39 protein-coding genes, 1 tRNA gene and 3 pseudogenes are annotated in these 45,983 nt (G+C 55.8%); 22 read left to right on the forward strand and 21 right to left on the reverse strand.

Annotation, left to right across the window (positions count from 1 at the left end; genetic code table 11):
• Nucleotides 1-262: hypothetical protein (locus tag H5P30_RS21840; RefSeq protein WP_221774247.1), on the forward strand; the 262-nt coding region annotated here is incomplete at its 5' end.
• Nucleotides 263-438: 176 nt separating this feature from the next.
• Entirely contained in the window at nt 439-1,059 is a 621-nt protein-coding gene (locus H5P30_RS00975; RefSeq protein WP_185691097.1) for a transposase, read from the forward strand.
• 573 nt (nt 1,060-1,632) lie between these two features.
• On the opposite strand, the gene H5P30_RS00980 is transcribed toward H5P30_RS00975, so the two are convergent.
• A tRNA-Arg gene (locus tag H5P30_RS00980) sits at nt 1,633-1,709 on the reverse strand.
• A gap of 189 nt (nt 1,710-1,898) precedes the next feature.
• On the opposite strand from H5P30_RS00980, the gene pgsA reads away from it, so the two are divergent.
• The 4 genes from pgsA (at nt 1,899) to H5P30_RS01000 (ending at nt 4,224) form a co-directional block, all read left to right on the forward strand.
• Complete coding sequence (pgsA, locus tag H5P30_RS00985) at nt 1,899-2,501, forward strand: CDP-diacylglycerol--glycerol-3-phosphate 3-phosphatidyltransferase (RefSeq protein WP_185691098.1); 603 nt, start codon at nt 1,899-1,901, stop codon at nt 2,499-2,501.
• Complete coding sequence (locus tag H5P30_RS00990) at nt 2,494-2,991, forward strand: phosphatidylglycerophosphatase A family protein (protein WP_185691099.1); 498 nt, start codon at nt 2,494-2,496, stop codon at nt 2,989-2,991. Before pgsA ends, H5P30_RS00990 begins: the two co-directional genes overlap by 8 nt.
• Before the next feature lie 94 nt (nt 2,992-3,085).
• On the forward strand, nt 3,086-3,223 hold the full coding sequence (locus tag H5P30_RS00995) for a hypothetical protein (protein WP_185691100.1): 138 nt from the start codon (nt 3,086-3,088) through the stop codon (nt 3,221-3,223).
• Complete coding sequence (locus H5P30_RS01000) at nt 3,220-4,224, forward strand: PIN/TRAM domain-containing protein (RefSeq protein WP_185691101.1); 1,005 nt, start codon at nt 3,220-3,222, stop codon at nt 4,222-4,224. Before H5P30_RS00995 ends, H5P30_RS01000 begins: the two co-directional genes overlap by 4 nt.
• Here H5P30_RS01000 and H5P30_RS01005 read toward each other — a convergent pair.
• The 3 genes from H5P30_RS01005 to H5P30_RS01015 all read right to left on the reverse strand — a co-directional run bounded on the left by H5P30_RS01005 (nt 4,221) and on the right by H5P30_RS01015 (nt 9,617).
• Entirely contained in the window at nt 4,221-5,357 is a 1,137-nt protein-coding gene (locus H5P30_RS01005) for a hybrid sensor histidine kinase/response regulator (RefSeq protein WP_185691102.1), read from the reverse strand. The two genes, H5P30_RS01000 and H5P30_RS01005, sit on opposite strands and share 4 nt — an antisense overlap.
• The gene (locus H5P30_RS01010; RefSeq protein ID WP_185691103.1) at nt 5,354-8,869 is read right to left on the reverse strand and encodes an ATP-binding protein; all 3,516 of its coding nucleotides are present in this window, start codon (nt 8,867-8,869) and stop codon (nt 5,354-5,356) included. The genes H5P30_RS01005 and H5P30_RS01010 overlap by 4 nt, the downstream gene beginning before the upstream one ends.
• Nucleotides 8,870-9,017: 148 nt before the next feature.
• The gene (locus H5P30_RS01015) at nt 9,018-9,617 is read right to left on the reverse strand and encodes a hypothetical protein (protein ID WP_185691104.1); all 600 of its coding nucleotides are present in this window, start codon (nt 9,615-9,617) and stop codon (nt 9,018-9,020) included.
• A 175-nt stretch (nt 9,618-9,792) separates the two neighbouring features.
• Between H5P30_RS01015 and H5P30_RS01020 the strand changes: the two genes are divergently transcribed.
• The 5 genes from H5P30_RS01020 (at nt 9,793) to H5P30_RS01040 (ending at nt 15,406) form a co-directional block, all read left to right on the forward strand.
• Nucleotides 9,793-10,806, forward strand: coding sequence for an ABC transporter permease subunit (locus tag H5P30_RS01020; protein ID WP_185691105.1), 1,014 nt, complete (start codon nt 9,793-9,795; stop codon nt 10,804-10,806).
• Nucleotides 10,807-10,809: 3 nt separating this feature from the next.
• Nucleotides 10,810-11,865, forward strand: coding sequence for an ABC transporter permease (locus H5P30_RS01025; RefSeq protein WP_185691106.1), 1,056 nt, complete (start codon nt 10,810-10,812; stop codon nt 11,863-11,865).
• Between the two features lie 817 nt (nt 11,866-12,682).
• Nucleotides 12,683-14,608, forward strand: a complete 1,926-nt coding sequence (locus tag H5P30_RS01030) for an extracellular solute-binding protein (RefSeq protein WP_185691107.1) — start codon at nt 12,683-12,685, stop codon at nt 14,606-14,608.
• A 7-nt stretch (nt 14,609-14,615) separates the two neighbouring features.
• Nucleotides 14,616-15,209 (forward strand): Holliday junction branch migration protein RuvA, encoded by a 594-nt coding sequence (gene ruvA / locus H5P30_RS01035; protein WP_185691108.1) that lies wholly within the window; start codon nt 14,616-14,618, stop codon nt 15,207-15,209.
• 11 nt (nt 15,210-15,220) lie between these two features.
• Nucleotides 15,221-15,406 (forward strand): zinc ribbon domain-containing protein, encoded by a 186-nt coding sequence (locus tag H5P30_RS01040; protein WP_185691109.1) that lies wholly within the window; start codon nt 15,221-15,223, stop codon nt 15,404-15,406.
• Nucleotides 15,407-15,432: 26 nt separating this feature from the next.
• Here the strand turns inward: H5P30_RS01040 and H5P30_RS01045 are convergent, their stop codons facing one another.
• Nucleotides 15,433-16,044: a hypothetical protein gene (locus tag H5P30_RS01045; RefSeq protein ID WP_185691110.1), complete on the reverse strand. Its 612-nt coding sequence runs from the start codon at nt 16,042-16,044 to the stop codon at nt 15,433-15,435.
• 185 nt (nt 16,045-16,229) lie between these two features.
• Here H5P30_RS01045 and H5P30_RS01050 point away from each other — a divergent pair, with 185 nt between their 5' ends.
• From H5P30_RS01050 to H5P30_RS22370, 4 genes and pseudogenes are all read left to right on the forward strand, one after another.
• On the forward strand, nt 16,230-16,745 hold the full coding sequence (locus tag H5P30_RS01050) for an RNA polymerase sigma factor (RefSeq protein WP_185691111.1): 516 nt from the start codon (nt 16,230-16,232) through the stop codon (nt 16,743-16,745).
• On the forward strand, nt 16,742-17,554 hold the full coding sequence (locus H5P30_RS01055) for a hypothetical protein (protein WP_185691112.1): 813 nt from the start codon (nt 16,742-16,744) through the stop codon (nt 17,552-17,554). The genes H5P30_RS01050 and H5P30_RS01055 overlap by 4 nt, the downstream gene beginning before the upstream one ends.
• A 372-nt stretch (nt 17,555-17,926) precedes the next feature.
• Nucleotides 17,927-19,798 (forward strand): annotated as a pseudogene (locus tag H5P30_RS22365) (cellulose binding domain-containing protein); the annotation flags it as partial.
• A 97-nt stretch (nt 19,799-19,895) separates the two neighbouring features.
• Nucleotides 19,896-21,307 (forward strand): annotated as a pseudogene (locus H5P30_RS22370) (glycoside hydrolase family 9 protein); the annotation flags it as partial.
• 17 nt (nt 21,308-21,324) lie between these two features.
• On the opposite strand, the gene H5P30_RS01065 reads toward H5P30_RS22370, so the two are convergent.
• A complete protein-coding gene (locus H5P30_RS01065; RefSeq protein ID WP_185691114.1) occupies nt 21,325-21,543 on the reverse strand; it encodes a hypothetical protein in 219 nt (72 codons plus the stop codon).
• 304 nt (nt 21,544-21,847) lie between these two features.
• On the opposite strand from H5P30_RS01065, the gene H5P30_RS01070 reads away from it, so the two are divergent.
• From H5P30_RS01070 to H5P30_RS01080, 3 genes are all read left to right on the forward strand, one after another.
• Nucleotides 21,848-22,807 carry a hypothetical protein gene (locus H5P30_RS01070; RefSeq protein WP_185691115.1) on the forward strand — a complete coding sequence of 320 codons (960 nt, stop codon included), beginning with the start codon at nt 21,848-21,850 and terminating at the stop codon, nt 22,805-22,807.
• Nucleotides 22,808-22,994: 187 nt separating this feature from the next.
• Nucleotides 22,995-23,594 (forward strand): carbonate dehydratase, encoded by a 600-nt coding sequence (gene can / locus H5P30_RS01075; RefSeq protein ID WP_185691116.1) that lies wholly within the window; start codon nt 22,995-22,997, stop codon nt 23,592-23,594.
• 332 nt (nt 23,595-23,926) lie between these two features.
• A complete protein-coding gene (locus H5P30_RS01080) occupies nt 23,927-24,766 on the forward strand; it encodes an ion transporter (RefSeq protein WP_185691117.1) in 840 nt (279 codons plus the stop codon).
• A 45-nt stretch (nt 24,767-24,811) separates the two neighbouring features.
• Here the strand turns inward: H5P30_RS01080 and H5P30_RS01085 are convergent, their stop codons facing one another.
• Both H5P30_RS01085 and H5P30_RS01090 read right to left on the reverse strand, forming a co-directional pair.
• Nucleotides 24,812-25,468 (reverse strand): hypothetical protein, encoded by a 657-nt coding sequence (locus H5P30_RS01085; RefSeq protein ID WP_185691118.1) that lies wholly within the window; start codon nt 25,466-25,468, stop codon nt 24,812-24,814.
• Between the two features lie 110 nt (nt 25,469-25,578).
• Nucleotides 25,579-27,282 carry a potassium channel family protein gene (locus H5P30_RS01090; RefSeq protein ID WP_185691119.1) on the reverse strand — a complete coding sequence of 568 codons (1,704 nt, stop codon included), beginning with the start codon at nt 27,280-27,282 and terminating at the stop codon, nt 25,579-25,581.
• A 74-nt stretch (nt 27,283-27,356) separates the two neighbouring features.
• Here H5P30_RS01090 and H5P30_RS01095 point away from each other — a divergent pair, with 74 nt between their 5' ends.
• Together H5P30_RS01095 and H5P30_RS01100 are read left to right on the forward strand one after the other, a co-directional pair.
• Entirely contained in the window at nt 27,357-27,590 is a 234-nt protein-coding gene (locus H5P30_RS01095) for a hypothetical protein (protein ID WP_185691120.1), read from the forward strand.
• Between the two features lie 183 nt (nt 27,591-27,773).
• Entirely contained in the window at nt 27,774-28,301 is a 528-nt protein-coding gene (locus tag H5P30_RS01100) for a hypothetical protein (protein ID WP_185691121.1), read from the forward strand.
• A 570-nt stretch (nt 28,302-28,871) separates the two neighbouring features.
• Here H5P30_RS01100 and H5P30_RS01105 read toward each other — a convergent pair.
• The 4 genes from H5P30_RS01105 to H5P30_RS01120 form a co-directional block, all read right to left on the reverse strand.
• The gene (locus H5P30_RS01105; RefSeq protein ID WP_185691122.1) at nt 28,872-29,555 is read right to left on the reverse strand and encodes a DUF2062 domain-containing protein; all 684 of its coding nucleotides are present in this window, start codon (nt 29,553-29,555) and stop codon (nt 28,872-28,874) included.
• Between the two features lie 29 nt (nt 29,556-29,584).
• Nucleotides 29,585-30,781, reverse strand: coding sequence for a glycerate kinase (locus H5P30_RS01110; RefSeq protein ID WP_185691123.1), 1,197 nt, complete (start codon nt 30,779-30,781; stop codon nt 29,585-29,587).
• A 64-nt stretch (nt 30,782-30,845) separates the two neighbouring features.
• The gene (locus H5P30_RS01115; RefSeq protein ID WP_185691124.1) at nt 30,846-32,621 is read right to left on the reverse strand and encodes an Rne/Rng family ribonuclease; all 1,776 of its coding nucleotides are present in this window, start codon (nt 32,619-32,621) and stop codon (nt 30,846-30,848) included.
• 90 nt (nt 32,622-32,711) lie between these two features.
• Complete coding sequence (locus H5P30_RS01120) at nt 32,712-33,866, reverse strand: FtsW/RodA/SpoVE family cell cycle protein (protein WP_185691135.1); 1,155 nt, start codon at nt 33,864-33,866, stop codon at nt 32,712-32,714.
• 127 nt (nt 33,867-33,993) lie between these two features.
• Between H5P30_RS01120 and H5P30_RS01125 the strand changes: the two genes are divergently transcribed.
• On the forward strand, nt 33,994-34,881 hold the full coding sequence (locus tag H5P30_RS01125) for an LOG family protein (protein WP_185691125.1): 888 nt from the start codon (nt 33,994-33,996) through the stop codon (nt 34,879-34,881).
• A 56-nt stretch (nt 34,882-34,937) separates the two neighbouring features.
• Here H5P30_RS01125 and H5P30_RS01130 read toward each other — a convergent pair whose 3' ends face one another.
• From H5P30_RS01130 to H5P30_RS01160, 7 genes are all read right to left on the reverse strand, one after another.
• Entirely contained in the window at nt 34,938-36,599 is a 1,662-nt protein-coding gene (locus H5P30_RS01130; protein ID WP_185691126.1) for a hypothetical protein, read from the reverse strand.
• Nucleotides 36,587-37,051, reverse strand: coding sequence for an ATP-binding cassette domain-containing protein (locus H5P30_RS01135; RefSeq protein WP_185691127.1), 465 nt, complete (start codon nt 37,049-37,051; stop codon nt 36,587-36,589). Before H5P30_RS01135 ends, H5P30_RS01130 begins: the two co-directional genes overlap by 13 nt.
• A gap of 8 nt (nt 37,052-37,059) precedes the next feature.
• Nucleotides 37,060-37,314, reverse strand: a complete 255-nt coding sequence (locus H5P30_RS01140) for an ATP-binding cassette domain-containing protein (protein ID WP_185691128.1) — start codon at nt 37,312-37,314, stop codon at nt 37,060-37,062.
• Between the two features lie 173 nt (nt 37,315-37,487).
• Nucleotides 37,488-37,946 (reverse strand): RidA family protein, encoded by a 459-nt coding sequence (locus H5P30_RS01145; protein ID WP_185691129.1) that lies wholly within the window; start codon nt 37,944-37,946, stop codon nt 37,488-37,490.
• Nucleotides 37,943-39,448 carry a nucleotidyl transferase family protein gene (locus H5P30_RS01150; protein ID WP_185691130.1) on the reverse strand — a complete coding sequence of 502 codons (1,506 nt, stop codon included), beginning with the start codon at nt 39,446-39,448 and terminating at the stop codon, nt 37,943-37,945. The genes H5P30_RS01145 and H5P30_RS01150 overlap by 4 nt, the downstream gene beginning before the upstream one ends.
• Before the next feature lie 15 nt (nt 39,449-39,463).
• Entirely contained in the window at nt 39,464-40,822 is a 1,359-nt protein-coding gene (locus H5P30_RS01155) for an MFS transporter (RefSeq protein WP_185691131.1), read from the reverse strand.
• Entirely contained in the window at nt 40,812-41,807 is a 996-nt protein-coding gene (locus H5P30_RS01160; RefSeq protein ID WP_185691132.1) for an NAD-dependent epimerase/dehydratase family protein, read from the reverse strand. The genes H5P30_RS01155 and H5P30_RS01160 overlap by 11 nt, the downstream gene beginning before the upstream one ends.
• A 520-nt stretch (nt 41,808-42,327) precedes the next feature.
• On the opposite strand from H5P30_RS01160, the gene H5P30_RS01165 reads away from it, so the two are divergent.
• Nucleotides 42,328-43,545 carry an anaerobic sulfatase maturase gene (locus tag H5P30_RS01165; protein WP_185691133.1) on the forward strand — a complete coding sequence of 406 codons (1,218 nt, stop codon included), beginning with the start codon at nt 42,328-42,330 and terminating at the stop codon, nt 43,543-43,545.
• A 188-nt stretch (nt 43,546-43,733) separates the two neighbouring features.
• On the opposite strand, the gene H5P30_RS01170 is transcribed toward H5P30_RS01165, so the two are convergent.
• Both H5P30_RS01170 and H5P30_RS01175 read right to left on the reverse strand, forming a co-directional pair.
• Complete coding sequence (locus tag H5P30_RS01170) at nt 43,734-44,477, reverse strand: hypothetical protein (protein ID WP_185691134.1); 744 nt, start codon at nt 44,475-44,477, stop codon at nt 43,734-43,736.
• A 259-nt stretch (nt 44,478-44,736) separates the two neighbouring features.
• Nucleotides 44,737-45,915, reverse strand: a pseudogene (locus tag H5P30_RS01175) (IS4 family transposase).
• Between the last annotated feature and the right edge of the window lie 68 nt (nt 45,916-45,983).

A 45,983-nucleotide genomic window follows, 5' to 3' on the forward strand; every position in this document is an offset into this window, starting at 1 on the left:
CTTTCTCTTCTCCACCGCAAAAGACCTACTCGGCAATCCAGCCATAGTAGTGAGAGCTTCCAGCTCTCTCTCGTCCTACGCAAATCGAGAGCAGGGATGCTCTCGCTACTTTCTCCTCTCCAACGCAAAAGGACTACCCGGCAACCCAGCCAAAGTAGTGAGAGCTTCCAGCTCTCGCTCGTCCTACGCAAATCGAGAGCAGGATGCTCTCGCTACTTTCTCTTCTCCAACGCAAAAGACCTACCGGGCTACCCAGCCATAGTAGTGAGAGCTTCCAGCTCTCTCTCTCCCACGCAAATCGAGAGCAGGATGCTCTCGCTACTTTTTCTCGTCCTCTGTCAAAGAGATTGCCTTGGGCCCCAAAAGCTCCTTAAAAGGATCAAAATCAATTTTCCGACCACCTCCTCTCTGGCTGGAAACAAATTCCCCCTCTTTCGAATGAGCGAACAAGATCCCCTCTCTGATCCGTCCTCGTCGGAATGGGCATTCTTCAATCCTCGCGACGAGATCGACATATACTCAGGGCGTGCCCTTCCCCACTGGGGCCAAGCGAACGTCTGGTATTTCATCACATTCCGCCTTTTTGACGCTCTTCCCGAGTCAGTGATCGAAGAGATCCACCGCCAACGGGAACATTGGCGACGCACTCACGACCTCGACCACCTTTCGGCGGAGGATTTGGCGGAATATCACCATCTATTTTCTGAACGCTACGAGAAGCTCCTTCATGCCGGAAACGGTTCCTGCCTCCTTCGGAAACGAGAGAATGCCCTGATCGTCGAAAACGCTTTTCAGCACTTCGCCGGCCAGCGCTATGACTTGGATGAATATGTGATCATGCCCAACCACGTCCATGTTCTCGCCAAACCCTGTCCAGGCTTCCCACTCCGGGAGATTGTCCACTCCTGGAAATCCTACACCGCGAACCAGATCAACCAACAATCCCAACGATCTGGACAACTCTGGCAGCACGAATCCTACGACCACATCGTTCGCAACGAATCCGCTCTGCAGGCAATTCGCCGCTACATTCGTGATAACCCCCGGCAACGGAGATGAATGAGAGGTTCGGGCTTTTCGATTTCTTTTCCAGCGTGAATCGAATCGAGAGCTAGAAGCTCTCGCTACTTTCTCTTCTCCACCGCAAAAGGCCTACCGGGCAATCCAGCCAAAGTAGTGAGAGCTTCTAGCTCTCTCTCTTCCAGCGCAAATCGAGAGCAGGATGCTCTCGCTACTTTCTCTTCTCCACCGCAAAAGACCTACTCGCCAATACAGCCAAAGTAGTGAGAGCTTCGAGCTCTCTCTCCTCCTACGCGAATCGAGAGCAGGATGCTCTCGCTACTTTCTCTTCTCCAACGCAAAAGACCTACCGGGCAAACCAACCATAGTAGTGAGAGCTTCCAGCTCTCTCTCGTCCAGCGCAAATCGAGAGCGGGATGCTCTCGCTACCTTCTCTTCTCCAACGCAAAAGGCCTGCCGGGCAATCCTGCCATAGTAGTGAGAGCTTCCAGCTCTCTCTCTTCCAGCGCGAATCGAGAGCAGGATGCTCTCGCTACTTTCTCCCGCGGTGGGAATGGGCACAAAAAAGCCCGTCCTTGCGAAAGGGGACAGGCTCAATTGAAAATTCAAAAATGGCACGCGGCAAGGGAGTCGAACCCCTAACCTCCTGATCCGTAGTCAGGTGCTCTATCCAATTGAGCTAGCCACGCACGAAGGAAAGAGAGAAGAAAATGCAGCGGAGAACGGAGTGTCAAGCTTTCGGGGAGGGAAATCTGGATTTTTCGTTCGGAGGGCCCAATCTCCCCGATTCGGCGCACGGATCCCGACCGGATTGACCGCACTTCGACCTCGCCAATCCCGTTGCATTTTCCCTTTGGCTTATCATATTTTGAAAGGAGATGAGTCTGCCGAACCTAATGACGCTGTCCCGCATCCCGTTTTTGTTTATCATTACGGTGTGCCTCCTTCTGCCCTCGCCCGGGCCGATTCTCGCTTTGATCTTCTTCATCATCGCAGCCCTGACCGATTGGGCTGACGGTTGGATCGCCCGCCGATCCGGCATGGTCTCTGACTTCGGGAAGCTCATGGACGCCCTCGCCGACAAGATTTTGATGGTCGGGATGCTGGTCGTTGTTCTTTCCGTAAATCTCCTGCCTACTTGGACCCTTTTCTTCGTCCTGCTGACAATCACCCGCGAATTCTGGATCACGGGGCTCCGCCTCGTCGCAGCAGCCCGAGGAGTCGTTCTCGCCGCCGAGAAATTGGGTAAATACAAGACCGTCTTTCAAATCATCTCCATCGCCTTCCTCCTCCTCTCGAAGTCCATTGTTGTCGATTTTGGAGGAAGCCTCGATAGCGGATTCGCTTGGTTCTGCCACTGGGCCGGCATCCTCATCTTTCTCGCCGCGGCCGTATTAACCATCGTCTCCGGCACCGTCTACCTCTGGAAATATCGCTCCCTCATGGGAGACAGCACCCCTTCAAAGTCCGACAATGCGTGAACGACATCCAGCCTGGGGTTTGATTCCCCGAAACGTTATCCTGGGCGCCACCACCTTTGGTCCCATCGGCCAACTGAAAGCACCGGGCACTTGGGGCTCCGTAGTCGGGATTCTCCTTTTTACCCTCGTCTTCGCCTACTTGGCACCGATTCCCTACCTGCTGCTCAACCTCTTTCTGATCTTCCTCTCCGTCCCGCTCTGCGAGGAAGCCGAGATTCGTCTGGGTCGCCGCGATCCCGGATGCGTCATTCTCGATGAGTGTGTCGCGATTCCGGTCTGCTTCTTTGCGATTCCGTTTCATCCGGGCGAGCCCGCATGGGCTTGGATACTCGGAGGATTCGCCCTCTTCCGCTTCTTCGACATTCTCAAACCCATCGGGATCTCCAAACTGCAGAAATTGCAGGGGGGCTGGGGCGTCGTCGCTGACGATGTCGCCGCCGCAGTCGCGACCAACATTGTCCTGCAAATCATTTTCGCCTTGGTTCATTGAAGTCCCTGCAACTCCATTTCGCCACCATTGCTCCTAAAAAAGAGAAATCGCTCGACGATACTTTGCACCGAGTCCACATTCTGAAAAACATTCGATGAACGATCAACAGGAGCCTAAAAACGAAGAAGTTTCCCCAGAGGTGAAGCGGAAAGCACAGCGAACCATCTGGATCCTCTATGGAGTGATGGCCATCATGATTCTCCTACCGTTCCTGATGCTGTTTTTCCGATGAATCAGACCATCTTCATTATCCGGGTCTTTTTCTTCGGAATCTGCCTTCTCGGAAGCTGGCTGATCACTCTCACTTCGACTGATTACGATACCGGCAAGGTTCTCTTTTTCGGGGCCTGCCTCGGGGCTCTGGTCATTCTCGTCGATATTTACCTCAAGGGATTTTCCCTGCGTGGGCTTTCCGCCCTGACCTTCGGTCTCGCGATCGGAGCGGTGATCGCTTGGATCATCGCCTCCTCCCCCCTCTTTGAACCGCTGAAATCCGATCCGGACCTCGCACAGAATCTCATTCTCGTGCAAATGATTCTTTTCGTGGTCTTGATGTATCTGGGCGCAGTCATCGCCCTCCGGGGAAAGGACGAATTCAACCTCGTCATTCCTTACATGAAGTTCGTCCCCCACGACGTGCAAACCCCCTTGGCCCTGGTCGATACCAGTGCCCTCATCGACGGGCGAATCGTCCCGCTCTGTCGCTCCGGATTCTTTGGTCACGCGGTCGTCATCCCCAAGTTTGTCATCGCGGAGCTACAGATCATTGCGGATTCCGACGATGTTCAACGCAAGGCGCGTGGTCGTCGGGGGATTGAGGCTCTGAATCAACTCCGCGAGAATCAAGACATCGATCTTCGCGTCGAGTCTTCTGAAGTCGACAGCGAGGACAAGGTCGATGCCAAGCTGATCTTCCTCGCCCGCTCTTTGAAGGCCAAGATTTTGACTACGGATTTCAACCTGGCCCGACTCGCCCAATTCGAAGGAGTCAATTGGCTGAACTTGAATGAACTCGCGGAATCACTCAACCCCGAGGTCCACATCGGCCTCTCACTCAGCATCGAATTGTTGAAACCGGGCAAGGATCCCGGGCAGGCCGTTGGCTACCTCAAAGACGGATCGATGGTCGTGGTCAATGAGGGCAAGCAATTCATTGGCGACCGCGTTCAAGCGGAGGTGATCAGCGTCGTGCCCACTTCCGGGGGCCGAATGATCTTCGCCAAGATCAATTAGTTTTCGTCGATATAGCGGCGAACCTCAAACGAGAATCGACTTCCCTCTCCCTCGCGGCTCTCCACTTTCAGCTGGCCGCCCATCTTCTCGATAAGGCTTTGGCATAGGATGAGGCCGACTCCAGCACCTTTCTCACTGCCCGTGCCGAGAGTGCTCTGCCTCTTATCGGGGTCGAAAAGAGAATCAATCCGCTCGGCAGTCATCCCAATTCCCTCATCGACGATACTCACCCGTACCGTGCCTTCGAGGATTTCTCCCATGACCGTCACTTGAGTCTCCGCATCGGAATACTTCACGGCATTCGAGAGCAAGTTGCGCAACACGGTCGCGAAGGCGTTCGACTGGCAGATTATCGCAGCGCCCTCGTCGATAGCGGAGACTAGCTTGACTCTTTTCTTCTCAAACAAGGGCAACAAGAGAGACTCAACCGAATGAAAGGCATCACCGAGCGAAAAGGGTACTTCCTTTTCCTCGTAACCACCCGCTTCGTTGCGGGCCCAGACCAATACATCCTCAAAGAAAGAGGAAAGTCGCCGGGAAGAGTCCTCACAGGTCTTCACCATCTCAACCAAATCCCCTTTTTCGAGATCATCGGCATTTTCGAGGGCTTCCAGAAGGAGATTGTTCAATCCATAGAGCGGAGCCCGGACATCGTGCGAGAGGATGGAGAGAAAGCGTTGCTGATTCTCGATCACCCGTGACAGCTTCCGGTTGGCCGCACGAATATCGTCCTTGGCAAATTTAAGGGAGACCTGGCTCTTTACCCGGGCCAGCACCTCGGGGATTTGAATCGGCTTCGTGATGTAGTCTACCCCTCCAGCGGTAAACCCCTGAAGGATGTCTTCCTTTTGGGTTTTGGCCGTCACGAAGATGACCTCGAGATCGGGCGCCAGTTTCGACTCCTTCAGTCGGCGACAGACCTCATATCCGTCCATTTCTGGCATCATCACGTCGAGAAGGACCAAGTCGGGTGGCGACTCCTCGATCAATTCCAACGCTTCCGGTCCCGAGCTCGCGAGAGCGACATCATACCCGTTCTTGAACAGAGCATTTCCCAGAAGCTGCAAATTCCGGGGCTGATCGTCCACTAAGAGAATCACTGGCTTCCGGCCAAAGGCCAAATCCTTTTTCATCGGACAACCCCCTCTTTCGGCGAATCCATGGACGACTCCGCCTTTAACCGAATCTCCTCAATCACAGAGGGAAACAGCTCCATCGACTCTTTTAGTTTGCTCACATCAAATAGACTGATCCAATGCTGGAGCTTTTCGGCGTAAATGACCAGCTCAGGTGAACCGAATTCTTGTCCATCCTGAACCATGTGATTTGCGGCCTGAAGAATGGGCTCGATCCGGAAGCGCTTGCGCAAGCGGTCCCATTCCGAGAGGTATTCCACCTCCAGTTTTTGGACAAGCTCCGCGAGTCGGTCCGGGTCAGACGAAGCCGATCGCTCCGACTGGGGCTCGTCGGCAACCTTTTTCACGGTCTCCGGTCCCTCCAGAGCCTTTTCTTCGTCTGGCTTGGATTTCACCCTCAGGAAGCGACTCAAGACGCTCCGCAATGTTCCTTGCGACACGGGCTTGACCAGAATATCATCGAATCTGGCCGTCTCCGAGATTTTCCGCGCTTTCGAGAGGTCCAAAGCCGTGCAGGCCACAATCGGTAGGCCGTCATACTCCTTCCTCTCGTGAATTCTCTCAGCGGTTTCCCCTCCAGACAGGCCAGGCATCAAAATATCGAGAAGAATCAGGTCTGGACGCGCCTCTTTCAATTTCTCCAGACACTCCTCTCCGTCGGCAGCTTCACGGACCTCAATCCCGAGCGTCCCCAAAGAGGCTACCAAAACTCGACGGTTCAATGGATTGTCGTCCACCACGAGAACCTTTCTCCCCGAGTAAACTTGCTCACTTTCCCTCTCCCCATTCCCAGAATTCGAGGCCGGCCTTAGAGTCTGAAGGACCGAAACCCCCTGCAGATCGACAACAAACGAACTGCCCCGCCCCAAAGCACTGCTCAAAGAGAGAGTTCCCTTCATCATCTTGACAAGCCGCGAGGTGATCGACAGCCCCAAGCCCGTCCCGCCGTAGACTTTCTGCTTCTGCCCACGAGACTGCTCAAAGGGCTCGAAAATATTCTTCTGGTCCTCCTTCTCGATGCCGATTCCGGTGTCCGAGACCTCGATCTTCAAATCGACACGATGCGGAGAAGACTCACTGGGAGCGCAGGATACCCGGAGTTCGACCCGGCCCTTATGAGTGAACTTCACGGCATTGCCCAACAGGTTGAAAATGATCTGCCGGATCCGAGCCTCATCGAGGACCAGCTGGGCAGGAATCTCCGGAGAGATCTCCGACTCCAAAGTGATCCCCTTCTCTTCGCAACGGACTTCGAAGATGTTCAACATATCCTGGATGAGGTCTCCCAGAGAGATCGGCTCATACTGCAGTGACATCTTCCCGGCTTCAATTTTCGAGAGGTCGAGCAGATCGTTGATCAGAGCCAGGAGAGTCTTGCCGCTGGAACGGATCGCCCGGAGAAACTCCACAAGCTCCGGATCGGTGATCTCCGCTTCGATCAACTCGGCAAATCCGAGAATCGCGTTCATCGGGGTGCGAATTTCATGAGACATATTCGCCAAAAACTCAGTTTTCGAGCGATTCGCCTGCGAAGCCTCTTCAGCCATTTCCTGGGCGTGGCGAATCGCCTCTCCCAGCTCGTGGTTGGTCTTCTCCGTTTCGTCCTTCGCCTCAATGAGGTCACGCTGCAGGCGAACGGTTTCCACCAAGCCAGCCAGCCCCGAGCCCACGATTTCCAAGAGGGAGATATCTCCCGCGGACCACTCACGACTTTCCTCCCGCATCTCGGCGCCCATGATTCCCCACCAGATATCCCGCAGATGAATCGGCACCAGCAACAGTGAGCGAACGCCTCGAGAACGCATATATTCCTGCTCTTCCGGAGAGCAATGATCCCGGATCACCGATACACTTTTGCCTGAGCGCAGATCCTCGGACCAGCGAATGGGTTCGATTAGATGCGATTGACGATTTTCCAGACCCAGATTCACCGAAGGAGCCTCTTCCCGCGTCCAGCAACAAACCTGATGGGTGTCGACACTCTCACCCTGCCGATCGATCCCGACCTTTTCCGATACACAGATTCGATCTGCCGCGAACACCGATGCGACCGAACTGATCGCTTCGCGAATCCCCGTCTCCATGTCAGAGGAGGTGATCAGCTCGACAAGAGCATTAGACGCCACCCGGAGGCGTTTATCACGCCGCTCGAGAGCCCGTGTCGCTTCATCCCGCCGACCCGCGTTGCGAACCACACAGAAATGAGCGTCCGTCTCCCCCCAGCGACCGTTTGTAATCTGCACCTCGGCCCGCATGATTCCATACTCCTTCTTGAGAAACTGAGCGGAGCAGAGGGGCAAATTTCCTGAGATCAGGTCGACAAAATTCTCCCGCACCAAGTCCCTCGCCCCTTCGGGAATGAGGTCGAGCAAACTGGTGCCGAGTATATCTTCACGCTCATAACCAAGCTCACTCCCGACGACATCGTTGATGTAAACGATCCCGTAATTGACATCGAGAATGAAGATCATCTCGTCAATTGAGTTAATCAAAGTGCTCAAATTTCGCTGACCGGCCCGATAAAATGATTCGGACTCGATCCGATCCAACGCACCCTGAGCCTGGATCTCCAACTGATCAATCGCCTCCATCACAACCTCTGGAGCATAGTTGCGCCCAAGCGAACCGACCCACACACAACCGGCGACTTCTCCGCTACGAATGATCTGCAACTCGGTCACGGACATGGGTCCACTAAGCTTTTTCCCCAGCAGCTTCTCTAATTCCGTTTCATCGTAATAAAAAAGAGAAGTCTGACCTTTTTCTCGACTGAGAGTCTGTAGAACATCCAGCTCCTTGGGTAGGTTCCGCGAAAAAATCCGGTGAAGGTTCGGTTCTCCGTCCTTTTTGGCAAACACTGCGGAAAACTCAAATTCCGAGAGGCGCACCAATCCATCGGCCAAAGCCTGGAGGATCCCATCCGATGAATAGACCTCTCCAAACCGGACCGAAACCTCTTTCTCAATCTCCAGAACGAGTTCGGCCATCTTCTGCTGCTCAATGATCGAATCCGCTCCGGCAAAACGGAGAGCCCGCCCGTTGTTATCTCGCTCGAAAATCTTCCCCCGGGATAGGATCCAGACCCAAGAACCATTCTTCTTCCTGAGTCGGAACTCTGCCGAATAGGAGTCCGATTCCCCCACCATGTGCTGATACAGCGACTCGTTCTTCTTGGAAATGTCCTCTGGGTGAGTGATCGCACCAATAAAATCCAACCCCAACTCCTGGTGAGGTTCGTCATAACCGAGGTGCGCCGCAAACCACTCGTGGTCGTAACTGAAGATGCCTTTATCGATGTCCCAATCCCAAAAACAAAGGCCCGTGCCCGCAAAAGCCCGGCCCAAGCGCTCGGCGTCCTCCTGGCGCGAAGCTGCCAGCATGCGACGACGCTCCACCTTAAGAGCGATAAAGACCAGCGCTCCCAGAATGGAGGCCAAGACCAGCCCCACCAGGAACAAGACCCGTGGGTCCGTCCAGCTGACCTCAGTAATTGCAGAAAAATTGGGCATAGCGCATCAAAGGGGACCAACCCTTTTGCGAAAGAAATGCTAGACGGTGGGCCCCCTCTGGCAATGCCAATAAAAACGCCCGCGTTTCCGCGGGCGTCAAAAGAGAGTAAATCGACCGCTTCGGCCGCTGACTCCACAAACCTTACTACTACGGAGTGAAGTAGTCAGACGTGGTGTCGATCGGGTCGGTCACCTGCGTGTCGTCTAGCTCAAACAGCTCGGGGGGAGTCGGACCAGGCTGAGGCTGGATAGTTGGAAAACGCCTTTCTACCGAAGTCCTGAAAGTCTCGCTGTAAGGGAGTTCCATGTCGTACATGAACTTGACGATCGCCAAAGTATCGTCCTCGGAGATAGCCCCATCATCATAAGCAGTCATGATTTGGTCGTAAGAGGTCTGAAGCTTGCGAGCCAAAGCCCTCTTCTCAGCTTCAGGGAGAATGTGTACCGAATTGGTTCCGAGCCGAGGAACTTCCATAGGCACACTGGGCGCTCCCTCTGGCGTAGTTACTTGCACTCCATCTTTGCCAACTTTGACCACTCGCCCGGATGGGAGATTCGCAAAATCTATGGATTCCTGGGTAACCGATGCCGAAAGAGCCCCGACAAGAACCATCGACATACCCTCAGTTTCTGTGTTCTGATCTTGTGTGGAGTTGACTGGTTTAACTTGCCCGTCCTGCGCGTGTGCGAGGCCGAATGAGGCGAGGAGTAGAGAACAAAAGAAAGTCGAAGTTAGAAGCTGTTTCATAGTCCTTAAGATTGTTTTCTTCAAAACCAATTCTGTCAACGCCCATTTTTCACCTCCTCAAGAGATGGCCAGCGTCGCGCGATTCTTTTACTATTTTATAAAATATCTCATTAAGGCACTTCCCAATTGATTTGGCTTTGATTTTCCCAGGGTATGGAGTTCACCTAATTCTAACGTGAAGGTCTATTTTCTCAAAAGACTCCTCTTGGTCATTCCCACTCTAATCGGAATCACCCTCGTTGTCTTTGCAATCACGCGATTTCTGCCCGGGGGTCCGGTCGAACAAGCCTTAATGCAAGGCCAGATGGCGGACGGGGAAACCTCTCGCACTTCAACGGAGGGCATTGGACTGGCTCCGGGCCAGATTGAACAGCTCGAATCCTACTATGGCTTCGATAAGCCTTGGTACGCAGCCTACGTCGAGTGGCTCGGCCAAGTGGTCCAGGGAGACTTGGGGCGATCCTACCGCTATCAGGTGCCAGTCACCTCCATGATTTTGGAGCGGATGCCGGTATCGGCCTATTATGGAGTCATCACCTTTATATTAACCTACTCGATTTGCGTCCCTCTCGGAATCCTGAAAGCGATCAAGCACCGCACTCATCTCGATGGATTTACCTCGATCGTCGTGTTCACGGGCTATGCCATCCCGGGCTATGTCCTCGCCGCCCTCCTCCTGGTTTTCTTTGCCTTTCAGCTCGAATGGTTTCCCACCGGGGGCTTTGTGAGCCCCGACTTTGCCCACCTCTCTTTCCCGGAGCAGGTCAAAGACTTGGTCAGCCACTCCGTCCTTCCCCTGGTCTGCTACATGATCGGGAGCTTCGCTTTTCTGACCCTGCTAATGAAAAATAGCCTCCTCGACAACCTTGCCGCCGACTACATGCGCACCGCGACCGCGAAAGGTCTCTCCTTCCGACGCAGTGTTTTCCGTCACGCCCTGCGAAACTCTCTAATTCCCATCGCGACCAATTTCGGCAACGCCCTCTCCATTTTTGTCGCGGGCTCGTTTCTCATTGAAAAGATCTTCTCCATCGATGGCATGGGACTCCTCGGCTACAATTCTCTAATGGAACGCGACTATCCAGTCGTCATGGGAATTCTTCTGATCTCCTCCATTCTTCTCCTGATCGGCAACATCCTCTCGGACATGCTCGTCGCGAGCGTCGACCCCCGGGTGCGATTCGACTAAACGATGAACCCGATCACCCAACGCCGCCTCGCCCGCTTCCGTGGTCTCCGCCGGGGATATTGGTCCTTCCTCATCCTCCTAGTCATCATCCTGGCTTCGGCCTTCGCGGAACTCTGGATCAACCACCGGGCTCTCCTCGTCTCCTACGAAGGCAAGCTGTACTTCCCCACCTATGGATCCGAGTTCACCGGGGAAACCTTCGGTGAATCCTATCTTTACGAAGCCGATTACCGAGCCTTGAAGGAAAAATTCTCTGAGCCCGGCAATCCGAACTGGGTCCTCATGCCGATTGTTCCTTACAGCGCCAACGAATCGGTCTATCGCGACGGATCCTACCCGCCCTACCCCCCTTCCTTTGAGCAGGAGCACTATCTGGGGACCGACCCGCTGGGCCGGGACGTCCTCGCCCGCCTCGTTTATGGCTTCCGCATTGCTCTCGGTTTCTCGCTGGCTCTCATGGCCTTCACCTACCTCTTGGCGATCGTTATCGGCTGCGCCATGGGCTACTTCGGTTCCTGGATCGACCTCTTCGGACAGCGGATCATGGAGATCTGGTCCAACATCCCGTTCCTCTACATCGTCATCATTCTTGCCTCGACCATCCCCCCGAATGTCAGGCCCAGCATTCGCATCGGCTCACTTCTCTTCGTCATGGTGATCTTCAACTGGGTCGGCATGGCCAGCTACATGCGAACCGCCTCTTTCCGCGAACGAGCCCGGGACTATATCGCCGCCGCCAGAGTCGTGGGAACCGGGCCGATGAAAATCATCTTTCGACACCTCCTGCCCAACACCCTCTCCATCGTCATTACCTTCATCCCCTTCACGGTCGCCTCCGGGATCACCTCCCTCACCGCTCTCGACTTTCTCGGTTTCGGAATCCCCCCACCCACCCCGAGCTGGGGAGAACTCCTCGAACAAGGCACCCAACGACTCGATGCCCCCTGGATCGTCACTTCCACCTTCTTCGCCATGGTCGTAGTCCTCATCCTCGTCACCTTCGTCGGCGAAGCCTTCCGCGAAGCCTTCGACCCCAAGAAATTTACCTACTACCGGTAAGGTCAGGAGAGAGCTTTCCCGCGGGCACGGAGTTGGTTTCTCTTCCAACGCGAATCGAGAGCAGGATGCTCTCGCTACCTTCTCCTCTCCATCGCAAAAGCCCTAACCGGTAACCCAACCAAAGTAGTGAGAGCTTCCAGCTCTCTCGCTTCATCCGCAAATCGAGAGCAGGATGCTCTCGCTACTTTCTCTTCTCCAACGCAAAAGCCCTACCCGGTAACCCTGCCAAAGTAGTGAGAGCTTCCAGCTCTCTCGCTTCATCCGCAAATCGAGAGCAGGATGCTCTCGCTACTTTCTCTTCTCCAACGCAAAAGCCCTACCCGGTAACCCTGCCAAAGTAGTGAGAGCTTCCAGCTCTCTCTCTTCCTACGCGAATCGAGAGCAAGATGCTCTCGCTACTCTCTCTTCTCCATCGCAAAGACCTACCCGGTGACACAACCAAAGTAGTGAGAGCTTCCAGCTCTCTCTCTTCCTACGCAAATCGAGAGCAGGGATGCTCTCGCTACTTTCTCCTCTCCAACGCAAAAGCCCTACCCGGTAACCCAGCCAAAGTAGTGAGAGCTTCCAGCTCTCTCATTCCAACGCAAATCGAGAGCAGGATGCTCTCGCTACTTTCTACCTTCCACCGCAAAAGACCTACCTCGGCAACCAGCCAAAGTAGTGAGAGCTTCCAGCTCTCTCCTTCTTCCTACGCAAATCGAGAGCAAGATGCTCTCGATACTCTCTCTCCATCGCAGATCAGGAGCCCGAGGAACTCGTGGCGATCTTCCCGAATGGGGGTTTGCACCTTCGGAGAAAGCACTCAAGATTCATCCCTATGCGATCTTCCAATCAACACCCGCATTTGGGGCTCCTGCTGGTTTTCCTCTTCGCGATCGTGATTTCTCTGGTGGGCTGTGGCCCTTCTTCCTCCGAATCGTCAACGGCGTCTGAATCGGCCGACGAAGACCTCATGAGTCCCGAGGAATACTACGCGGCCAATCCCGACTTCTTTCACTTCGCCACTCCGGAAGACTTGCCGAGCGGGCTGACTTGGGTCGACGGCATGGATCAGGAGGTCTTCGCCTCGCCCGACGCCAAGCGCGGCGGCACTCTCCGCTCCTTCATTCGCTCTTTCCCCCCGACCCTGCGGACCATCGGGCCGGATTCGAACAGCTCCTTTCGCTCCGTGCTGAAAGACGACAACATCATTTCGCTCACTGAACGCCATCCCGTTACCCGTAAATTTTTCGGGGCGATCGCCTCGGCATGGGCCGTATCCGCAGATAAGGAAACCGTCTACTTCAAGCTCCGACCGGAAGCCCGATTCTCGGACGGCGAAGCCGTGACCGCCGACGATTTCCTCTACCTCTTCTACTTCATGCAATCCCCCTACATCGTGGCACCTTGGTACAACGATTGGTACTCTCGTGAATACGCCGGGATCACCCGCTACGACGACCATACGATTGCCGTTCACCTCTCCTCGGCCAAGCCCGAGCCACTTGAATTCGCGAGTGTCGCTCCCACTCCTGCCCACTTTTACGGCACCCTCGGCCCGAGTTGGGTGCAAGACAACCAATGGACGTTTGAACCCACCACCGGCCCCTACGAGCTCCTTTCGAAAAACATCCGCCAAGGCCGTTCCATTCGCTTGACCCGGCTCAAAGATTGGTGGGCCGACGATCACAAGTTCTTCAAAAATCGATACAATCCGGACGCAAAGCACTACGAACTGATCCGGGACGTAAACATTGCTTGGGAGAAATTTAAGAAGGGCGACCTCGACATGTTCTCCCTCAATCTTCCCGAATACTGGTACGAGCGCTCCGAGGGAGTTCCCGAATTTGACCGCGGCCTCATCCGCAAAGCCATCTTCTACAATCAAGTGCCACGACCCAACACGGGGATCTGGATCAACACCGCATCGCCAGGCCTCGAGGATATCAACGTTCGCGAGGGGATCCAGTATTCGATGAACTTTGACCGCGTCATTGAGAAACACTTCCGCGGCGACTACACCCGCATGAACACAAGCTCGGATGGATACGGCGAGTTCACCAATCACGATATCCGGGCGCGGGAGTTCTCGATCGAGAAGGCAAGGGAGTCCTTTGCCAAAGCTGGCTACACCGAGCAGGGTCCCGACGGAATTCTTCGCAATCAGGAAGGGCAACGCCTGAGCTTCTCTCTCAACGTCGTCAAAGGTCCAGCGGTCGATATCGCTCAAATTCTGAAAGAGGAAGCCCGCAAGGCGGGTCTGGAAATCAACATCCTCGCCCTCGAGGGCACCTCTTCCTACAAACAGGTAATGGAGAAGCAGCACCAGCTCGCACTGATGGGCTGGAACATCGGTCTCCCTTATCCCCGCTACTGGGAAGGCTTTCATTCGGTGAACGCCAACAAGCCCCAGACCAATAACATTACCAATACCGCGAATCCGGAAATGGATGTGCTCATCGATCAATACCGGGACTCGACCGATATCGACGAGAAGCGGAAAATGGCCCTCCAGCTTGAGCAAATGGTCTACGACGAAGCGTCCTTCGTCCCCGGATACAAAGCTCCTTTCTATCGAGCCGCCTACTGGGCCTGGATCCGTTTTCCCGAGAGTTTCGACGTGCCCCTCAGTGAAGGGCCGGGACAGTACGGGCTCTTCTGGATCGATCTCGACGAAAAGAAAGAAATCCTCAAAGAACGCAAAGAGGATGGGTCCCGCCCTAACGACGTGCTCATCTTCGACGAGTGGAAAGACCCTTCCTAAACGCATCATGATTGTCTATCTTCAGGGCCAAGTGCTCCAATCCACTCCGCTCTTCGCGGTCATTCTCACCCATGGTGTCGGATACGGCGTTCACATTCCTCTACGGGTCTCGGAAAAACTCCCGCCCGTTGGCGGCGAAGCGAAGTTGCACATCCGCCAGGTCATCCGCGAGGACTCTTCGGATCTGTTCGGCTTTCTCGACGCCGCCGAACGCGACTTCTTCGATTTGTTGACCAAGGTCTCCGGTATCGGCCCCAAGACCGCCTTGACTCTCCTCAGCCGCGTGCCCGCCGACGCCCTCGCGGCAGGAATCGCCTCCAGCGATACGGTCATGCTCTCCAAATGCCCGGGCATTGGCAAAAAAACCGCCGAACGCATTGTCGTAGAGCTTCGCGATAAGGTCCCGTCTTTCGGAGTGCCCGGCACCGTCCCCGGCGCCAGCGCCGCCTCCGGCTCCAGCGAAACCGCCGAAGAAGCCGTGGCCGCTCTCGTCACCTTGGGCTTCAAACCGGCCGATGCCCGGAAGGCTGTCGAGCGCAGCTTGAAAACGGCTGGCGAAACTCCGACGACCGAGGACCTCGTCAAAATGGCCCTGCGCTAGGCAGACCGTATATGGATGCCAGCCCCTACTGCGAAGTAACCTGTCCGAGTTGCTTCGAGACGTTCTCGATCCCCGGACCGCCTCCCACCGAGGTCCCTACCGAGTGGGACTACGACTGCGAAGTCTGCTGCCGACCGATGACGATTCGATTTTACGAGGACGATGGGCAGGTTTTCGCCGAGGCGGAGTCGATCTAGACCCTCCGTCGAAGAGCGAAAAAGACCTAGCCTCCGATCGGCTGCCAGACGTCGACGGAGAACTCCCCCTTCATCGCCTCAGCGATCTGATCGAGAAACTTGTCCTTCGACATGCCTGAAGCCTTGATCGGTCCGAGCATCAACTCCTCCGTCTCTTTCATTTGGGAAGCCATATCGACCTTCCAAGCTCCGTCCTCCTTCACGAAAGAATAATCAATCGGATTCGGATTCCCGTTCACGAGGATCGCCCCGGAGGCGGTGTTCCCGTTGATCGTAATCTCGCCCATCTCAGTGACGGCGCTGGATTCCTCATAGCCACGGGCCATATCAACCAAGGTCTGCCCCCCACTGGCCGGAGCCTTACCGTCGGCAGCGCTGCGCACACTGAACACGGCCAAAATGACCGGCAACGGCTGCTCCAAAAGTGACTCTCGATCCGCAGATATGGAGATCTCGCGGACTTCCTCCACAAACTTTTGCGAATCCTCGCTCAACAGTTCGAATGCCTGTCCACCGTCCTTGGCGAGCATCAAATGATCAAATTCTTCGTAGGTTTCGCAAACCGCGGAGGTCTGAGCAAAGCCCACAATCGGGACGAGGAGCCAGAGCATTGCGAGGGCGGGCAGAGACTTTTTCATAAGAGAAGAATAATGAACCCATCGCTCTCGGGGCCAACAAAAATCAGCACCGCGTGCTCCGAATTTAAGCAATTCATACCCAATGGCTTCGATTATTCCCGCTAGATCGCCCTCTCGGCAGCCGACCTCGAAAAGATTAAAGTTTTACAAGAACGGGAATAGCCGCAACGTTTGGCGCATCTTATATGGCACATGAAGATGAGATTGATTTCACCAAGTTGGTGGACGCCTACTACCGGGCGCTCTACCGATTTGCGTTCAGTCTCAGCGGGAGCTCTCACGATGCTTCCGATCTCGTTCAGGAAACCTTCACCATATTTGCCCAAAAAGGCCACACGATCCGAGACGCCTCTAAGGTCAAAACCTGGCTTTTCACGACCCTTCATCGTCAATTTCTGCGCCAAATCCGTAAAAGCAAAAGAGAACAGCTTCACACCCCCGAAACCTTGGTGTCGCAGTCACCTTCAATCGAGTCCGATGCCGCCCGCGCCCTGGATGGAGATTCCGCCCTACAAGCCCTACTCAAAATCTCGGAGGTTTACCGAGTCCCCCTCACGCTTTACTATCTAAAACATTTCAATTATCGTGAGATCGGTGAGATCCTTGAGGTCCCGATCGGGACGGTCATGTCCCGACTGGCCCGAGGAAAATCCGAACTCAAGAACACTCTGCTCAAGCAGCAGACACCCACTAGACGATGACCCGCGACGAAGCCAAGTCCCTCTTGCAGGCCTGCACTCAGGATGAGGCCGCAACCTCCTCACCCGAGGTTGTGGAAGCCTTGGCTATGGCTGCCAACGACGCGGAACTGGCCGAGTGGTTTCGCCGTGAGAAGGAGTTTGATGAGGCATTTAGCTGTAGCCTGGATGAACTGGAGCCACCCGCCGATCTCCGTGACCAGCTACTGGATATTGCCTCGAAAACAACGGATGAAGATCAGGTTGTGGATGAAGAGAAAGATAAGGTGGTGCTCTTCCCCACCTTCCGCAATTTGGCTTCGCGCCAGTTTCTCCGAAATCTCGGCTCATTTGCCGCCGCGCTCGCCGTGGTCGCCTTTGTTTCCGTCATTTTGTTCGAACCTCGGGAAGCGACGGCCAACGCTAAAATGCCCGAATTTTATCAAACGGTTCGCAATGAAATAAGGGCGCACCAAGCCCCGGACTACATGCACGACAAGCCCCAGGAACTTCTCCAGTTCCTCCGGGATCGAAATGCGCCCACTCCCGCAACTCTCCCCAAGTCCGTCGATGCCATGAAACGAACCGGGGCTTCGATCCTTCAGGGTCGGGATAATGTGATCGGTGTTCTCTTCCTGGAGGACCTCAATGGAGATAAATTCCGCCTTTTCATCGTCGATATGGAAGTCCCCGACTCGGTGGCCCCCACACTTCCGAAAATGAAGATCAAAGAATTTGCCGAAGTTTCGGCGCTTACGTGGAAAAAAGACGGCAAAGTTCACGCCCTCGTCACCCACGGCTCGCCCTCCACTCTGGAGGCCCTGCGCGAATAAACCGAAGGCCCCCCAGGCTAAGAACTCCTACCCGATTCGTCGGGATGTCACCAACCGGTCCGGCCTCCTTGGGAATGGTTACGTTGGAACGGTGTTTTCTTTCCGGATTCCAAGAAGGTGAGAAGACTGAATCTCTGGAGACTCTCAGAGGACTCGTTTGAAATTCGATCGAGTGTCCGGTGCCTCCGGCTCTAAAGAGAAACTCTGCGGAGAAGGATATGCTCGTAGATAAGTTTTTTTCCAACAGGTGAGTTTTTAAACTAATTGTAAACTCGTGACATTCGGGAATAAATCCACGCCAGATCAGCTCATACTAAACGAATTCGCATCCACAAAGGATCGAATCGTTTAACTCTACCGAAAGCTAGCTCTATGCGAAATTCCCCTGCTTCCCATTGGCTCGGAATCACTCTCGCGGCTGTATCCAGCCTCGGCGTTCCCAGCCTCGTTCTCGGACACGGTTCGGTGGGAGACCCGATCAGTCGTCCCTATCGTATCTTCCTCGAGAATCCCGAAAATCCGAAAAGCGAAGTCTCTGCCGCCGCTATCGCGACCGCCGGCACCCAGGCATTCTACGATTGGCACGAAGTCAGTCTTCTCGTTCCCAATTACAACGGCAGTGATCTCGCCCCCTATCGGGCCATGATTCCCGATGGCACCCTCGCCGGTGCCGGAAGGGATAAATACGCAGGCCTCAACCTCACCCGTAGCGATTGGCCCGCAACTCCCGTCAATGCCGGGACCTACCCTGTGGTCTACGACGCTCACGTCCCTCACGATCCGAGCTACTTCCTCGCCTTTCTGACCAAGGAAGGGTGGAGCCCCGACCAACCCCTGAAGTGGGATGATCTCGTTCCTCTTGAGGGGCCAGAAAACTACGTCCGCGATGGCAACCTCTACCGCTTCGACGTAGAACTCCCACAGCGCACCGGCCACCACGTCCTCTATGTCATCTGGCAACGAATCGATCCCGCTGGCGAAGTATTCTTCTCCGCCAGCGACGTCGACTTTGGAGACGGGACCGGCTACGGAAATCCCGCCGATGGGAGCGGACGCTACCCCGAGTTTGACCTCGAATTCGGAGACGGTGAACTCAACGCCGACGTTACCTTCGCCGTCCAAAGCGATTGGGGCAGTGGATTCACCGGACAAGCAACCGTCACCAATACCGGCGACTTTCCCATCAACGACTGGGCTGTGGAATTCACCATTGGACACGAGATCAGCTCCGTCTGGGGCGGCACGATCGTCCAGTCCGAAGGCCTCACCTACACCGTTCAGAACGCCGACTGGAATCGAGACATCCCCGTCGGAGAGTCGGTGACATTCGGTTTCAACGCAGAGCCCGGAGGAATAGATCACCTCCACGCCCACATCGCCTCCATCTCTCTCGGAGGAGAAGTCACACCGACTCCTACTCCCGACCCGGATCCGGACCCCACTCCCGATCCTGACCCAGACCCAGATCCAACGCCGGATCCTGATCCCGATCCAACGCCGGACCCCGATCCTGACCCGACACCGGACCCTGACCCCGTTGATCAAGGCGACATCACCATCGACTTCCAGATCGTGGACGACTGGGGAAGTGGATACACCGCAGCCGTAACGTTGACCAACAACGGCACGGCTAACGTCGAAGACTGGACCCTCTCCTTCGATCTCGGAGTCGATCTAACAAACTTCTGGAACGCCGACGGCGGAACCCGGGCGGGCGACACGCTCACCTTCTCGAACGCTTCCTGGAACGGCACCATCGCCCCCGGCAACTCCGTGAACTTTGGCTTCCAAGCCAGTAGTAGCGACGACACCACTGCGGAAAACTTCGTTTTCAACGGACAATCCAGCGAAAACCCGAATCCTGATCCTGACCCAGATCCCACACCCGACCCGGATCCCGATCCAACGCCGGATCCCGATCCGGACCCAACCCCCGATCCAGACCCGACACCTACCGGCTCTCTTGAGGTCGCCGTCGGCTCTTCCTGGAACAGTGGTTTCAGCGCCGAAGCCAGTTTGATCGCCCCTCAGAACCTGACTGGCTGGGAAGTCACCTTCGACTTCCCCTATGGAATCGGATCGATCTGGAACGCCGAGATCGTCTCGCAGACCGGAAACACCTACACGGTCCGCAGCAAGAGCTACAACGCCGCCGTTCCTGCGGGTGGCACCATCAGCTTTGGCTTCAACGCCGCTTCAGGAGGCCCCTTGGCTGGTGAGACTCTCTATCCACAGAACGTCTCCCTCAACGGATCCCCTGTCGAAGGTGGCAATAACCCCGATCCTGACCCGGACCCAGACCCAGATCCCACCCTGCCCGATCCGACTCCCGATCCCGAGCCCGCTGAATACGGAGACGGCAAGCAGCAGACCGGCGACTACAACTACGCCGAGGCGATGCAGAAGAGCCTCTTCTTCTACGACGCCCAGCGTTCCGGAGATCTCCCTGAAGACTTCCGGGTCAGCTGGCGGGGGGACTCGGCCGTCAACGACGGTTCCGATGTCGGCCTCGATCTCTCCGGTGGATTCTACGATGCCGGCGATCACGTCAAGTTTGCCTTGCCCGGCGCTTTCAGCTTCACCCTTCTCGGATGGAGCGCCGCCGATCAGCGCAACTCTTGGATCGAGACCGGACAGCTTGATGAGCTCCTCGACCTGATCGAGTGGCAAGCCGACTATCTCATGCGCTCTCATATTCAGGACTCCAATGGAGAAACCCTCGAATTCTACGGTCAGGTTGGCAATGGCTCCATGGACCATTCCTACTGGGGCCCTCCCGAGGGCATGAACATGAACCGCCCCGCCTACAAAGTGAGCCGTTCGCAACCCGGCACCGAAGTCGCCGCAGAATCGGCTGCCTCTCTCGCCGCCGCCTCCCTGGCCTTCCGTCCAGACGATCCGGCCTACGCCGACGAGCTCCTGGAGCACGCCGCATCACTCTACCGCTTCGCCGACAACTACCGAGGCACGTATGTCAACGCCATCCCCGACGCCCGTAACTACTACAACTCCCACTCGGGCTACGAAGACGAGCTGGTCTGGGGTGCGCTCTGGATGTATCGAGCCACCGGGGACACCGCCTATCTCGACAAGGCTGAGGACTACTTCGCGGATTACCTCGAAGGAGGTTTCCAAGGGAGCAGCTCTGGTGGATTCCGCTGGACCATGAATTGGGATGACAAGAGCTACGGAACCGTCGTTCTCTTGGCTGCCCTTACTGGCGACAGCAAATATCAGGAATACGCCGAGAAGTGGCTGGACTACTGGAGCGTGGGCTACAATGGCCAACGCGTACAATACTCACCGGGAGGTCAGGCCTACCTCGACCAATGGGGCTCCCTCCGCTACTCGGCCAACACCGCCTTCCTGGCCCTCTGGTATGCCGATCAGGTCGGCGACCACGGCAGTCGCTACTTCGATCTCGGAGAATCCCAGATCGACTACGCCCTCGGGGACAACCCGCAAGGACGGTCCTATGTGGTCGGCTTCGGCAATAATCCCCCGATCAACCCCCATCACCGCGCTGCTCACGGCTCCACCACCAACAACATCGGCGTCCCCTACAACAACCGAAACATCCTCTATGGAGCTCTGGTCGGCGGACCGGGACAAGCCAATGATGGAGCCTCGTATCAGGACGACCGATCCGACTATCGAGCCAACGAGGTGGCGCTCGATTATAATGCCGGATACACCGCAGCCCTCGCCCTTCTCTACGAAATCTACGGCGGGCAGGTGCTCGCCAATTTTCCAGCCGAGTAATACCGAATTTAGTAAGGTTTGACCGTTATGGTGCAGCGCAGAATCGAAGCAGCGCAAGCCGCAGGGATTGGATTCGTATCGAGATACGCTCCGATCCCTGCAACGCAGCGACCTTCGATTCTGGGCGCATCCCCCTGGAACGGGCGGGAAATGAGCCTGAGCAGCGTTAGCCCAAATGGCACGGGTCGCAGACCCGCCTCCAATTGGGCCGCCTCGCTCAGGCTCATTTCTCATCCGGCCATAACTATCAAAACTTACTAAATTCGGTATAATGTCAGTAGAAGCCCGGCTCGTATCTGACTGAAGTCAGCCGAGTCGTTCCAAGAGCGAGTGAGTTGTAGCCCTCACTGGCTCTTTTTGTGGGTAAATCCCCCATACAAAATCTCCATATCCCTGTTCTTTGTTATTATCTCTTCTGAAACTGCGCTCATTTCGAAAATTATCTTGGACAGGGCTCGGATATTCGGGTTCTCCTCAAAAAGAGCAAAATCGTCGGCCGGTTTTCATTCTTTCCATTTTAACTTCAGATCCATGTCCATCCTCCCTCTTCGCAACTTCTTCCTGATCAGTGTTCTCACTCTCAGCGGCTTTGCTTCTCTCCAAGCGATAGACATAACTCTCTACGACGGGACCGTCCTAGAGAATGCCGAGGTTAAGGGGGAAACCCCCGAGACGATCTACATCCAGTATGGAGATCAATATAAAGGCTTTGCCCGATCACTGGTCCCCGATCAGTATCTTGAACAGAATATTGAATGGAAGGAAACGGCCCCGGCTCCGAGCTCCTCGCCCAGTTCGACACCATTCGCTGCCTCCACCGGATCGGGTTCCTCAAGCAATGATCCGTTTGGCTCGTCCTTAGGCAGCCCGTCCGCTCCAAATTCCCAATCTCTGTCGACCCAAGATCTTTCCAATCCGTCCACAACGAAAGCCTCCTCCCCCTTCAGCGCTTCAACCCAAGCCGATGCGGGCTCGAATGAATCGCCCGAGCCATTTTCTAGTTTTCGCGATTCGATTGAGCAAATTTTCACCGCTCCCTCCCACGCACTAGAGAATCCTGAAATCCAATCGAGGATCGAAGATCTGAAGAGTAACGAAAAATTCAAATCCTACGCGATCATCGCAATCCTCGTCGCCGCCGCATCGTTTCTGGTCACCAGTCTAATCGTCGCCCTCCTCTACTGGCCGCTCACCGCTCTCTTTTCCGTTGATGACCGGGGATACGGGAAGTGCTTTCTTATCGTTTTCCTAGCGGGTCTCCTCGGCCTTGCCCCCTACGCCATCCCTTTCTTTACCGAGCTCGGCTCCTCTCCAATCATCGCCCTCGTAGCGGCCTCGTTCCTCATCGGGCCCATCATCGCCGCCCTCATCTACCGAGACACCCCTTTCCGTGGGTTCTTCTCCTACCTCACTCTCCAATTGATCTTTATTGGCCTCTCCATCGCCTCAGCCCTCGTCCTCCCTGCAGTCGCCCCGCAGATTACCGGATAGGTGATCCGAATCCGGAGACCACAAATCGACCATCCCTCGACTCATGCCCGAAAAGGCGCGACTCGCTCCATAAAAGCACCCACTCCGAGGGAAAAATAAGAAGTTCACATTTTCGGGGATTTGCACTTTTGTCCCAGAATGCGCTCACCGGACCGCAAAAGGACCGCGTCCCGAGTGCTCTCTTCTCATGCCGACTCTTCAGGAACTTCTTGCCAACAACCGCGAATGGGCTCGCCAAACCCTCGAACGGGATCCCTCCTTTTTCGACAAACTGTCGTCCCAGCAGAATCCCGATTACCTCTGGATCGGATGCTCAGACAGCCGGGTGCCGGCCAATCAGATCACCGGGCTCATGCCGGGCGAAGTCTTCGTGCATCGCAACATCGCCAACATGGTGGTCCACACAGACCTGAACCTGCTTTCCGTCGTCCAGTTCGCCGTCGACATCCTCAAAGTGGAGCACATCATGGTCGTCGGTCACTACGACTGTGGGGGGATCAAGGCAGCCACCGATAAGTGTCCGCATGGGCTTATCGATAATTGGCTTCGTCATATTCAGGACGTCGAAGCCCTCCATTTGGAAGAACTCAATCAACTGGACGGCAGTAAACGCACAGATCGACTCTGCGAACTCAATGTCGTCGCCCAAGCTGAAAACCTCCGCCGAACGACCGTGATCCAAGATGCATGGCGACGGGGCCAAAAGATTGAGATTCATGCTTGGATCTATAGCCTCAAAGATGGCCTTCTCAGCGCTCTTCAAGACATCATTAGCGGTCCCAAATAAGGAGATTCTATTTCAGCGCCGTTTCTCCCGAAATGATCGAAGGCGCAGCCTTCTCTCCCCAAGAACAACACGTCCAAGCCATCTCCGGTATAGATTGTCTCCAATTTCTCTGGGGAAACCGGGCGCTCCCTTTCGGACGAGAGAATATCACCAAGACAAAGGAAAAGAACCTGACCAGCAGCTCCGCGCGTGAGGGTTCAAAAAGGAGCAACGCCGAGACTTCTTTAGGATCTCGAAACCTCTGTTTGGTAATACCGAATTTAGGCCCATATCCTGTACATTCTCCTTTTTCCGAGTCGCATCTTGAAAAGACATCATCACTTTGAAGCTTCATGAGTGAAAACGATCTTGCACAGTTGCTCCACCGTCGCGGCGTCGCTACCTGGCGGTTTCACTTGGCCACCTGGGTCGAATCCAAGAGAGTACAGCGAGTCATCATTTCGCTGATCATTCTCAATGCGATCATCCTCGGATGCGAAACCAGCACCGCGATCATGGACAAGCTGGGATTCTGGTTGGTCCTCATCGACAAGGTCTGCTTGGCCTTTTTCACGATCGAGATCCTCCTCAAGCTCATCGCCTACCGCATGGACTTTTGGCGAAGTGGATGGAATGTATTCGACTTTCTGGTCGTCGGCATCGCCCTCATCCCGGCGGCCGGGGCGTGGAGTGTGCTCCGGGCCCTCCGGGTGCTCCGCATCATGCGGCTCTTGACGGTTGTTCCGTCCCTGCGCCGTGTCGTTGCCGCTTTTCTCCACTCGATTCCCGGTCTCATGGGAGTCGTCTCTGTGATGGCCATTTTCTTCTATGTCGGCGCAGTTCTCGCCACTCGTCTGTTCGGAGAACAATTCCCCGATTGGTTTGGCTCGCTCGGTGCCAGCCTCTATTCCCTTTTCCAGATCATGACCCTCGAAAGCTGGTCCATGGGCATCGTTCGCCCCGTCATGGAAGTCTATCCGTGGGCATGGATGTTCTTCATCCCCTTCATCATGATCGCCACCTTCACCATCTTGAATCTGTTCATCGGAATCATCGTCAGCACCATGCAAGAACTTTCGATGGAACCGGCCCCCAACAAAACCTCTTCGAAACCCAACAAAATCCTCGATCGCATTGAAGGAGACCTGGCCGAACTCAAACGACAACTGAGGGAACCCTCCGACCGTTCGTAAACCGCCCCGGCTTGAAACCACCGATTTGTCGACGCGGTTTCTTCCTCAGTCCGGTTCGACCGTGTTCCTTTTCGAGGCTCGATGCCGTGCGATAATCCGACGAATCCCCCGCAACTCCAGAACGATAAAGAGCAGCCCCACTCCCCAGTAAAAAGCAAGCAGCCCCCAGACAATCCCGGGAATATCTCCTGAAAAGGAAATCACCGTATCCGTCTGATTCGGCCGAGTCATGCAGAACAGCAAAGCCACTTCTCCAAGACTCCAACTATCGGCCCCCACCTTTCCCATGATCCCCGGAACGAGGAAACCGAAGGGAGAAGGCCAAGCACAGGCTACGGCTTCCAGGGTCAGAGGGACAACATGGTCAAGACGTCCCACCGTGTTCGCTGCCCCGATTCCAAATCCGGAGGCAACCGAACCGAATTCGAAAAGAACCGGCCCCGTATCGACATCCATAAAGACATCGTCGGCCCCGATAGGATGTTCCGTAAACCCCACCGCCCAAGCGGTCTCTTTCCAGAAGTCCGGCTCATGAGCTTCATACCATGAAGCAGCCATCTCAGTATCCAATTCCGCAGCGAAGGTCAGGATCCCAGAGTTCCCACTTCCCCAGGGAGCCTGCAGGACCCAACCCTGACGCGAATCCATCTGAAATGCGGGCAGACCTTTGACCGAGACAGGGGACTTATTGAAGGTTTGCATCAGGCTAGCCGCCAGATCCCGGTGATCTACTCCCTCAAGCGCTCCGGCTCGCGGGATCGCCGCAACGGCCCAGAGAATATCGGAGGGGTAGCACTCTTTCAGTCAGCGACTTATCCAGCTCCAAACGCTTCACTGAACCTCTCACGCTGGTCAGTGGTTCCGAGCATGAGGAGTTTGGTGCCGTCCTCCAGTATTTGGCCAGCAGAGGGGTTGGTTATCGTCTTCTCCTCGGTTTCCAAGGCAAGCACGACCATCCCCGTTTTCGCACCGATTCCGCTCTCAGCCAAACTCATCCCGACGATCACCGGAGGTACGTCTACCGGGAATACCTCGACCCCCTCTCCCAGCATCACGGGTTCACGGCCGGCGAGATAGGCCGTGATGAATTCGCATCCGAGCGAGGCGTAGCTGAGAACAAAGTCTGCTCCAGCCCGGTAGATCGCATCGATATTACGCTCGCGAGTAATCCGGCTGACAATTCCCAGCTCGGGTCGGAGCCGACGGAAATACACGGCGAGATGAATATTCTGAGCATCATCGTTGGTGGTCAGGGCGACGCCGCCAACGGAATCGATCCCCGCCCTCTCCAGCGTTTTCAGGTCGGCCGCATTGCCGATAAAAACTTCGTCGCAAAACGGCTCGAGCTCTCCGCGAAGGTCTGGGTTGCGATCAAGAATCCGAACCCGCACCCCCCGCTCTTTCAGAGTCTGCGCGGTTGAACGACCGACCTTTCCCCCTCCCACGACGAGAACCTCGTGCGGCATCCCTGTTCCTCCGCCCAGCAAAACGTTGAGCTTTTCGATTTGCTCCTCCCGCCCGACGGCCACCGGGACACAAGTCTTGCCCAGTGGGCGGTTCGGGTCGACGGCGCGAAAACGGCCGCCCTCCCAGACTCCGATCACATTCACACCCGTTTTCTCCCGTAGCCCTGCTTCCCGGAGAAGCGCTCCCTCGAGGGGGGTGTCGTGAACCAGAAACTCGGCAATGACCAGATCCTTGAATCTTCCGACCTCCTGCGCTTTCCCGACTCCCGAACTGACTCGATTGGCCAAGTGTTCCCCGAGTCGCGTTTTCAGCGGGAGGGGAAAGGTCGCGCCACTCAGGGAAAAAATGTCGATCGAGTCATCCTCCTCCGCGAGAGCGATAATCGGCAAAGTGGCATGAAGGGAGCGGACAGTGAGGAGGATGTTGGTATTGACCGGATCCTCCGCGTTGGCGAGGAGAAGCCGAGCTGAGCTCAGGTTGACCGACCGATAGGTGTCCGGATCATCGACGCTCCCAAGAATCACATTCAGGCCTTCCTCCCGCATGCGCGTCGCTTCTTCCGGATCTTCTTCCAGCAGACAGTAGGGAATGTTCCCCAGAGCAAACTTGCGGATCAGCCCGTTTGTGATCCAGTCACGACGGGCAATGATGACGTGGCCACTCACAGAATCGGCCAATGCCCGGGGAACCGCAGCCCGGATCTGCGCCTCCAGCCACGGCGCATAAAAATACCGGATGAAGGCAAAGGGCAGCATGATCAGGAGGAGGATCACCCCCGAGCCGAGAACTACGATGCTGAAAAAGCGCCCGAGATCGCTCTCAAAGGTAATGTCTCCGAAACCGAGGGTGCTCATCACCGTGAGCGTCCAGTACAATCCGGTCATCCACGAATGGTCCTGGCCCTCGTAGACCATCACGAGATGGAAGAGGAACGAGTAAAGGATGATAATCCCCACTAAAAAGATCAGGTAGGTTCTCAGGGCGTCGAGATTTCGACGAGCCTGACGATCTTTGAGGAAATAGGAGAACTGGGAGACGAGAAACTTCATGATTACAAGCCACGCTCTCGAAGCGGAGAGGCAATGAGGGAAAGTAATACCGAATTTAGGAAGTTTTGATAGTTATGGCGGGATGGGAAATAAGTCTGAGCGAGGCGGCCCAATTGGAGGCGGGTCTGCGACCCGTGCCATTTGGGCTAACGCTGCTCAGGCTCATTTCCCGCCCGTCCCAGGGGGATGCGCCCAGAATCGAAGGTCGCGGCGTTGCAGGGATCGGAGCGGATCTCGATACGAATCCGATCCCTGCCCCTTGCGCTGCTTCGATTCTGCGCTGCACCATAACGGTCAAAACTTACTAAATTTGGTATAAGAAAGCCCCACCTTGATGAATCCCCCTGAGCACCGCGATCCGAAATTCGCAACTTTCCCACGGCTTTGGCCCTCCATTTTTGAAAATCCTGCAAAACACGACCTCCCCCAACCGGCACTCCGATGTTTCTTGTCAGATCGTTTTTTCGGGGCTAGATACAATGCACTCCTCTATGCGGCTCACAACACTCGCCATCTTTCTCTTCTGCACCTTGAACCTCTTCGCCAATGACGAATGGTTGACGGAGCCTCCTATCTTTGACGCCGAATACTATTCCGAGACCCATGAGGACTTGGCCCGGGCTTTCCGCGGAGACCAGAAGGAATTGAAAAAACACTGGCTGCGATTCGGCATTGAGGAAGGTCGAGCCAGCTCTCCCGTCATGAACGTCGAGTGGTATGTCGCCACGAATCCAGACCTGCAGGCCGCCTTCGGTGAGAACAACTACCGCGACGCGCTGAAACACTGGATCGACTATGGAATGGCCGAAGGCCGCGCCGCCTCACCCGATTTCGATCCTCGCTGGTACATTCAGCAATATCCCGACGTCGCCGCCGCCTTCGGCGCCATGAATTACAAGAGTGCGGTTATGCATTATCTTGAGTACGGGCAAAAGGAAGGACGCTACGGAGCCCCTCCTCCCATGATGCGGAAGGAAAATAACTTCGACTTTCCCGAAGACAACGGCCCACCCTTTTGATCAGGGAATGGGTTGAAACGGTGGGCATGGCCTTCATGTTTTGCCCGCAGCAGTTGATGAGCTCGTTCAAATCTCCTTGAGACAACATCGCGCGGAAGTCTTAGCCGAACACATCCTGGAGGGCGCTCAAGCAACCCTCTCACGGTGGGGCATGGCCTTCAGCCTTGCCCGCGGCGAGAGCTGGCCGTTCCAAATATCCGTGAGACAACATCGCGCGGAAGGTCTCAACCGGACACCATCCAGGAGGGCGCTCAAGCAACCCTCCTACTGTGGGGCATGGCTTTCAGCCTTGCCCGCGGCGAGAGCTGGCCGTTCCAAATATCCGTTAGACAACATCGCGCTGAGTCTCAACCGAACTCCATCCAGGAGGGCGCTTAAGCAACCCTCCCACTGTGGGGCATGGCTTCCAGCCTTGCCCGCGGCGAGAACTGGCCATTCCGAATATCCGTAAGACAACATCGCGCGGAAGGTCTCAACCGGACCCCATCCAGGAAGGCGCTTAAGCAACCCTCCCACTGTGGGGCATGGCCTTCAGCCTTGCCCACGGCGGGACGGCATCAGCCAAATCCTCTACGAATCGTTCCGGCCGGAATTGCGATCCCGACGCAGAGCTTCGGCGGCCACCTTATTGTAGGAGGGGACGTAGCGGTTGAGGACGATTCGGTAAATACAACAGGAAATGAAGCCAGCCAACAAACCGAGGATCAGCCCTCCGAGGAAGGTTCCTCCGACCAGTCGACCCAGCAATTCCGAGACTACGCTGGAGCCCGATTCACGGGTGCGCTCGATGATAAAATCCAGGGTTTGGCGAAAGGAAAAATTCTGATCAGAGGCTTCGGAAATCAATACTCCGAAACGAATGGGGGATTCGCCGAAAATCAGATTCAGGAAAAAATTTCCGACCTGATAATTCAAATACCACAGAGGAAGGACCGTGATCGGATTCGAAACCATCTGCAGAGCGATCATGATCATGAGATTCGCCCGAAATCCCAGAGCCAACAGAAAGGCCAAGACGAGTTGCAGTCCATAGAGCGGCAACAAGGTCAGCACCCACCCGACATAGAAAGCCGGGACGACGGCATTGCGCCGAAATGACCAGAGAAAATCCTTCTTGCGGGCCGTTCCCGCAAACCAGTTCAAGACGGGATATCGATGGATGTTCGCCCTCCGGGGGAGAGGCCGCAAGAGCTTCTTCACCCGCCGGATGCGGGAAAATCGCTTCTCCCGAAGCTGGTCTTCTTCCTTCGTCATTATAAGTTATCCCGGCGATCTGGATCGCTCTACCAGCCCCGAGATTTCCTTTCAGCCGCCCAACCGGAGACTTCCTCTGCCAGACGCTCTTCTGTCCGGCTCAGAGATTCTTCCAACGACCATTCTGGACGAGATAAGGCGATGCATGTGCATTCACCCAACTCTCCCGCCAAAGACTCGGGAACCCCTTCTTCAATCGCGCCGGCGAAAGCCGCGACTTTCGCACCCTGCTTCACGGCATCACGCAGAAGAGCCACCGGCCCTTTGCCAGAAAGAGATCCCTGATCGAGGCGACCTTCACCCGTGACGACCCAATCGGCCGCGGCGAGCTTTTCTGCCAGCTCCATCCAGTCCGAGACGAGGGCAAACCCCGGCTCCACCCGCACTTCAGCCAAAGCTGAGAGGCCAAACGAAATTCCTCCCGCAGCTCCCATCCCTGGCTTCGAAGCATCGGGCGAGGCTGAACTTTCATCGAAAGGCGAAGCCGAAGCGATCAAGACCGCCATGCGCTCAAAAACCGCTTCCATCTTTTCAACATCGTTCAGGCCTTTCTGTGGCCCGAAAACTCGCGTCGCTCCGGATTCTCCCAGCAAGGGACTCTGCACATCGGAGGCGATGACAATGGGAGGCAGTGGTTCAGCGGCCTCATACTCCACCGACTCCACGAGATCAAATCGATCCGGGCGCAAGTCGACCAACGCCTGCCCCTCAGCGTCGAGAAACCGAACGCCCAACGCCTCCAGCACTCCGACGCCGCAATCGTTGGTCGCACTGCCTCCCACCCCGAGAAGGATGAGATCCGCGCCCTCTTCGACCGCTTTCTGAATGAGCTCGCCAGTTCCACGCGAAGTCGTTTTCCAAGGATCGCGCTCCTCCATCGACAAGATCGGGAGCCCGCTGGCCGAGGCCATCTCGATGATCGCCACCCGCTGCCCTTCGACACAACCGATACGGGCGCGCGCCTCCAACGGAAGCTCTTCCGCATCGACCCAGCCGATCGGCGCCCGGAGTGGACGGCCCAGCGGATCCGCGACTGCATATTCCTCCAGCGCGCCGTTGCGCGCCTCGGTGAGAATCGGACAAAACCCTTCGCCGCCGTCCGTCAGCGGCGCCTCGGAGATCGAGATCTCCGGGCACTCCGACTGGACGGCGTCCGCGGCGATTCGGCAGGCCTCCCCGGCCGTCAAGGCCCCCTTGAATTTGTCGAATGCCAACAGAATGTTCATAAGAGGATCCTTTCGCTACCGGGATTGATGATGAATCAATTCACGGGAAGAGGACGAGTGACACCTAGCGCAGCTCGCGACCTGTTTTCCCGTCGAGAATTTTGAAGTTCTCAACATGGTAGGATGGATCCGCTCGGAAGGAAAGGTTTACGTTGTAACTCTTCTCCAACTCGATGAGGTGAGCCTCGTCTTCAGCCCGCAAGCGCTCGAGATTGACCGGGTGCAGAAGGATGCGGAGGAAGAGAGGTTCCTCGCTGGCACCGGAACTGCGCGAATGACGTGAAACGCTGACGATCCGCCGCTGGATTTCCACACTGATGGAGCGAGCAGACTTCACAATCCCCCGACCGCTGCAGTAAGGGCAAGAGGTGTAGATTCCACTCGAGTGGCTTTCCTTATGCCGCTGGCGGCTCATCTGGAGAAGGCCCAGCTGGGAGATCGGCAGGACATGGCTCTTGGCCGCATCGCGGGACATCTCCTGACGCATCTTCTGGTAGACCGCGTTGCGATCCCGCTTCTGCTTCATGTCGATGAAGTCGATGATGATCAACCCCCCGATGTTGCGGAGGCGGATCTGACGCGCGACCTCGGCTGCCGCTTCCAGATTGGCACGAACGATGAAGTCTTTCCCATCTTTCGAGCCTCCCTTGTGGCCACCGGTGTTCACGTCGACAGAGACGAGGGCTTCCGTTTCCTCAATGACGATTTCCCCGCCGCTGGGCAGAGGGACCTTGCGCATGAAGGTCTGCTCGATCTGGCGTTCCACGTTGAAGCGCTCGAAGATCGGAATGTTCTCCTTGAAGATGGCAATCTTCGCCTTGGAGCGGCTGGAGATCTGACCGACCAATCCGAGCATCCGCTGGTGATCCTCAGGATCGTCGATAATGACTCGGTCGATGTCCTCGGTGAGGAAGTCGCGCACCGTCCGCTCGACGAGATCCGGCTCGCGGTAGAGGCAAACCGGCTTTTTCGAGGAGGCGATCTTTTCCTGGATCTCTTCCCACTTGCGGAGGAGGAGATGCAAGTCGCGCACAAAATAGCGGGCCTTCTTGCCTTCGCCGGCCGTCCGCATGATCACGCCCATCCCTTCCGGAATCGTGAGATCGCGGAGGATCTTCTTCAAACGCCCGCGTTCGCCCTTGTCAGCGATCTTACGGGAAATCCCGCACTGTCCCGAGAACGGCATGAGGACGATAAAGCGCCCGGGCAAAGCGATATTCGTGGTCGTCCGGGGGCCCTTGCTTCCGATGGTGGCCTTGGTCACCTGGACCACGATCTCGGATCCAACCGGATACTTTTTCGGGATGTCCTTAACGGTGATCTTTTCCGGCTGCTTCTCGCCTCCCTTACCGTCCTTTTCCTTGTTCTTGTTGTCGCGAACAATCTCGATCGTGTTGTCGTTGGCAGCCGGGAGAATGTCCCAGTAGTGCAAGAAAGCGTTCTTGGGTTCGCCGATGTCGACGAAGGCCGCTTTCAGACCTGGCTCCAGATTCTGGATCTTGCCCTTGTAGATCGTACCGACCATCCGGTCGTCGCCCTGGCGCTCGACTTCGAACTTTTCGAGAACGCCGTTGCGCAGGAGTGCGACACGGGTTTCGAGTGGCTCGGAGTTGATGACGAGTTCGGCGAAGTCCTTCTTTTCCTTACGCAGGGCCCGAACGATGCGGGTGACCATGGGTTGCTTTTTCGAACGCTTGGCAGCGTCCTCCTTCAGCTGATCTTCAGGGATCGTTTCAACCGGCTTCTCAACCGGTGGCTTTTCCAGCTCTTCGCGATGGATGTCTACTTCTTCTTCGGGTTCATTCGCTTTGGAAGTGGGGGATTCTTGTGATGAGTCCATGAGTTTTTCCTATATTCGGGTGTATTGTCATGGAGGACTCCCTTCCCTCTGTGCGTTCCCGTGTCCCGGGAAATCTTCTATGCCAGACCTTCACGAAAAATCCTTTCGAAATCGGTAAACGGACTGGACGAGACCTTGGAGAACGCAACAGCTCAAAAGAAAAGAGCCTCCGTAAGTCATAAACGGAAGCGGCAGCCCAGTGACCGGCGTCAGACCCATCGTCATTCCCACATTAATAAAAACATGGACCAACAAAAGAACACTGACCCCCACGGCGAGCAACATCCCGAACCGGTCCCGGGATAACCCCGCAACACGAAATCCGTTCAGAATGATCACCGCATAGAGCACTAAAGCTAACGTACTTCCGACAAAACCTTTCTCCTCCGCGAGAACCGCGAAGATGAAATCATTATGAGCTACCGCTGGTGGCAGGTAGCCGAGAAGTGCCTGGGTGCCGAGGCCCCAGCCCTTCCCAAAAAGTCCACCTGATCCGATCGAGATCAGGGATTGATTCACGTTCCAACTATCGCCGATCCCACGGGGGTCGACGAGTTCAGGAACCACAAAAGAGAGAATGCGATCCCGCTGATAATCGTGCATCGGCAGGATGGAGAGCTCGTCGTAATCCGGACGGCTCTCATCGGCGAGAAGCTCAGGCTCCGCCGCATAAGAATACTGGTAATACTGATAGCAATCGAAGGCCACCACCGAAAGGAGCAGCGCAAAGATGGCAAAGGAGACGTAAAAAAATCGATCCGAGAGCTTCGACACGTAGAGGAGCCCAAACACAAGCGGGGGAAAGACCAGCGTCGACCCAAGGTCCGGCTGGAGAAAGATCAGCCCCATGGGCAAGACCGCGATTCCAGCAACCTTGAAAAGCGTCTGCAGGGAATTCCGAAAACTACCGATACGCGAACGGGCCAGCACGCTCGCAATCATGATCAGTACCGAGATCTTGGCGAGCTCCGAGGGCTGGAGATTGAAAAACCCCAGGTCGATCCATCGCCGCGAACCGTAAATCTCCACCCCGAGCGGCGTTTCCACCAAGACGAGAAGGAAAACACTCCCCGCGTAAAACCAGTGGGCCTTTTCGAGAAGGATCTTGTAATTGATCAGCGAAACGAAAGCATACACTCCAATCCCTAAGACAACCCAGATGATCTGCATCTTCCAAAGCCCGCCACCCGTATACGCTTGGGCAGACCGGATGAAACACACACCCGCCAATGCTAATATTAGCATCGCCACGGGGGTCACCGGGTCAAACCGCCTTTCGACGGCCGCGCCTTCCCATTCCGAGGGTCGACTCGCTGCGCTCTCGTTTACCACTGGTTGCCCAAAACAATGAATTAGTACAGGAAATTTCGAAATGAACAAGGAAGAAGAATTCCCAAATCCCAAAACTCCAAGTACCAAGCCGGAAAAGGCTTACAAAAACCTGTCTTTTCTCAACAGCCCGGCGGCCCGGCCGATCCGCGTTCTCTGCGAACTGGCTGAACCAGGAATGCGCCTCGACGCTGCGGATGTTCGCAATACGATCGTGTTTTTCGGATCAGCGCGCAATCCGGCCCCGGAACAAGCGGAGAAGCTCCTCGAGGAAACGCAGTCCCGCGACTCAGGACCTGCCCTCTCCGAAGAGGCCCAGCAACAGGTCGAAGCCCGGCGACGCCAGATCCAGCGAGCGGCGAAATACTACCGCATCGCCCTCGATCTCTCGCGCAAGCTCACGGAGTGGTCCCTCCAACAGGAGGATGCCGACAAGCAGTTCTACATCTGCTCCGGCGGTGGACCGGGAATCATGGAAGCCGCCAACCGCGGCGCCAAGGAAGCGGGCGGCAAATCGATCGGCCTCGGGATCAGCCTCCCCTTCGAGCAAGGCATCAATGCTTACTGCGATCCGGAGCTCAGCTTCGATTTTCACTATTTCTTCCTCCGAAAATACTGGTTCCTCTTCCACGCCAAGGCCCTCGTCGTCTTTCCGGGTGGTTTCGGCACCTTTGACGAGCTCTTTGAGATGCTCACTCTGATTCAGACGCAGAAAACGAAGAAACACATCCGCATCCTCTTGATGGGCAGAGAATTCTGGGAGAACACCATCAATTTCTCAAACCTGGTCGAGTGGGGAACCATCTCTCCCGAGGACGTACGCCTCTTCCAAATCATCGATGACGTTGAGGAAGCCTACGACCTCCTCATCGAACCCTTCGCCAGCGGTCAAGTCACCCCCGGCGGCGACCCTCATATGATGCCGGAGTAAGGGATCTGCTCTTCAACAGGGGATTGGGACCATGGGCAACGCGGACTCTGTCCGCGCTAGGCCCGGTTTGGCCTCAACCTCATTTCATAGAATCCGAAATCCACGGCTTTTTTGAACAGAAGCCAACACAGCCCGGCGATCCCCCAAGATAGAGGTAAGAAAACCACAAGCAGCCAAGGCTCGAAAAAAGCGCTGATCAGAGTCCCCAAGAAGATGACGATCAGGGAAAAGACGAAGCCACAATTTCCTATCCCGAGAACAAAACCCCATCGACGTCCAGTCAGCCGATAGCCCGATTGTTTGGCGATCACCGCGCCTACGGGCAGAAGCCCCATCCAGGAAAGATAGGCTCCGAAGCACCGCAGGTAAATTCCATCCACCCCTAATTCCTGCAAGGGTGCCAATGCCAGCGCACAGGCAAGAACCGGAAGCCCAAGAGACATCTGGATGATCCCCACCTTCAAACGGGTGAAGACTCTTTCCCCGAAGCCGAGAGGAAAAAGGTCCTCAAGAGGGACAGCCCGACCCGCCATCGTATTTATGTGGGTGACACCGCTGATGGCGAGCGACAGGAAAGGAATAATGGCGAGAACGGGTAGCCCGATCACAGCTAGCTCCCAAAATGGTAGCCACCCCGTGTCCAATGCAATCCGGTAGATACAGAGAATGATTAGGATCAACGGAGACCAATAGATGCCTCGCAGGAAAGCAAAACAGGGCCCCTCCAGATACTGCTGCAGAACCCTCTCTCTCCGATCAAACCATTGGAGAAATATCTGCGGATCCCGAATCCGCGCAGAGGGAGGGATCCCCGGATCACTTTCGGTTCCGATCTGATTCAACAAACCGAGGTCGTCGCTGGAAGATTCCGCCTCCTCTAAATATTGATCATCTTCGAAATCCAGATCCGCCGAATCCCACTCGTCTTCATAGAGATCGTACTGCCTAAGTTGACGACGAATCCAAAACGGAAGAGTCAAGCTCACGGCTATCGCCGGAATCCAATTCATCCAGGAAGACGATCCACCGAGCATCTCGGTCCAAAGGCTCTGTTCTAGACGGGACTGCGGCAAAATTTCCGCCAACCACTTACCCGACTGGAACAACAGATCCCCCTGAAGAACCCCCTGCCTCTCTCCAAAAAATCCAATCAACCCGCAGAAAAGGTAGCCCATCAAAATCCACCAAACAATCCGCACCGAAACGAGACTGGACAAAGCCATGACTCCAACACAATTGACTCCTACCACCAACAGCATAGCCAGTATCCATTTCAGCGGACTCACATTCGCAGGCAAAGCCCACTCCATTCCCAAGCTGAGAAGTAAGCCAATCTCCAGAGAAAGCGCCAAGGCCGTTCCGAGAATAGTAGCGACCATGTGATTCGCGGCATGGCGGGAATTCCCACCGTAAAACGCCACGATCAAATTCTTGGGATGTCCCGATTCTCTTCGCGTCCCTGCCGCGATCAGCTGAATGAGGAAGAGAACGATCGAAACATGGGTCATCCCCGCAACGAGGTCGGCGGGCCCCTCTCGGCCCGATACCATCATATCGAGGCACGTCCGCACCATAAGAAAAAAAATACCCAAATAGAAGAAGATCGCGACTCCCCGACTCAACGACTTCCGAATGATCGAAGAGAGGCACCCCACCCGAACCCCCAGCGAGAGAGCGAGCCTATATTCCCCGAACAACGATTGAATCAGTTTCCACACCGGGATTCCTCCATCATCTCTTCGAGGTCAAAGCATCGGCCATCACCATCCAAAACGTCCCTCCCGCTCGTCCTGAAAAACTGAGCCTTCTGCCGCTGCAAGAGAACCACGCGATCAGCGAAAACTGCGATCTCGGGGAGTTGTGTCGTGAAAATAATCGTCTTCCCGCTTTCGGCTGCAGCGCGAAACCACTGCTTCATCACCCGCGTTCCATGGGAATCCATTCCCGAAGCAAAAGGCTCGTCCAACAACCAAATAGGGCAATCCATCAGCTTCATCGAGATCAGGGCAGACTTGTAAAGTTGCCCTCGACTCATCTGAACAAAGGGCTTGCGAACCACTTCCCTCAGATCCATTTCGTCCACCAAACTCTCAAACTCCCGCCGAATCGGATCCGCATCGCGCTCGAACATCACCGTGAGAGCCGCAATGTGCCGATAGAGGGTCCACATTGGAGACACTACCGGATATCGGGAATAAAAAACAGCTTCCGCCTCAGGGCTACCTGATGACGACGCAAAGGGAAACCGGCGAGACGAACTTCCCCACAACTGCCCACGTACAAACCAGCCAATAGATTTAACAGCGTGGTTTTCCCTGCCCCATTCATTCCAATGAGTGCCGAGATCGTTCCGGGTTCAGGGCACCAGTCGATATCGCGAAGAACCCATTGCCTTCCGTATCGCTTGCCGAGTCCTTTTACTTCCAGAGACATGCCACCACGCTCCGAAAATACACCTCAACCGCAAGTCAAATCCCCCGACTCGCTACTGGTCGCCGCAAGCCGCCACACTACGAATCCCAAATTCGATTTCAGCTTCGAACTCCGAAGCTCCACCGCAGTTTACATCTCAATTTCGATCCGCGATTCGCAACTGCCCTTCGCAATCAACCGAGTTCAAAGACGCCGGCGACTTCGACGGCCGCCCCTTTCGGCAGTCCATTCACGGAAACTGCGGCCCGCGAATGACGGCCCGTGTCCCCGAAAATCTTTACGATCGTATCGGAGGCTCCGTTCATCACCGCCGCGGCCTCTTCGAAATCTTCGACTGAATTGATGTAGCCCGTCAGCGAAACGACCCGGCCAATCCGGTCGAGATTGCCCACGGCACTCCGCAACACGGCCACGAGATTCAAGGCGCATTGCTTAGCCGCGACCGCGGCTTCCTCCACCGAATAGTCCCGGCCCACTTTGCCTTTATGGGTCAGGCCGTCTTCATTCAGCGGCAAGGCCCCCGAGACAAAGATGAGATTTCCGGTCCGGACAAAGGGCACGTAGGAACCCACCGGATTCGGCGCCGGAGGCAGAGAGAACTCACCGGATTCAAGGATCTTCTCCGCGCTCATGATTTCGCCTTCTCTTCGGCGTCATTCACGTCCCACAGGTTGTGTTCAGTGATGTAGGCGGCGACCGGCTCGGGAACAAGCTCACGCCAAGAGGGATCACCCTTCTCAATCTTCTCGATCACGAAACGGGAGAGAATGTTCATGTTGTCGACCGAATGACTCCGGATCGGCTCGATGAATCCGTTCTCAAGGAGGTAGCTGTACAGGCCCTTGATGTTGTCGGCCACGCGCAGATTCTCGGCGGTGATCAGTACATCCTTCCCGATCTCCGATGCCGCCGTCTGCGAGAAGAAGGTCGCCGAATCCACCTTGTTTTTGTAAGCCTTATACCCCGACGCATTCATTGGATAGATGTAGAGCTTCACGTCTTCCTTGAAGAGTCGCCCGAAGGCCTCGAGAATCCCTCCATCGAGGTTTTCGTAATACTTCTCGTCGAGGATCTGGGTCAGCGTATTGATCCCGAGAACAATCCCGATCGGCATCGGCGTGTAGCGCCGGAAGTAGGCCGCGAGCCGGAAGAACTCAAAATAATTGGAGACGATGACCGAGCACCCGAGACTGTTGATAATATCCGTGCGGTGGAGGAAATCGTCGTAATCGATGTTCCCCTCTTCGGTCAGGGTCTTCATTGTGATCTCCATCGCGACCTCGACCTTCGCATCCTGCACCTTCGGCTGCTGCAGAAACTGCGCCCCGGCGCTTTCGAGCATGTCGATGTTCACCTTCGTCACCGGGCGGAAGCTCCCGCGCTCGACGAGGAGCGCCTTCTTGTGAAGAATTTCCGAGGGCTGGAGAATGGCATTGCCCGAGGCAAACATCACCGCGTTGGTCAGGCCCGCTTCGACAAGCTTCAAACTGAGAATCCGATTGTCGTGATGGGTGAAGGAGTCGCCGTTGAACTCGATCATGTCGACTTCGATCCGGTTGCCCTCGAGATTATCCCGCAGCGATTCAATGAAATCGTCCGGCTCTTCGTGGAGGAAGAGACCGCCGTAGATCATGTTCACCCCAAACACCCCGAGCGCGTCCTGCTGGAGAATGTTGGAATCGTCGAGCATCCGCACGTGGAGGATGATGTCGTTCGGCTTTTCGCCGGGCGCCATCTGCACCCGCAGCCCCATCCAGCCGTGACACTCATTCGTTCCGCGGAAGTTGCGGGCCGAAACGGTGTTGGCGAAAACAAAGAAGCGCGTCTCCGAGCCCCGGTCTTCCTTGAGCCGCTCGTCGAGAAGCCGATACTCATGATCCATCATCTGGATCAGGCGATCACGGGAAACGTAGCGCGTGGCCTTCCCGTAAATCTCGTCACTGAACTTCATGTCGTAGGCCGACATGCTCTTGGCGATCGTCCCGGCGGCTCCGCCTGCGACAAAGAAATGACGGGAAACTTCCTGCCCGGCACCGATCTCGGCAAAGGTCCCGTAGAGGGAATTGTCCAGATTGACGGTCAGAGCTTTGCGGTTCGTCGTGAGAGTTTTGTTTTCGGTAGGCTTGTTTTCCATGAGTGAGTGCGAGTTTCAGGAATGATTGATGGGTGAGAGTCGACGCGGATTTCGTGCCAATAGTCCAAGCAGTGCAAGCAACGGGGTCAAACAAAGACATCCGAAGACCGTAGACTGATAGGAACCTGTGATTTCGTAGGAAAGTCCAAAGGCATAGGGTCCCAAAGCGCTGAAGACAACCACGACCCCTGTAACAATTCCGTTGATCGATCCGAGATGCTTCCTCCCGAAAAACCGGGGCCACGGAACGTTGACGAGAATGCCGAAGGTTCCCCAGGCACAACCGCTGCCGAGGGCGAAGGCCCAGAATCCAAGATCGCTGCGAAAATTGAGCAACCCGAGAGAGCTCACCGTCTGGCAGGCCATCATGAAGAAAAGCAGGTAGCGCAAACGGATCTTTTCCGCGACAAACCCGAGCGTCAACGAGGTCAAGACATTGAAGATCCCCACGTACAGGAGGATGTGCAGAGCATCGTCCCGCGGGAGATCGCCCATCTCCGCCCCGACCGAAACCATGTGAAAGGCCGTTCCCGTTCCGATAAAGGCATTCATCGCCAAACCGGAGGCCATGAGCCAAAACGCCGGGGTCCGCGCCGCCTCGAAGGCAGTATAATCCCGATGCAGAATCGGCCCCGGCCCGGTGCTCTCCGGATCCAGGTCGCCTTCTTCTTCGCCCCGTCGCACGGGGATCCCACAAGCCTCCGGAGAATCCCGGAAAAAGAAAACGCTGATCACCGCAAATCCGACCCCGACGCCCCCGGCGAGGATCCACCAAGTCCCCTTCCATCCATAGAGAATCACCAACCCCTCCAGGAGAACCGGGGCACTGGAAAACGAGAGCGAGAGGATCATCCCGTTCAGACCGGCAATCAGGCTCCTCCACCGCACAAACCAGCGAAAGATCATCGAGCGGCAGGTCGTCATGATCATCCCCAACCCCCAGAACCGGAGAGAGAAGAAGACTACAAAGAGAAAGAAAATACTCGCGTGCCGATGGGAGAGGCCGATCCGCTCCAAAATCCCGGTGTAAAAGAGAGGCTCGCTCAACAAAGCCATCGCCAGCCCCAGACAGAGAAACGAGAACGTCGCCGCGATCCGCACCCCCATCCGGTCGATCCAGAAACCCGCAAACGGGATCAACAACCCCGCCCCGATCGTTCCCACCGTAAAGGAAAAGGTCAGCGCAGCCCGGGACACCGAGAGCTCCCCCATCATCGGATCGACAAAGGGCGCAAATCCCGGCGGTGTCGCCGGCACCGTCGCGATCATGCTCAAGGTGCCGACCGCCGCGACGATCCATCCGTAGAAAAACGGAACGCGGGCCGGATCGAAAGGGAAGCGCGGGCTCAGCCGGCGCACTCCGTCAATTTTCATTCCGCAAAGCCTCCAAGTACCGTTCGACGCCCTCTTCCATCGAAACCACCGGCTCATACCCGAGAACCTCCCGGGCCCCCGCACTCGAAAACCAATGATCCGTGGCCAATTCTTTCGCCACAAACCGGGTCATCGGAGGCTCTCCGCCCAAACGCCCGATCTTCCAAATCCCCTCACAAACCGTTCCGGCCAAGAGAGCGAGCTTCAGGGAAATCTTCTTCCTCACCGGCGCACGACCCGTCGCTTCCAGAACCCGATTCACAAAGGGCCAAAGCGCCACCGGCTCGTCCTGGGTCAGAAAATAGGCTCGCCCGCCCCCGCGCCCCGCAAGCAGAGACTCGACCGCGGCCACGTGCCCCGCCGCCACATTGTCGATGTAGGTCAGGTCCACCCGATTCCGTCCATCGCCGACGATCTTCAACTTCCCCGCATCGACCCGTTCGAAAACCCGGGGAAACAGATGCGGATCCCCCGGCCCCCAGATCAAATGCGGACGCAGCGCCAACGTCCGCAACCCCGCGCCGTCGGCCGCCAGGACCCGCCGCTCCGCCTCCGCCTTCGTCTCCGGATAAAAACAGGGAAACTCCGTGCCATAGGGCATCGACTCGTCGCCCCCTTGAATCGCCTCGCCATTGAAAACCACACTCGGCGTGCTCGTAAAGACGAAGGCCTGCACTCCGGCCCCGCGAGCGGATTCGAGCAAACATTCCGTCGCCGCCACATTGGCCTGATAATACGCCTCGCGCGGCCCCCAAACCCCCGCCTTGGCCGCCATGTGCACCACTGCCACAACCCCGGCGCAAAGTTCCGCCACCACAGCCGCATCGTTCAGATCGGCCGCAACGTACTCCACCTCCGCGGGCAGATCCGACGGGCGAGAGCGACGCCCCGTCCCCCGCACCGAGAACCCCTTCTCCCGCAAAGCCCGACAAACCGCGCCTCCGACAAATCCACTCGCCCCCGTGACCAGAATTCTCCCTTCCATCCCGTCCACAATGAAACCCCTCCCCCACGGCGCAACCGCGAAAGCCAACCGTCCATGATTATGCCTCGGTCTTATCGAGGACGATACCTCCACGACCCGAATGGCAGAGAAAACGATCATCCTTACCGAAAAGGCCCTCACTGGACTGCGGATTTCAATCCGCGCCGCCTGCCTCTCCGGTTCGTTGTCCAGCCTTCAGGCTGCTCCCCTGTATGATTTTCGGCAGCCCCGAGCCTTGCTTGATGAAACGCGCCCCCCCCCGCCGGGGGGCGACAGAAGGGCCCTAAAGGAACCCTCTCCTCCGATCATCCAGCAGAAGCGGACGTGCGAAGCACTTTCGAACCGTCCGGCCGCGGATCGAAATTTCCGCCAAACCACAAAACAAAGCCCCCCCCACCCTTTTGTGTCTTTTGTGCCTTCTGTGGTTAATCCATCCCAACCGCGGTCCACCCTGCCGAAATCTCCCCCTCCCCACTATTAGTATCGACTCCAATCAGAAACCTTGTCATTAAACAATCTTATGACAGCCCCGTTTCACGTAATGACCAAGCCAGCCGGTGCCGCCTGCAACCTGGCCTGCGAATATTGCTACTACTTGGAAAAGTCCCTCCTCTATCCGGAAACCGGCGTGCCACGGATGAGCGACGCGACCCTGGATCGCTACGTGCGCGATTACATCGAGTCGCAAAACTCCCGCGAGGTACAATTTGCCTGGCAGGGCGGCGAACCGACGATGCTGGGGCTCGGATTTTTCGAGAAAGTGGTCGCGCTCCAGGAAAAATACTGCGGACAGAAAACCGTGAGCAACGCCCTCCAAACCAACGGAACCTTTCTCAACGAAGACTGGGCGTCATTCCTCAAGGAGCATTCCTTCCTCGTCGGGATCAGCATCGACGGCCCAGAAGAGATTCACGACCACTACCGGGTCGACCGCGGGGGACGCCCCACCTTCGCCAAGGTCATGCGCGGATGGGAAACCCTCCACTCCGCCGGAGTCGACGTCAACACCCTCACCGTCGTAAATCGCCTCAACAGCCAGCACCCCGAAAAGGTCTACGACTTCCTCAAGAGCATCGGGTCCACCTTCCTCCAGTTCATCCCCATCGTCGAGCGCGAGCCGGATGATCGGGTCGACGACAGCCTCGACCTCGCCGGTCCCCCGGACGCCGGAGATCCCGGAGCCCGCATTCCCGTCACCCCCTGGAGCGTCCGCCCCCGCGACTTCGGCCGCTTCTTGAACAAAATCTTCGATCGCTGGATCCGCCAGGATGTCGGCACCATCTTCGTTCAACACTTCGACGGAGCCCTCGCTAAATGGACCGGCACTCAGGGCGGGATCTGCGTCTTCGCCGAAGAGTGCGGTCGAGCCATGGCCCTCGAGCACAACGGCGACCTCTACAGCTGCGACCACTACGTCTACCCTTCCTATAGGCTCGGAAATATCCGCGAGAAAGGTTTCGCCGAAATGGCGGACTCGCCGGAACAGGTCGCATTCGGTCGGGCCAAACGGACCGAGCTCTCCCAAGCCTGCAAAAAATGCGCTTTCCGCTTCGCCTGCAACGGCGACTGCCCGAAACACCGTTTCGTCCCTACCGGCAAAGACCAACCGGGCATCAGCTACCTCTGCCCCGGCCTCAAATCCTTCTTCTCCCACATCGACGCCCCTATGCGGGAAATGGCAAAGCTCTGGCGCTCCGGCCAGCCCCCGGCCCGGATCATGGAAAACTATCGCAACTGATTCGGCGGGCGGGAATGAAAGTCGGACGCCTATGGATTACATACCGTAGGTCGTAACAGATTATATAGAATGTCCTAGCAGCCTCGACAATCGGCAGTAATAAAAAATTGTGAACCTTCAGCCATCGAAAATCTTAGAAAAAGCTGCGGGTGGAAGAGCCCAATTAAGCAACAAAGTGTATTCAAAGCTCAACACTTCTTGCGGCGACACATCACAACGCTAGCAACGACGAACAGTCCCACAGCCAGAGCTGCATTAGGTTCAGGGATGGTGGCTAAGGAGACCCCATACAATCGCACACCTTCGCCTGCAACTGCCGTACTGAAATCTAAGTCCAATAGCGAAATCGTGGCGTCCGTATCGGCTGAATCAGCCTGCAATTGGAATGTGTAATAATTCGTTTGTAGATCGTTCCCCGAATATGTCCTGCTTGTCGTCAGCGGATCCGCCCCAGCCATGGTGATGGTCAAATCATATTCACCTGAACGGAAAGCGCCTCCCCAAATACGCAGCTCGTAGACCTCAGTCGTCGGCAGGGTCACTGAAAATTGAAGCCCCTCTGCTACCGTGTTATCGTAATTATTACTAAAAACACCTCCAATACTACCCAACGCACTCTCGCTGACCGGCGAAACACCATCCGTAAAGCTGAAAGTCAGCGCAGCATTCGCACTGGAGGAGTTCGCCAAAGCGCCGCTGCCCACAATTGACACGCCTGAAATCAAGTCAGCACCAGATTTGCTATTAGTGGAAGCGCTAGTAGCCGAGTCCCAATAGGCCCAATCTGAACTGCCTAATGAGGTTAAATTGAAGTCGGTCAGATCAATGTCATAACTGGGGTCGCCGACTCCAGTTATGAAAGCTGCCTGCACCGAGGTCGCGGCAACCAGGGATACCGCTGTAGAGATGAATGCGAGTGTTCTAATTTTCATGGGATTTATGAATTAGTGGGTTGGTCGGTAATTTATTAACTTTGAACAGATTGACAACTTGTCCTCTGGAAAAACGAATTCCAAACCCACAGTAACATCGAAAGCTCCTCGACTGGCATCCCCTTCGTTTTTCGCGATAACATTGTCGAGTCCACGACTCGTAGTATTCGCGACATCAGAACCGGATGCTCCAAAATCAACCACTACGCTTGAAGCGGCTGAGATCTGAGTCGATAGAGCCAAGAGAGGTAGGGTATCACTACTGTCCAGTTAGGAAGTCGTTGAAGTTGAGTTGGTTAGATAATTGAGTTTCGTCAAAATTTGTGAAGGATTCTGTAAATAGCTGATTGATATGAACTTTCTGAAAAGCGTTAACACTCAGAACTTGCAGAATCCGGGTCAAACTGTGGTCGAGGCAGAGAGTCTTTTTGAGACTGGCGACGAGAAGATAGGTGCAGATGGCGATCCAAATTTGGGTTCTGACGGCATTGTCCGAGGTTCCGAAGAAGGACTTGATCCGCAGGTTCTGTTTGATCCATTTGAAGAAAAGTTCGATCTGCCAGCGGCTCTTGTAGACCAAGGCGACGGTCAATGCTGGGATGGAAAAATTGTTGGAAAGGAATACCAAGTCCTTGCCAGTCTCCTCGTCGAAGAAACGAACTCGACGCAAAGCAATGGGATATCGTTCCTTGGACAGGGCTCCGCTCAGACCGATTGTTTGATCGCTGCGCAGACCTGTGATTTTGGCAACTCTGCGGGACTCCCGGACATAGCAGTCGAGGTTGCGTTTGGCACGGATAACGAAGAACGCTCCGGCCTGGCTGAGGCCGAAGAGTCGACCGAAGTCGAGGTATCCACGATCCATTACATAGATCGTTCCGGGAGAGACTGGCATTCGGTCGAGGAAAGACACATCGTGTTCCCGTCCCTTCGTAACGTCGATGAACAGCGGGATAGAGCCTTGAAGTTCGAACTGCGTGTGGATCTTTACCGCCGCTTTCGTGGAACGAAAGTCCGCCCAAGGGAAGAGAGTCAGGCAAAGATCGATGGTGCTCGAATCGACCGCGACGACCATGCCATCGAGACCCATCGGGTTCGTCTCGCCTGCCTAAAGTCTCCGCGTCCTTCGAATGAGGATATGAGCCATGGCTTCGTAGACGCGCCAGTCCCTCCATTGGTTGGCATATGCCAAATTGGTGCGGGTAATGTTGCCGCGAAACCCCATCGCGTAAGCGTTTTGATTCCCGCGCAAACAAGCCTCGATCTCGCGCAACCCCTCCCGGTAAGTCAACTGGGCAAAGACCATGGCAAGGAATTGGTCGCGTGCGGTAAATCCGCGACTGCTCTTGGGCATCGGGTAAAGCTTGATGCATCGGTCGAACTCCTTCCGGTCCAAGCCATCGGTAATCTGAGTAAAAACGAGCCTGCCAGCGTTCATCCGTTATTGAGAACGAATGCGACGGAAGGTCGCCAGCCGATTCAAATGCGTGACAACCTTTATCCTGT

Source organism: Puniceicoccus vermicola (assembly GCF_014230055.1).
Lineage (GTDB): Bacteria > Verrucomicrobiota > Verrucomicrobiia > Opitutales > Puniceicoccaceae > Puniceicoccus > Puniceicoccus vermicola.

Bases quoted from the DNA above. Each gene is read 5' to 3' on its own strand.
- H5P30_RS01045 (WP_185691110.1), bottom strand. From the start codon at position 16,044: ATGAAAAAGTCTCTGCCCGCCCTCGCAATGCTCTGGCTCCTCGTCCCG.
- H5P30_RS01050 (WP_185691111.1), top strand. From the start codon at position 16,230: ATGGCACATGAAGATGAGATTGATTTCACCAAGTTGGTGGACGCCTAC.
- H5P30_RS01085 (WP_185691118.1), bottom strand. From the start codon at position 25,468: ATGCAAACCTTCAATAAGTCCCCTGTCTCGGTCAAAGGTCTGCCCGCA.
- H5P30_RS01145 (WP_185691129.1), bottom strand. From the start codon at position 37,946: ATGAGCGCGGAGAAGATCCTTGAATCCGGTGAGTTCTCTCTGCCTCCG.
- H5P30_RS00995 (WP_185691100.1), top strand. From the start codon at position 3,086: ATGAACGATCAACAGGAGCCTAAAAACGAAGAAGTTTCCCCAGAGGTG.
- H5P30_RS01055 (WP_185691112.1), top strand. From the start codon at position 16,742: ATGACCCGCGACGAAGCCAAGTCCCTCTTGCAGGCCTGCACTCAGGAT.
- H5P30_RS01090 (WP_185691119.1), bottom strand. From the start codon at position 27,282: ATGAAGTTTCTCGTCTCCCAGTTCTCCTATTTCCTCAAAGATCGTCAG.
- H5P30_RS01065 (WP_185691114.1), bottom strand. From the start codon at position 21,543: ATGAGCCTGAGCGAGGCGGCCCAATTGGAGGCGGGTCTGCGACCCGTG.
- H5P30_RS01165 (WP_185691133.1), top strand. From the start codon at position 42,328: ATGACAGCCCCGTTTCACGTAATGACCAAGCCAGCCGGTGCCGCCTGC.
- H5P30_RS01010 (WP_185691103.1), bottom strand. From the start codon at position 8,869: ATGCCCAATTTTTCTGCAATTACTGAGGTCAGCTGGACGGACCCACGG.
- can (WP_185691116.1), top strand. From the start codon at position 22,995: ATGCCGACTCTTCAGGAACTTCTTGCCAACAACCGCGAATGGGCTCGC.
- H5P30_RS01070 (WP_185691115.1), top strand. From the start codon at position 21,848: ATGTCCATCCTCCCTCTTCGCAACTTCTTCCTGATCAGTGTTCTCACT.
- H5P30_RS01100 (WP_185691121.1), top strand. From the start codon at position 27,774: ATGCGGCTCACAACACTCGCCATCTTTCTCTTCTGCACCTTGAACCTC.
- H5P30_RS01135 (WP_185691127.1), bottom strand. From the start codon at position 37,051: ATGTGGACCCTCTATCGGCACATTGCGGCTCTCACGGTGATGTTCGAG.
- H5P30_RS01005 (WP_185691102.1), bottom strand. From the start codon at position 5,357: ATGAAAAAGGATTTGGCCTTTGGCCGGAAGCCAGTGATTCTCTTAGTG.
- H5P30_RS01150 (WP_185691130.1), bottom strand. From the start codon at position 39,448: ATGGAAAACAAGCCTACCGAAAACAAAACTCTCACGACGAACCGCAAA.
- H5P30_RS00990 (WP_185691099.1), top strand. From the start codon at position 2,494: ATGCGTGAACGACATCCAGCCTGGGGTTTGATTCCCCGAAACGTTATC.
- H5P30_RS01040 (WP_185691109.1), top strand. From the start codon at position 15,221: ATGGATGCCAGCCCCTACTGCGAAGTAACCTGTCCGAGTTGCTTCGAG.
- H5P30_RS01140 (WP_185691128.1), bottom strand. From the start codon at position 37,314: ATGTCTCTGGAAGTAAAAGGACTCGGCAAGCGATACGGAAGGCAATGG.
- H5P30_RS01155 (WP_185691131.1), bottom strand. From the start codon at position 40,822: ATGAAAATTGACGGAGTGCGCCGGCTGAGCCCGCGCTTCCCTTTCGAT.
- H5P30_RS00975 (WP_185691097.1), top strand. From the start codon at position 439: ATGAGCGAACAAGATCCCCTCTCTGATCCGTCCTCGTCGGAATGGGCA.
- H5P30_RS01080 (WP_185691117.1), top strand. From the start codon at position 23,927: ATGAGTGAAAACGATCTTGCACAGTTGCTCCACCGTCGCGGCGTCGCT.
- pgsA (WP_185691098.1), top strand. From the start codon at position 1,899: ATGAGTCTGCCGAACCTAATGACGCTGTCCCGCATCCCGTTTTTGTTT.
- H5P30_RS01015 (WP_185691104.1), bottom strand. From the start codon at position 9,617: ATGAAACAGCTTCTAACTTCGACTTTCTTTTGTTCTCTACTCCTCGCC.
- H5P30_RS01000 (WP_185691101.1), top strand. From the start codon at position 3,220: ATGAATCAGACCATCTTCATTATCCGGGTCTTTTTCTTCGGAATCTGC.
- H5P30_RS01160 (WP_185691132.1), bottom strand. From the start codon at position 41,807: ATGGAAGGGAGAATTCTGGTCACGGGGGCGAGTGGATTTGTCGGAGGC.
- H5P30_RS01030 (WP_185691107.1), top strand. From the start codon at position 12,683: ATGCGATCTTCCAATCAACACCCGCATTTGGGGCTCCTGCTGGTTTTC.
- H5P30_RS01120 (WP_185691135.1), bottom strand. From the start codon at position 33,866: ATGCTAATATTAGCATTGGCGGGTGTGTGTTTCATCCGGTCTGCCCAA.
- H5P30_RS01170 (WP_185691134.1), bottom strand. From the start codon at position 44,477: ATGAAAATTAGAACACTCGCATTCATCTCTACAGCGGTATCCCTGGTT.
- ruvA (WP_185691108.1), top strand. From the start codon at position 14,616: ATGATTGTCTATCTTCAGGGCCAAGTGCTCCAATCCACTCCGCTCTTC.
- H5P30_RS01105 (WP_185691122.1), bottom strand. From the start codon at position 29,555: ATGACGAAGGAAGAAGACCAGCTTCGGGAGAAGCGATTTTCCCGCATC.
- H5P30_RS01095 (WP_185691120.1), top strand. From the start codon at position 27,357: ATGGCGGGATGGGAAATAAGTCTGAGCGAGGCGGCCCAATTGGAGGCG.
- H5P30_RS01125 (WP_185691125.1), top strand. From the start codon at position 33,994: ATGAACAAGGAAGAAGAATTCCCAAATCCCAAAACTCCAAGTACCAAG.
- H5P30_RS01115 (WP_185691124.1), bottom strand. From the start codon at position 32,621: ATGGACTCATCACAAGAATCCCCCACTTCCAAAGCGAATGAACCCGAA.
- H5P30_RS01025 (WP_185691106.1), top strand. From the start codon at position 10,810: ATGAACCCGATCACCCAACGCCGCCTCGCCCGCTTCCGTGGTCTCCGC.
- H5P30_RS01110 (WP_185691123.1), bottom strand. From the start codon at position 30,781: ATGAACATTCTGTTGGCATTCGACAAATTCAAGGGGGCCTTGACGGCC.